At 62.4% G+C, this 57,671-nt stretch carries 45 protein-coding genes and 1 pseudogene (1 of these 46 running past the window's edge); 25 read left to right on the top strand and 21 right to left on the bottom strand.

From position 1 onward, the window contains the following. Nucleotides 1-240 precede the first annotated feature (240 nt). The gene (locus ACVOLL_RS15115; RefSeq protein ID WP_481509706.1) at nt 241-840 is read right to left on the bottom strand and encodes a lipocalin family protein; all 600 of its coding nucleotides are present in this window, start codon (nt 838-840) and stop codon (nt 241-243) included. Between the two features lie 136 nt (nt 841-976). On the opposite strand from ACVOLL_RS15115, the gene ACVOLL_RS15120 reads away from it, so the two are divergent. Next, on the top strand, nt 977-1,294 hold the full coding sequence (locus ACVOLL_RS15120; RefSeq protein WP_481513630.1) for a hypothetical protein: 318 nt from the start codon (nt 977-979) through the stop codon (nt 1,292-1,294). A 68-nt stretch (nt 1,295-1,362) separates the two neighbouring features. Further along, nucleotides 1,363-3,462: a prolyl oligopeptidase family serine peptidase gene (locus ACVOLL_RS15125; RefSeq protein WP_481513631.1), complete on the top strand. Its 2,100-nt coding sequence runs from the start codon at nt 1,363-1,365 to the stop codon at nt 3,460-3,462. Nucleotides 3,463-3,870: 408 nt separating this feature from the next. Here the strand turns inward: ACVOLL_RS15125 and ACVOLL_RS15130 are convergent, their stop codons facing one another. Beyond that, nucleotides 3,871-5,073: a pyridoxal phosphate-dependent aminotransferase gene (locus tag ACVOLL_RS15130; RefSeq protein ID WP_481513632.1), complete on the bottom strand. Its 1,203-nt coding sequence runs from the start codon at nt 5,071-5,073 to the stop codon at nt 3,871-3,873. Between the two features lie 103 nt (nt 5,074-5,176). Here ACVOLL_RS15130 and ACVOLL_RS15135 point away from each other — a divergent pair, with 103 nt between their 5' ends. From ACVOLL_RS15135 to xerC, 6 genes are read left to right on the top strand one after another with little or no spacing between them, the layout of a single operon-like run. Beyond that, nucleotides 5,177-7,285, top strand: a complete 2,109-nt coding sequence (locus ACVOLL_RS15135; RefSeq protein ID WP_481513633.1) for a S9 family peptidase — start codon at nt 5,177-5,179, stop codon at nt 7,283-7,285. Nucleotides 7,286-7,303: 18 nt separating this feature from the next. After that, entirely contained in the window at nt 7,304-7,726 is a 423-nt protein-coding gene (locus tag ACVOLL_RS15140) for a YbaN family protein (RefSeq protein ID WP_282269558.1), read from the top strand. 52 nt (nt 7,727-7,778) lie between these two features. Next, nucleotides 7,779-8,012 carry an LPS translocon maturation chaperone LptM gene (gene lptM / locus ACVOLL_RS15145; RefSeq protein ID WP_481513634.1) on the top strand — a complete coding sequence of 78 codons (234 nt, stop codon included), beginning with the start codon at nt 7,779-7,781 and terminating at the stop codon, nt 8,010-8,012. Further along, the gene (gene dapF / locus ACVOLL_RS15150) at nt 8,005-8,856 is read left to right on the top strand and encodes a diaminopimelate epimerase (RefSeq protein WP_481513635.1); all 852 of its coding nucleotides are present in this window, start codon (nt 8,005-8,007) and stop codon (nt 8,854-8,856) included. The genes lptM and dapF overlap by 8 nt, the downstream gene beginning before the upstream one ends. Continuing rightward, nucleotides 8,853-9,530: a DUF484 family protein gene (locus ACVOLL_RS15155; RefSeq protein ID WP_481513636.1), complete on the top strand. Its 678-nt coding sequence runs from the start codon at nt 8,853-8,855 to the stop codon at nt 9,528-9,530. Before dapF ends, ACVOLL_RS15155 begins: the two co-directional genes overlap by 4 nt. Nucleotides 9,531-9,546: 16 nt before the next feature. Continuing rightward, nucleotides 9,547-10,425: a tyrosine recombinase XerC gene (gene xerC / locus ACVOLL_RS15160; protein ID WP_481513637.1), complete on the top strand. Its 879-nt coding sequence runs from the start codon at nt 9,547-9,549 to the stop codon at nt 10,423-10,425. Between the two features lie 137 nt (nt 10,426-10,562). On the opposite strand, the gene ACVOLL_RS15165 is transcribed toward xerC, so the two are convergent. Next, on the bottom strand, nt 10,563-11,912 hold the full coding sequence (locus ACVOLL_RS15165) for a hypothetical protein (RefSeq protein ID WP_481513638.1): 1,350 nt from the start codon (nt 11,910-11,912) through the stop codon (nt 10,563-10,565). Between the two features lie 492 nt (nt 11,913-12,404). On the opposite strand from ACVOLL_RS15165, the pseudogene ACVOLL_RS15170 reads away from it, so the two are divergent. From ACVOLL_RS15170 to ACVOLL_RS15185, 4 genes and pseudogenes are all read left to right on the top strand, one after another. Next, nucleotides 12,405-12,548: pseudogene (locus ACVOLL_RS15170) on the top strand (transposase); the annotation flags it as partial. 160 nt (nt 12,549-12,708) lie between these two features. Next, the gene (locus ACVOLL_RS15175) at nt 12,709-13,752 is read left to right on the top strand and encodes a helix-turn-helix domain-containing protein (protein WP_481513639.1); all 1,044 of its coding nucleotides are present in this window, start codon (nt 12,709-12,711) and stop codon (nt 13,750-13,752) included. A gap of 94 nt (nt 13,753-13,846) precedes the next feature. Further along, on the top strand, nt 13,847-15,058 hold the full coding sequence (locus ACVOLL_RS15180) for a nuclear transport factor 2 family protein (RefSeq protein WP_481513640.1): 1,212 nt from the start codon (nt 13,847-13,849) through the stop codon (nt 15,056-15,058). 190 nt (nt 15,059-15,248) lie between these two features. Next, entirely contained in the window at nt 15,249-16,580 is a 1,332-nt protein-coding gene (locus tag ACVOLL_RS15185) for a S41 family peptidase (RefSeq protein WP_481513641.1), read from the top strand. 184 nt (nt 16,581-16,764) lie between these two features. Here ACVOLL_RS15185 and ACVOLL_RS15190 read toward each other — a convergent pair whose 3' ends face one another. After that, entirely contained in the window at nt 16,765-17,385 is a 621-nt protein-coding gene (locus tag ACVOLL_RS15190; protein WP_481513642.1) for a hypothetical protein, read from the bottom strand. A 239-nt stretch (nt 17,386-17,624) separates the two neighbouring features. On the opposite strand from ACVOLL_RS15190, the gene ACVOLL_RS15195 reads away from it, so the two are divergent. From ACVOLL_RS15195 to ACVOLL_RS15230, 8 genes are all read left to right on the top strand, one after another. Further along, complete coding sequence (locus ACVOLL_RS15195; protein ID WP_481513643.1) at nt 17,625-18,053, top strand: hypothetical protein; 429 nt, start codon at nt 17,625-17,627, stop codon at nt 18,051-18,053. Between the two features lie 269 nt (nt 18,054-18,322). Further along, nucleotides 18,323-21,067 (top strand): type VI secretion system Vgr family protein, encoded by a 2,745-nt coding sequence (locus ACVOLL_RS15200; protein WP_481513644.1) that lies wholly within the window; start codon nt 18,323-18,325, stop codon nt 21,065-21,067. Then, on the top strand, nt 21,064-22,731 hold the full coding sequence (locus tag ACVOLL_RS15205) for a hypothetical protein (protein WP_481513645.1): 1,668 nt from the start codon (nt 21,064-21,066) through the stop codon (nt 22,729-22,731). Before ACVOLL_RS15200 ends, ACVOLL_RS15205 begins: the two co-directional genes overlap by 4 nt. 3 nt (nt 22,732-22,734) lie before the next feature. Continuing rightward, nucleotides 22,735-23,847, top strand: coding sequence for a hypothetical protein (locus tag ACVOLL_RS15210; RefSeq protein WP_481513646.1), 1,113 nt, complete (start codon nt 22,735-22,737; stop codon nt 23,845-23,847). Nucleotides 23,848-24,395: 548 nt separating this feature from the next. After that, a complete protein-coding gene (locus ACVOLL_RS15215) occupies nt 24,396-24,809 on the top strand; it encodes an MAPEG family protein (protein ID WP_481513647.1) in 414 nt (137 codons plus the stop codon). A gap of 332 nt (nt 24,810-25,141) precedes the next feature. Then, nucleotides 25,142-25,594 carry a VOC family protein gene (locus ACVOLL_RS15220; protein ID WP_481513648.1) on the top strand — a complete coding sequence of 151 codons (453 nt, stop codon included), beginning with the start codon at nt 25,142-25,144 and terminating at the stop codon, nt 25,592-25,594. A 196-nt stretch (nt 25,595-25,790) separates the two neighbouring features. After that, nucleotides 25,791-26,084, top strand: coding sequence for a hypothetical protein (locus tag ACVOLL_RS15225; protein WP_481513649.1), 294 nt, complete (start codon nt 25,791-25,793; stop codon nt 26,082-26,084). A gap of 147 nt (nt 26,085-26,231) precedes the next feature. Then, the gene (locus ACVOLL_RS15230) at nt 26,232-26,702 is read left to right on the top strand and encodes a DUF1203 domain-containing protein (RefSeq protein WP_481513650.1); all 471 of its coding nucleotides are present in this window, start codon (nt 26,232-26,234) and stop codon (nt 26,700-26,702) included. 115 nt (nt 26,703-26,817) lie between these two features. Here ACVOLL_RS15230 and ACVOLL_RS15235 read toward each other — a convergent pair whose 3' ends face one another. After that, the gene (locus ACVOLL_RS15235) at nt 26,818-27,576 is read right to left on the bottom strand and encodes a DUF3011 domain-containing protein (protein ID WP_481513651.1); all 759 of its coding nucleotides are present in this window, start codon (nt 27,574-27,576) and stop codon (nt 26,818-26,820) included. Nucleotides 27,577-27,932: 356 nt separating this feature from the next. Here ACVOLL_RS15235 and ACVOLL_RS15240 point away from each other — a divergent pair, with 356 nt between their 5' ends. Together ACVOLL_RS15240 and ACVOLL_RS15245 are read left to right on the top strand one after the other, a co-directional pair. Next, nucleotides 27,933-28,604 (top strand): DUF4124 domain-containing protein, encoded by a 672-nt coding sequence (locus tag ACVOLL_RS15240; RefSeq protein WP_481513652.1) that lies wholly within the window; start codon nt 27,933-27,935, stop codon nt 28,602-28,604. After that, on the top strand, nt 28,604-29,227 hold the full coding sequence (locus tag ACVOLL_RS15245; RefSeq protein ID WP_481513653.1) for a DUF4124 domain-containing protein: 624 nt from the start codon (nt 28,604-28,606) through the stop codon (nt 29,225-29,227). Before ACVOLL_RS15240 ends, ACVOLL_RS15245 begins: the two co-directional genes overlap by 1 nt. On the opposite strand, the gene ACVOLL_RS15250 is transcribed toward ACVOLL_RS15245, so the two are convergent. Then, nucleotides 29,215-29,991, bottom strand: coding sequence for an SDR family oxidoreductase (locus ACVOLL_RS15250; protein ID WP_481513654.1), 777 nt, complete (start codon nt 29,989-29,991; stop codon nt 29,215-29,217). The genes ACVOLL_RS15245 and ACVOLL_RS15250 overlap by 13 nt on opposite strands. Before the next feature lie 95 nt (nt 29,992-30,086). Here ACVOLL_RS15250 and ACVOLL_RS15255 point away from each other — a divergent pair, with 95 nt between their 5' ends. After that, entirely contained in the window at nt 30,087-30,323 is a 237-nt protein-coding gene (locus tag ACVOLL_RS15255) for a hypothetical protein (RefSeq protein WP_481513655.1), read from the top strand. A gap of 234 nt (nt 30,324-30,557) precedes the next feature. Here the strand turns inward: ACVOLL_RS15255 and sppA are convergent, their stop codons facing one another. The 4 genes from sppA to ACVOLL_RS15275 form a co-directional block, all read right to left on the bottom strand. Further along, nucleotides 30,558-32,465 carry a signal peptide peptidase SppA gene (sppA, locus tag ACVOLL_RS15260; RefSeq protein WP_481513656.1) on the bottom strand — a complete coding sequence of 636 codons (1,908 nt, stop codon included), beginning with the start codon at nt 32,463-32,465 and terminating at the stop codon, nt 30,558-30,560. Nucleotides 32,466-32,530: 65 nt separating this feature from the next. Then, nucleotides 32,531-33,901 (bottom strand): MATE family efflux transporter, encoded by a 1,371-nt coding sequence (locus ACVOLL_RS15265; protein WP_481513657.1) that lies wholly within the window; start codon nt 33,899-33,901, stop codon nt 32,531-32,533. Nucleotides 33,902-34,040: 139 nt separating this feature from the next. Continuing rightward, nucleotides 34,041-34,601 (bottom strand): DUF3106 domain-containing protein, encoded by a 561-nt coding sequence (locus ACVOLL_RS15270; RefSeq protein ID WP_481513658.1) that lies wholly within the window; start codon nt 34,599-34,601, stop codon nt 34,041-34,043. Then, the gene (locus ACVOLL_RS15275; protein WP_481513659.1) at nt 34,594-35,610 is read right to left on the bottom strand and encodes a hypothetical protein; all 1,017 of its coding nucleotides are present in this window, start codon (nt 35,608-35,610) and stop codon (nt 34,594-34,596) included. The genes ACVOLL_RS15270 and ACVOLL_RS15275 overlap by 8 nt, the downstream gene beginning before the upstream one ends. A gap of 421 nt (nt 35,611-36,031) precedes the next feature. Here ACVOLL_RS15275 and ACVOLL_RS15280 point away from each other — a divergent pair, with 421 nt between their 5' ends. Continuing rightward, nucleotides 36,032-38,227, top strand: a complete 2,196-nt coding sequence (locus ACVOLL_RS15280) for a primosomal protein N' (RefSeq protein ID WP_481513660.1) — start codon at nt 36,032-36,034, stop codon at nt 38,225-38,227. Between the two features lie 166 nt (nt 38,228-38,393). Here the strand turns inward: ACVOLL_RS15280 and ACVOLL_RS15285 are convergent, their stop codons facing one another. From ACVOLL_RS15285 to ACVOLL_RS15335, 11 genes are all read right to left on the bottom strand, one after another. Then, nucleotides 38,394-39,446, bottom strand: a complete 1,053-nt coding sequence (locus ACVOLL_RS15285) for a serine hydrolase domain-containing protein (protein WP_481513661.1) — start codon at nt 39,444-39,446, stop codon at nt 38,394-38,396. A gap of 199 nt (nt 39,447-39,645) precedes the next feature. Further along, on the bottom strand, nt 39,646-39,810 hold the full coding sequence (locus ACVOLL_RS15290; RefSeq protein WP_481513662.1) for a hypothetical protein: 165 nt from the start codon (nt 39,808-39,810) through the stop codon (nt 39,646-39,648). Between the two features lie 260 nt (nt 39,811-40,070). After that, nucleotides 40,071-41,894 (bottom strand): sensor histidine kinase, encoded by a 1,824-nt coding sequence (locus tag ACVOLL_RS15295; RefSeq protein WP_481513663.1) that lies wholly within the window; start codon nt 41,892-41,894, stop codon nt 40,071-40,073. Further along, on the bottom strand, nt 41,891-42,550 hold the full coding sequence (locus ACVOLL_RS15300; protein ID WP_481513664.1) for a response regulator: 660 nt from the start codon (nt 42,548-42,550) through the stop codon (nt 41,891-41,893). Before ACVOLL_RS15300 ends, ACVOLL_RS15295 begins: the two co-directional genes overlap by 4 nt. A 297-nt stretch (nt 42,551-42,847) precedes the next feature. Beyond that, the gene (locus tag ACVOLL_RS15305; protein ID WP_481513665.1) at nt 42,848-44,281 is read right to left on the bottom strand and encodes a glycoside hydrolase family 47 protein; all 1,434 of its coding nucleotides are present in this window, start codon (nt 44,279-44,281) and stop codon (nt 42,848-42,850) included. Beyond that, complete coding sequence (locus ACVOLL_RS15310; protein WP_481513666.1) at nt 44,281-46,992, bottom strand: beta-mannosidase; 2,712 nt, start codon at nt 46,990-46,992, stop codon at nt 44,281-44,283. Before ACVOLL_RS15310 ends, ACVOLL_RS15305 begins: the two co-directional genes overlap by 1 nt. Nucleotides 46,993-47,154: 162 nt before the next feature. Next, a complete protein-coding gene (locus tag ACVOLL_RS15315) occupies nt 47,155-48,387 on the bottom strand; it encodes an AGE family epimerase/isomerase (protein WP_481513667.1) in 1,233 nt (410 codons plus the stop codon). After that, nucleotides 48,384-49,382, bottom strand: coding sequence for a carbohydrate kinase family protein (locus ACVOLL_RS15320; protein ID WP_481513668.1), 999 nt, complete (start codon nt 49,380-49,382; stop codon nt 48,384-48,386). Before ACVOLL_RS15320 ends, ACVOLL_RS15315 begins: the two co-directional genes overlap by 4 nt. A gap of 6 nt (nt 49,383-49,388) precedes the next feature. Beyond that, a complete protein-coding gene (gene fucP / locus ACVOLL_RS15325) occupies nt 49,389-50,696 on the bottom strand; it encodes an L-fucose:H+ symporter permease (protein WP_481513669.1) in 1,308 nt (435 codons plus the stop codon). Between the two features lie 43 nt (nt 50,697-50,739). Next, nucleotides 50,740-51,798: a LacI family DNA-binding transcriptional regulator gene (locus tag ACVOLL_RS15330; RefSeq protein ID WP_481513670.1), complete on the bottom strand. Its 1,059-nt coding sequence runs from the start codon at nt 51,796-51,798 to the stop codon at nt 50,740-50,742. Nucleotides 51,799-51,896: 98 nt separating this feature from the next. Further along, nucleotides 51,897-54,356, bottom strand: coding sequence for a GH92 family glycosyl hydrolase (locus ACVOLL_RS15335; protein WP_481513671.1), 2,460 nt, complete (start codon nt 54,354-54,356; stop codon nt 51,897-51,899). A gap of 925 nt (nt 54,357-55,281) precedes the next feature. On the opposite strand from ACVOLL_RS15335, the gene ACVOLL_RS15340 reads away from it, so the two are divergent. Continuing rightward, nucleotides 55,282-57,671: the 5' portion of a TonB-dependent receptor gene (locus tag ACVOLL_RS15340; RefSeq protein WP_481513672.1), read on the top strand. The gene runs 745 nt beyond the window's last position; only the first 2,390 of its 3,135 coding nucleotides appear in the window; it begins with the start codon at nt 55,282-55,284; the stop codon falls past the right edge of the window.

Below are 57,671 nucleotides of genomic sequence, written 5' to 3' on the forward strand. Positions count from 1 at the left end.
CTCCCGCCCCCCGCCGCGGGGGGGGTCGCCGGCCACCACCCTCGGGGCCCCCCCGGCGGGGCGGGGGGGCCGCTCCCGCCCGCCCGCCGCCCGCCGCGGCCCCCCCACTACGCTTTGCTCCCTCCCTTGCGCCGAAGGCGGAGGGGAGGGTTGGGGGAGGGGTAAGCTCTTCGCAGGCTGCAGCAGCGTCAGCTTCGCGGCTTACACCGCTCCTACAACAGCAGTAGCAGGCCGACCCTGTTACTTCTTGTTCGGCACTTCGAAACCCAGCTTGTCCACCTGCTGCGGGTGCTGCGGTACGCGCTTGAGCTTGTCGGTGTTGACGTCGTACTTGTCACGCAGGCGCGTGGCCAACTGGCGGTAGGTGGCGTTGTCCATGTCCGGCTCGCGGGCGAAGATCCACGCCATCTCGCGGCCCGGGTAGCCGATCAGCGCCCAGGAATAGTCCGGCGCCACTTCCAGAATGCGGGTATGGGTGGGCACGATCCGGTAGAACCAGGTGCGCCAGCGACGGTTGCCGCTGTCTTCGTCCACCTTGGCGCGGATGTCGATCTCTTCTTCCGGCTCGGCAAAGCCGTCGCGGAACTGATACTTGATCGAGACCTTGTCGTCGTCGCGCAAGGTATAGGTGTTGACGCTGGCCACGTGGCCGCGCTCGATGAAGTTGGGCACACGGCCGATCACATACCAGCGGCCCATGAAGCGCTGCAGGTCAATCGGGCCCTCGGCGATTCCCTCCACCGTCGTCGTCGCCGGCGCAGCCTCCTGTGCAAGAGCCGGGCTCAGCGGCAGGGCGAGACTCAACAACATGGCGGACACAAAGACGGGAATCGGTCGCATTACGGATAGGGCACCTATGAAGGTCAGGGCTGCATGTTCGACGGGCAGCGATACGCCCGTCAATGGCAGGTCGCAGTCTGTGAGATGGCGGCCGCCGAGGATGCACTCCAACACAGCCATGTTGCCGGAGAACGTCATGACCAAGCCGCTCGCATCGTCATCCCGTCGTAACGCGCAGGACGCGCCTGACCCGCAGGTGCTGCGCTGCGTCAGACAGGCCGCCCTGGCGGGCCTGGCGCTGGTGCTGGTGTGGCCGGCGGCGCGTGGCCACAGCCAGTGGATCGGCTGGCTGCCGTTGTGGCTGGTGGGCATGCCGCTGAGCGCCTGGTGGGCCTTGTACCGCTTTCGCCTACCCTCAGCATGGCGGAATCGCCACGCCAAGCCGCGCAAGCGCGGCCCGCAGGCCACCCGTGGCCGCCGCCCGGCCCGGCGCCGCCTTCAGCAGGCGGCCTGACCTTCGACACGTGGGGGTGGATAGGGGGCTGTGTTAGCGTTCGCGGCTTATGACCGCATGGAGCCAACATGTCTCGACTCACCTCTGCCTGCCTCGTGGCGGGTCTGCTTTCTTCCGGCCTGGCCGGGGCCGCCATGGCCGCTGACGACTCCCAGGACAAGTACGCCTGGTTGGAAGACGTCACCGGCGACAAACAGCTGGGCTGGGTGAAGGAGCAGAACGCCAAGTCCGAAGGCCGTCTGGCCGTGACCCCGCAGTTCAAGGCGATGGAAGCCGGCATCCGTGAGGTGCTGGATTCCGATGCCAAGATCCCAGGCGTCCAGAAGATCGGCGATTACTACTACAACTTCTGGAAGGACAAGCAGCACGAGCGCGGCGTCTGGCGCCGCACCACGCTGGTCGAGTACCGCAAGGCCGAGCCGCTGTGGGAAACCGTGCTGGACCTGGACGCGCTGAACAAGGCCGAGGGCGAGAACTGGGTGTGGCACGGTGCCAACTGCCTGCGCCCGGAATACACCCGCTGCCTGATCGCGCTGTCGCGCGGCGGCGCCGATGCCGATGTCACCCGCGAGTTCGACATCTCCAGGAAGGATTGGATCAAGGACGGCTTCTTCCGTGCCGAGGCCAAGGGCGGCCTGGGCTGGATCGACCAGAACAACGTCTTCGTCTACACCGACTTCGGGCCGGGCTCGATGACCACCTCCGGTTACCCGCGCGTGGTCAAGCGCTGGCAGCGTGGCACCCCGATCACCGCCGCAACCACGGTGTACGAGGGCACGCCAGAGGACATGTACATCTCGGCGATGCACGACGATACGCCCGGCTTCGAGCGTGACTTCGTCAGCCGCACGATTGCCTTCTACAACAACGAGCTGTTCCTGATCGGTGCCGACGGCAAGCTGACCAAGGTCGATGCACCGAACTCGGCCGAGAAGGGCATCCGCCGCGAATGGCTGACCCTGGAACTGCGCGAGCCGTGGACCGTCGGTGGCAAGACCTACACCGCAGGTTCGCTGCTGGCAACGAAGTTCGATGACTTCATGGCCGGCAAGCGCGAGTTCGACGTGCTGTTCGCGCCGACCGACACCACCTCGCTGGCCGGCACCACCTGGACCAAGTCGCACGTGGTGTTGAACGTGCTGGATGACGTCAAGAACCGCCTGAAGGTGCTGACCCACGGCAAGGACGGCTGGGTGAGCAGCGATTTCACCGGCGCACCGGCCTTCGGCACCATTGGTGTTGGCGCGGTGGACGCAGACGAAAGCGACGCGGTGTGGATGACCGTCACCGACTACCTGACCCCGACCACGCTGGCCCTGGCCGAAATCGGCAAGCAGCCGGAAGTGCTGAAGACCATGCCGGCGTTCTTCGACGCCAGCGACAAGGTGATCGAACAGCACTTCGCCACCAGCAAGGACGGCACCCGTGTGCCGTACTTCGTGGTGCACGACAAGGCGATGAAGCTGGACGGTTCCAACCCGACCCTGCTGTACGGCTATGGCGGCTTTGAAATCTCGCTGACCCCGGGTTATTCCGGTGGCATGGGCCGCGCCTGGTTGGACAAGGGTGGCGTGTATGTCGTGGCCAACATCCGTGGCGGTGGCGAGTACGGCCCGCGCTGGCACCAGGCCGCGCTGAAGCAGAACCGCCACAAGGCCTACGAGGACATGGCGGCAGTGGCGCAGGACCTGGTCAGCCGCAAGATCACCTCGGCCAAGCATCTGGGCGTGCAGGGCGGCAGCAACGGCGGTCTGCTGACCGGCAACATGCTGACCCAGTACCCGGAGCTGTTCGGTGCGGTTGTCATCCAGGTTCCGCTGCTGGACATGAAGCGCTACAGCCACCTGTTGGCTGGCGCCTCGTGGATGGCTGAGTACGGCAACCCGGACACGGCCGATTGGGATTACATCAAGACCTTCTCCCCGTACCACCTGTTCGACCCGGCCAAGAGCTACCCGCCGGTGCTGTTCACCACCTCCACCCGCGATGACCGCGTCCACCCGGGCCATGCCCGCAAGATGGCGGCCAAGATGATCGACGCAGGCAAGGACGTGACCTACTACGAGAACATCGAGGGTGGTCATGGTGGTGCTGCGAACAATGCGCAGGCCGCGCATATGTCGGCACTGGCGTACAGCTTCCTGTGGGAACAGCTGAGCAAGAAGTGATGTTTGGCTTGAAGTGATGCAAAACAAACGCCACCGAAAGGTGGCGTTTGTTTTTGCTCTTGCTTAAGCCCCTCTCCCGCTTGCGGGAGAGGGGTTGGGGTGAGGGCAAGGGCGGAGTCTTGTTAGTGAATTGCGGTAGGCATTTCAAAAGCTCAAAAGCTCAAAAGCTCAAAAGCTCAAAAGCTCCCCCCATCCGCCCTCCGGGCACCTTCCCCCGCAAGCGGGAGAAGGGAATGGCGAAAGCCAAAGCCAAAGCCAAAACCAAAACCAAAGCCAAAGCCAAAGCCAAAGCCAAAGCATTCCTCCTTGCTGCTTGAGGCCTCGCTTCTGCCCCCTCCCTTTCGCCGCAGGCGAAGGGGAGGGCTGGGGAGGGGTGCCTTTAGCCTTCTAGCTTTTAGCTATCAGCTCTCAGCCAACCTTCCCAGCCAACCAGCTCTCCAACCCCCGCCCAATCCGCACCACCGCCTCCTGCAAACGCCCGACATCCTGCGTATACGCAATCCGCACATGCTGGTTCGCCCGGTAGCTCCCAAAATCCAGGCCTGGCGTAAACGCCACATGCTCGGTCTCCAGGAAGTGCGCACAAAACGCCTGCGCATCATCGGTAAACGCACTCACATCGCAGTACAGGTAGAACGCACCCTGCGGCTCCACATCAATCCGGAATCCGAGCGCACGCAACGCAGGCAACAGATAATCCCGCCGCTGCCGGAACTGCTCCCGCCGCTGCTCGAAAATCGCAATCGTCTCCGGCTCGAAACACGCCAAGGCAGCATGTTGGGCCATCGACGGCGCGCTGATGTACAGGTTCTGCGCAAGCTTCTCCAGCTCAGGCACCGCGCGCGGCGGTGCCACCAGCCAGCCAAGGCGCCAGCCAGTCATGCCGAAGTACTTGGAGAAGCTGTTCAACACGAACGCCTCGTCATCCACTTCCAGCACGCTGGGTGCATCAAAGCCATACGTCAGCCCGTGGTAGATCTCATCCACCACCAGATGCCCATCGCGTTCCTTCAGTGCAGAAGACAGGCCAGCCAACTGCCCAGCATCCAGCGTGGTGCCAGTCGGATTGGCAGGCGAAGCCACCAACGCCCCAACACTGCCAGCATTCCAATTGGCCGCAATCGACTCAGGGGTTAGCTGATAGCCACTTTCAGGCCCCACCGGCACCAACTGCGCCGCGCCTTCCACCAAGCGCAGGAAATGCCGGTTGCAGGGATAGCCGGGGTCGGCCAGCAGCCAGTGCTTGTCCGGGTCCACCAGCAGGCTGGAGGCCAGCAGCAGTGCGCCCGAGCCGCCCGGGGTGACCAGGATCCGCTCCGGGTCGATATCCAGCCCGTAGCGCTGGCCGTAGAAGCCAGCAATGGCCTGGCGCAGGGCAGGCAGGCCACGCGCTGCGGTGTAGCGGGTATGGCCGGCGGCCAAAGCGGCCTGGCCGGCGCGGACGATGGGTTCGGCGGTGGTGAAATCAGGCTCACCGATCTCCAGGTGGATCACGTCGTGGCCTTGCTGCTCCAGTGCGTTGGCGCGGGCCAGCAGCGACATGACGTGGAAGGGCGCGATCTCCTGACTGCGGCGGCTGTATGGGGCGTGTGGGGTGTGGGGCGTGTTCATCGTTGCATGATAGGCGCCGTTGATGGCAGCGGGGCAAGCGCCGGGCGTGGCACACTGTGGCCTGCTGCACTGGATGCACCACCGTTGTTCCGGAGCGAACCTGATGAAACCCCTTCTTTGCCTGTTGGTTGCAAGCCTGATGATCAATACCGCCGCCGCGTCACAGCCCACCCCGCCTGATGTTGAAAAGCGTCCGCATACGGTGACCGCACCGTTCGGTGCGCAGCGCGAGGATGCGTATTACTGGCTGCGCGACGACGAGCGCAAGGAGCCGGCGATGCTGGCCTACCTCAACGCCGAGAACGCCTACACCGACGCCCTGATGGCGCCGCTCAAGCCGCTGCAGGACAAGCTCTACGCCGAGATCGTCGGCCGCATCAAGCAGGACGACGCCAGCGTGCCGTACCGCGAGCGCGGCTACTGGTATTACACCCGCTACGAGACCGGCAAGGACTACCCCATCCACGCGCGCCGCAAGGGCGACATGCAGGCACCGGAAGAAGTGCTGCTGGATCTCAACGTGCTGGCCGAAGGCAAGGGTTACTTCGGCATCGACGACATGGACATCAGTCGCGACAACAAGCTGCTGGCCTTCGCTGAAGACGCCGTCGGCCGCCGCCAGTACACCATCCGCTTCAAGGACCTGGCCACCGGCAAGATGCTGGACGACGTGATCGAAGGCGTGTCGGCCAATGTGATCTGGGCCGATGACAACCGCACCCTGTTCTACGTCGAGAACGACCCGGAAACCCTGCTCACCGTGCGCGTCAAGAAGCACGTGCTCGGCACCCCGGCCAGCGCCGACGTGCTGGTCTACGAGGAGAAGGACGACAGCTTCTACATGGGCATCGGCCGGACCCGCGATGACCGCTTCATCACCATTGGCGTGGACAGTACCGTGTCCTCCGAGCTGCGTTACACCTTGGCCGCCAACCCGGGCGAGTTCACCGTGCTGGCCAAGCGCGAGCGCGACGTGGAATACGACGCTGACCACTACAACGGCCAGTGGGTGATTCGTACCAATGCCGATGGCGCCACCAACTTCAAGCTGGTCACCGCGCCGGAAGGTGCCACCAGCCGCAAGCAGTGGAAGGATTGGGTCAAGCACGATCCGCAGGTGCTGATCGAAGGCTTCGAGCTGTTCGACGGCTATACCGCCATCGCCGAGCGCGCCGAAGCGCTGGAACGCGTGCGCCTGCTGTTCGCCGATGGCCGCAGTGAGTTCGTCAAGGCCGATGAGCCGGCTTACTCGATGGGCCTGTCGGTCAACGCAGAGCCCGATACCGAATGGCTGCGCTACAGCTACACCTCGCTGACCACGCCGGCTACCACCTACGAGCTCAACGTCAAGACCGGCGAGCGCCGCCTGCTCAAGCAGCAGCCGGTGATCGGCTATGACCCAAGCAAGTATGAAACCGAGCGCGTCTGGGTGACCGCCCGCGATGGCGCGCGCATCCCGGTGTCGCTGGTCTACAAGAAGGGCTTCAAGAAGGACGGCACTGCTGCCCTCTACCAGTACGCCTACGGCAGCTACGGCATGTCGATGGACCCCAACTTCAACCAGAGCGTTGTCAGCCTGCTTGATCGTGGCGTGGTCTACGCCATCGCCCACATCCGCGGCGGCCAGGAAATGGGCCGCAGCTGGTACGACGATGGCAAGCTGCTGCACAAGCAGAACACCTTCAACGACTTCGTCGATGTGACCCGCGCGCTGGTAGCACAGGGCTATGCCGCCAAGGACCGCGTCGCGGCCTCGGGCGGCAGCGCCGGCGGTCTGCTGATGGGCGCGGTGGCCAACCAGGCCCCGGGCGACTACCGGGTGATGGTTGCGCAGGTGCCGTTCGTCGACGTGGTCACCACCATGCTCGACGCCAGCATCCCGCTTACCACCAACGAGTACGACGAGTGGGGCAACCCGGAGCAGAAGAAGTACTACGACTACATGCTCAAGTACTCGCCGTACGACAACGTCACCGCGCAGGCCTATCCGTCGCTGTTCGTCGGCACCGGCCTGTGGGATTCGCAGGTGCAGTACTGGGAGCCGGCCAAGTGGGTGGCCAAGCTGCGTGACGTCAACACCGGCACCGCGCCGATCGTGTTCCGCACCAACATGGAAGCCGGCCACGGCGGCAAGTCCGGCCGCTTCCAGCGTTACAAGGAACAGGCCGAGTCCTTCGCCTTCGTGCTGGGGCAGCTGGGCCTGGCCGACTGACGCAGTTGGGCCGTAGCGATGCCTGATACGCCGCCGCCACGTGATCCTCCCGATCCACGCACGCGCCCACCGCGCCTGCGCTGGGCGTGGTGGCTGCTGGCCTATGTGAGCCTGGGCGTGGGCATCGTCGGCATCTTCGTGCCGGGGCTGCCCACCACCGTCTTCGTGCTGATTTCGGCGTGGGCGGCCTCGCATGGCTCCGAGCGGCTGCACCGCTGGCTGCTGGACCACCCGCGCTTCGGTCCGGCCATCCGCGACTGGCAGGCGCACGGCGCGGTCAGCCGCAAAGGCAAGTGGATGGCCAGCCTGACCATGTTGGCCTGCGCCCTGATCACCCTGTGGTGCGTGCCGCTGGCCTGGGTGAAATGGACCTCGATCAGCATCATGGCCTGCGTCTGCCTGTGGCTGTGGCTGCGCCCCTTGCCCCCCGGCGAACGCTGAACAGGGTGAGATCGCGGTTCGGACTTCATGGTCCAGTGGCTATACTCGGGGGATGAACAAGACGTCCCGTTTCCTGATTCTCATCCCGGCAGCCTTCCTGCTGCTGGGTCTCAGTGCCTGCGGCAACAAGGGCCCCTTGGTAATGCCGCAGAAGCCGGTGCCGATCGAGGAACAGGAAGTCACCCCGGCGGACCAGCCCGCCACTGAAAAGACCGATCCGGCCGCCGACAAGAAGGCGGACGAGGCCGTGGAAGACGGAACCGGTGGTGCTGGCGTAAATGGGTAAGTCGGCAACAGGGCGCATGCGCTTCAGCAAAATGCATGGCGCCGGCAATGATTTCGTGGTGTTGGACCTGCGTGACGGCAGCGCGCCGCCGAATGCCGAGCAGGCAGCGCTGCTGGCCGACCGCCACCGCGGCGTGGGCTGCGACCAGATCCTGACCATCGAAGCCCCGCGCAGCGAAGGCGCGGTAGCGTCCTACCGCATCTGGAACTCCGACGGCTCCACCTCGCAGCAATGCGGCAACGGCGCGCGCTGTGTGGCGGCCTGGCTGGTACGCGACGGTGCCGTGCAGGGCGATGATTTCATCATCGACAGCCCCACCCGCACCCACGCCGTGCAGCGCCTGGCCAATGGCGAATATGCCATTGCCATGGGCAAGCCCGAGTTCGAGCCGGCGCAGATTCCGCTACTCGGCTTCCCGCGTGCGCGCGAGGAATACATGACCTCGCTGCAGGGCGAGAACGTGCGTTTTGGCGCCGTATCGATGGGCAACCCGCACGCCGTGCTGGAAGTCGGTTCGGTCGACGCCGCACCGGTCGAGCGGGTAGGGCACCTGCTGCAGCAGAACCCCTCGTTCCCGGAATCAGTGAATGTCGGCTTCGCCCAGGTAATGGATGCCCGTCACGCCCGACTGCGCGTCTACGAGCGCGGCGTTGGCGAAACCTTGGCCTGCGGCAGCGGAGCCTGTGCGGCGGCGGTAGTGCTGATGCAGCGCGGCCGCCTGCAGCGCGATGCACTGATCTCCTTGCCCGGTGGCGACCTGCGTATCCAATGGCCGGCAGACGATGCCGAGATCGTGATGTCCGGCCCGGCAGCATTCGTATTCGACGGAGAGTGGATGGGATGAACGACACAGTCGAGAAAATCGGTGCCCATGAAGTTGCAGCCTGGCTGCGGCGTCATCCGACCTTCCTCAAGCAGTTCCCCGACCTGGCACTGACCATGGTGGTGCCGCGCGATGACGGCCCCACCGCCTCGCTCGCCAGCTACCAGCTGGAAGTGCTGCGCGACAAGAACCGCGAGTTGTCGCGGCGCTTGGCCGACCTCGGTACGAACGCGCAGATCAACGAACGCCTGGCCGTGCGTACCCACCAGCTGACACTGGCGCTGATGCGCCAGACCAGCGCCGCCGACACCCTGCGTGCGATGGCCGCCTCGCTGGAAGAAGATTTCGCCGGCGACCTGGTGCGCATCGTCTCCTTCGACGACGTGCCGGAACTGGCCGAAGCACCGTGGCTGCAGGTCATCGCCAGGGACGACGCCAGGCTGGCCCCGTTCCACGACTGCCTGCAGGACGGCGAGCCCATCTGCGGCCGCCTGCAGCAGGAAAAGAACGACGTGCTGTACGGCGAGCGGGTCAATGAAGTGTCGTCCACCGCACTGTTGCCGCTGCCGGGCGTTGGCCTGATCGCGGTAGGCAGCTACGACCCCAACCGCTTCTATCCCGGCATGGGCACGCTGTTCCTGCGCATGATGGGCGAATCGCTGGTGACGGGCCTGCAGCGCTACCGCAGCGCTTGAGTGGAGTGACGCGGCGATGAGCGCCGTCCAGGCATTCCTGTCCTATCTGCAGGTCGAGCGCCGCATGTCGGCGCACACGCTGGACGCCTACCAGCGCGACCTCGCCGCGCTTACGCAATGGTGCGAAGCGCATGACGTCGCCGATCCGCAAACCCTGCAAGGCGAGCAGCTGCGCGAGTTCGTCGCCAGCGAGCACCGCCGCGGCCTGTCGGCAAAAAGCCTGCAGCGCCGCCTGTCGGCCTGCCGCAGCTTCTACGCCTGGCTGCTGAAGAACAACGTCATCGACAACAGCCCCGCCGCCGGCCTGCGTGCGCCCAAGGCGCCGCGCAAACTGCCGCAGGTGCTGGACGCCGACGAAGCCGTGCAGCTGGTCGAACTGCCCACCGACGCACCGCTCGGCCTGCGCGACCGCGCGCTGTTGGAACTGTTCTACTCCTCAGGCCTGCGCCTGAGCGAACTCTGCGCCATGCGCTGGCGCGACCTCGATACCGCAAGCGGCATCGTGCTGGTGCACGGCAAAGGCAACCGCGAACGCACCGTGCCAGTCGGCTCGCATGCGATGAACGCATTGCAGGAATGGCGCAAGGAAAGCGGCGGTACCGGCGAGAAACCGGTATTCCCGGGCCGCAGCGGCGGACCGATCAGCCAGCGCGCCGTGCAGATCCGCATCAAGCAACTGGCGCAACGCCAGGGGCTGTTCAAGAACGTGCACCCGCATATGCTGCGGCACAGTTTCGCCAGCCATATTCTGGAATCCTCAGGCGACCTGCGCGGCGTGCAGGAGCTGCTGGGGCACGCGGATATTGCGACCACGCAGATATATACGCACCTGGATTTCCAGCATCTGGCCAAGGTTTATGATGCTGCGCATCCTAGAGCGAGAAGAAAACTCTGAACCTGTGAGGCGTTTGGCTTGTAGGTGTGCACTCTATGTGCGGCCTTCATTTTTCTCATTTTTAATGATTTATGGGTTTTTATTTGGCGAGGTGAATTCTGCTTCAGCTCAAGCTGGGTAAGTTATTAATTGCCTATTTACAATATGTTTCTAGATATTATCGTGTAGCTCCTCTGGCGGTTATCGATGCTCCTTGAGTTGGTGTCGTAGTGGTAGTGAGTTACTTCGTATCTATCAAAAAAATCACTGGGAATCTTAATCTCTGCATAAGGGTTATGATGGACCTGCAGACCGTCGAGATGGGTTTCGAAGTGGCTGGAGTTTTGAGTTATCTCCATGACTAGTCCGCGTTTGGAGTGATATCGGCTACACCGGACTACAGCAGGAAGTGTGCTTTGTGTTACTGCCTTTCCGATTGTGGCTTTCGTTGAAAAAATTATGGCGCTAATGTCTTTGTATTTATCGTCTGTAAAGATGCCGAGCTCCAATTGTGCGCTCTCACTTTTCTTGATGGTTGGGGTGTGCACTTCAGAGAAGTTGTCATCCTTGTCGATGCCTTGCCCATACAGAACTCTTATTATGGCCTCGTTGTTTTGAATAAAAAAATTATGCTGTTCGAAAGGGGCTAGGGCCAGGATAAATGGTTTGCCTTGCACATGAGGGAGTGCAGAGTACGATTTTTGGAATTTTTTATGCTTACTGTCGATTGCGTTAAGTATCCGTATGCATGAAAAATTTAGGAAATCCGCATTGTTCTTTGGGCCGTTGCTAAGCCACTCTGGCGGAGAGTCGTGGGCGTGGTTTGCAGTCACAGCTTCGATGTTTACAATTTCATTGTTCTTTGTTTTTACTGTGAAGTCAGGAGCGGATTTTGAGAAGTCTACTTCCATATCCAAATCTTTCAGGCATTGAAAGATGTAGATTTCCCAGAAGGAGGAATTGAAGGTCGTCTGGAATTCCTTGGTAAATTTGTTGTCCCTATCCTCGAATCCGTTAGCCCATCGAGATATTACCTCTCGAATGGGGGAATTTTCGTTTTTCATCAAATGGTTGAAGTGCGGGTGAATTGTTTCTTTTTTAACCGTTGGCTCTTCAAACAACTTAATTTGATTCTTGGATACTTTTATGTCTTTGCTTAATTGAAAGCGCGCTAGGCGATAATGGCGTACGATATGTTCGACAATAGAAATTCTGATTTCTGCTGCTGTTGCAAACCCGAGCTGATGAGCTAGTTCGAGGCATAATCTAAGCAGGAGTTGTTGAGGTCCTGATGCGCCGCTGACTTCGTCCCAATGGCAATCCATTGCTCCAATGTAGTCAGACTCCTTGAAATATAGCTGGTCAATTCTTTCCGTTATTGAGTCAGCACCATGTCTGGCTGCGTCGAGTTCTTCGAGCACAAATCGAAGCGCGGTACGCTGACTGTTGTCATTTAAGTCGATTATTTTAATTAATTCTTCTGCTATCGAAGATATTATTTTCTGCATTATATAAATCCTTCGTGTTTCTGTGACGGATGTGATTCGTTCGACTATATTTCGGGCTTTGTTGAAAGGCTGCATGGCTGCCCTCCGCCAAATTCGAGATGTCTGGTTCGTGGTGTTGACTTGGGCTGGCTTGTTTCGGGCCGACTAATCGTGTTGTGGATTATCCGCAACATGGCTGTCTCTTGGTGTTCTTCGTATATAGGTTAGTGTGTCAACGACGTCCCCCCGACCTGAGTAGTGGTCCGGTTTATAGTCCGGTTTTGATCTTATCTGTCTTCGCCGCCAACTGCGCGGCGTACTGGGTAGGTATCATCCCACCGAGTGCTCTTTTCGGCTTTTCTTCGTTGTAGTCACGTCGCCAGCTTTAGATGCTGGTACCGGTGGCCATCTCCCAGCTTTTTGAGCCATCCAAAAATAGAGGAATTCGGCGAAACTAACCCCAAGCAGAGAGGTGGTTTTGCCATGAAGAAGTCGAAGTTAACTGAAGAGTAGATTGCGTTTGTCCTGCGCCAAGCCGAGGGCGGCCCATCGGCCGGCGAGACGTGCCGGACGATAGGCATTTCAGAGACTACGTTCTGCAACAGGAAGAAGAAGTACGGCGGCTTGGGCGTGTCCGAGCTGCGGCGGCTATGCCAGAGATTTCTGCACTGTACCGCGGCGCGGCGCTTGCGTTGGGGATCATCATGTCGGCTTGAGCATCTGCCAAGCCCCATGACGCAACAGCCCGAAGCAGACATACTTCAGCGCGCTGAATCCAACCAGACTCGTCCGCTTCTCATCCGGCACCCGCGCACCCATGCTCAAGTCCTACCTGCTGTTCTTCTTCGCCGGCCTGGGCGTCTTCAACGGTGCGGCGTTGTCGGTGTATCTGCTATGCCGAGAACCCGTCAGGCCCGCCCAGCGTTGGCTGGCGGCCTTGGTGCTGATGCTGAGCCTGCGCACCGGCAAGTCCGTGCTGGTCTACTTCTGGCACGACATCTCCAGGCTGGTTCTGCAGATCGGCCTGACTGCCTGTTTCTTCATCGGCGTCTGCCTGATCGGTTTCGTGCGGGCCTGGCTTGATCCTGATGGCCGGCAGACCCGGAACGATGCGGCAATCGCCTTGGGCCTGCTGATGCTGGCGACTGCCTTTGGTATCGCTTGGCCGTATACCGATAACGTCTGGCTGTGGGCTGGTCCGGTGTGGGCCTCCATCCAGGTGATCTGGCTGGTATGTCTGCTGGTGGCAGCGGGGCTGTTCCTGCGCCGGGGCAAGCAAGATCGGGCCGATGCGGCGCCCGGTGCGCTGAGCCGCAGCCATGTGGTCTCGGTGATCGTGGGCGTGGGCGTGATCTGGTTGGCCTATGCCACATCCGGTTTGACCTCGTACATCGTCGGCGCGCTGTCGTTCTCGCTGGTGTTATACCTGAGCATCAGCGTTGCGCTTGCCCGGCGTAAGCCTGCTCCAGTCGCCGAGCCTTACCGCGACCGCAAGATCGCGCCCAGCGAAGCCGAGGCGACGCTGCGCGCCCTGCATGTGCTGATGGCCGACGAGGGGCTGTACAAGGACGCTGGCCTGACCCTGGCCAAGCTGGCCAAGCGGCTCAACATACCCACGGCTCGGTTGTCGCAGCTGCTCAACGACAACCTCAAGACCGCCTTCAAGCCCTACCTGGCGCAGGTCAGGATCGAAGCGGCCAAGCAGTTGCTGCGCGCGCAGGCTTCGGCGTCGATGGACGATGTGGCGGAGGCGTCCGGCTTCCTGTCCACCTCCACCTTCTACAGCAGCTTCAAGAAGGTGGAAGGGACCACGCCTGCGGCGTGGCGGCATGCCCAGTCGCGCTTGGTGGCTGGCTCTTGAAACGTGTTTGGTGAGTCCGTAAACACGCTTCAGTAGATTGATTCGTAAAGGAATTCCGCAGACTTCGGGGCACCCATCCTGCGGAGTCTCCTTCATGTCAGTAACGCGTTCCAAGCCGGCCACTGCCGGCGTGATATCGCTGCCAGCACGCCTCATCCGATGGTTCGCCGTCGCCAGCTTGGCACTGTGGTTCGGCGGGCTTGCACATGCCGATCCGGTCGCGGATCAACGTGAGATCTCCGCGGTCATCCAGGACTATCTGCGCGGCAGTTCCTACAACCAGCGCGATCGGCTCAGCCGCGCCTTCCATCCCGATGCGCGGCTATACCTGAGCCAGGGTACGGACGGCATGCGTGAGGTGGGCATCGCCGAATACACCAGCTGGTTTGGCAAGGAGCCGGGGCTGTTCAATGGCCGCATCGGTCGCCTGCTCGGTATCGAGGTCGAAGGCAATATCGCCACCGCCAAGGCGGAGATTTTGGTCAGCAGGGACCAGGCGCGCTTCGTCGATCTGTTCCTGCTGAAGAAGCTGGAAGGGCGCTGGCTGATCATCAGCAAAACCGCCACCCGCGAAACCGCGCCCGCCCATGGCCGCCAGGTGGTGCTGGCGGTGTCCAACGTGGACACCATGCCCGGCACCCGCCTGAGCGCCGGCAACAGTTTCCTGGAGCTGGTCCGCGCCTATGCCGGTTTCCGCGAGGCGGGCTACGGCGTGCAGTTCGTAAGCCCCGAAGGCGGGGCCGTGCCGCTGGCCTATATCGACACCAGCAACCCCGAACACAAAGCCGGCATCTACGACGCCGACCTGATGTGGGGGCTGGCCAACACGCGCCGGCCCGACGAGGTGACGGCCAGCGACTATTCCGCGCTGATGTACATCGGCGGCAGTGCCGCGATGTACGGCGTCGCCGAGCACCCGGGCATGCAATGGTTGGCGGTGCGCATCTACGAGCAACGGGGCGGCATCGTCTCGGCGGTGTGCCACGGCAGCGCAGGGCTGGTGAACCTGACCCTGTCCGATGGCTCCGCGCTGGTCAGCGGAAAGCGTGTCACCGGCTATCCCGATGCCTACGAGGATATGAGCGCCGCGTACTACAAGACCTTCCCGTTCTCGATCGAGCAACGCCTGCGCGGAAGCAAAGGCCAGTTCAGCTACGGCGCACGCAGCACATCGCATGTGGAAGTTGATGGCCGGCTCATTACCGGCATGAACTGGGAGTCCACCCGTGGCGTGGTGGCTGCGATCATCCAGCGCTTGGAAGCGGATAGTGCTGCACTACAAAACGCTGCCCAAGCTGGTGGTTGAGTAGGTGTAGTGAAGCGGGACTGCCCGCTGCTGGATAGGCGCGGGCAGGATCGATGACCATTCCGGATGAAGGTGGTTCCAGCCCATCACTTGCGGCACATCCCGTATCCATAGCCTGCCTGCAGGTCTTGTGGTGGAAGCAGGGCGTCTGAACTAGGATTGCGCTTCAAGTCGAACAAGGCAGTTGACTATGCATCGCTTGGCTTTTTTGCTTTCTGTTGTGTTCTTCAGCGGCTGTGCCCAGGCGGATACGGCTTGGCGGGGCACCAGCACCCAGTCGCTGGTCAGCGGCTCCGGTGATATTTCGGAAGCCGGTGGCGCGGCAGTTGCTTTGTCCGCAGAGTCGACAGGGGAAAAACAGTTCGTCGGCGCCATTACCACGATTGACGCAGCGGCCTTTCAGGGACGGGAAGTAGTTCTCACCGGCACGCTTCTGGTCAAAAGCGGCACCGGCAACGCTGCGCTCTGGGTCCGCGCGGACGGCCCCGAAGAGCCTCTGGCCTTTGCAAGCACGGGTGACCAACCTGTGCGCCTCAATGAGGGTTCCCAGCCCAGAGAGGCCCGGCTCTACATCCCGTCAGGGGCGACCAGTCTCAAGCTTGGGGTGACACTTGGCAGTGCCGGGCGCGTAGATGTGGGGCACCTCACGCTCAAAGCCGAGAGTGCAACTTCGAGCAGCGTATCCGCCTATGACATGCTCGATCACGCCATTTCCGTGATTCGCGCGAATGCGCTGAACGCAAACCGTGTGGACTGGACGACCGAGCGGAAGTCACTCCTGACCGCAGACTTGAAGAGACTTCCAGCACAGGCGGCCTACAGCAGGATCCAGACGGTTTTGACTGCGCTTGCAGACCAGCATAGCTCCGTGCAAGCGCCCAGTGCCGTTTCGACCTATCGCGCAGGTGCAGTCGCAACGCAGGCCGTAGAAGCCAAGCCAATGCAGGACATCGGCTATCTGTTGGTGCCGGGTCTGCGCGGCTCTGATCCAGGCGCTGGCGAAGCCTTCAGTACTCAACTTTGTGAGCACATCGCAGGCTTGGCGAAGACTGCAAGCAAGGGGTGGGTCATCGACCTTCGTGACAACACCGGGGGCAATATGTGGCCGATGATCAAGGGGCTGCGGCCACTGTTGGGTGACGCCGATCTTGGTGCATTCCGGGACCGCAATGGTGTGGCAACGGCGTGGCGCGCTGAGCCGTCCAAGGCGTGCGACGTCGATCTTTCCCACAGCCGCGTCGCCGTGCTTCTGGGTCCCAGGACGGCAAGCTCAGGCGAGGCGGTGGCGGTCGCGTTTCAAGGCCGCCCTGGTACCAGCTTCTTCGGGCAGCCGACGGCGGGACTCTCGACGGCCAACCAGTCGTTTGCGCTTCCTGACGGCGGTGCTCTTGCATTGACTACAGCGGTATTTCTCGACCGTACGGGAGTCGCGTATCTGCAAGGTATACAGCCCGAAAATCCCGTGCCCCGCGATCAGGATGCAGTTGCAGCAGCGGCAGCGTGGTTGCGCTCGCAGCCTTGATGGTGTGCTGCCGGCTGGAGCACGAAACCGGGGTCAGAGTCGAATTGTTTGAAGACGGAACCAAGTGCTCTACCAGAATGGCCACAGCTTGACGTCGTGAGGAAGCCGAAACCGGCTTTTCAGTTGACGGCTGGAGGTGATGCCGTGCTACTCGTTGGTGCATACAGGCCGTCGTAGCCGGGTATCACTCCAACTGCCGGCAGGTAACCCCGCTTGTCGCCAACATGCCGATTGTCCGGAATCGACGTGATGCCGCATTCCGGCACACCCAGGCTGTGCCGGCAGGTCCGCGCACGTAGACGCTGTGTGGATTCAGGTCAGATAGGAGGTATCCGGCAGGCTCATAGTCGGGTACTGAAGGTCTGCCCTTCTCACGGCTTGCATGGACGTTGCCCAGCAGGGCAATCACCACAGGCATCTGGTCGTTTACTGCCCTGATGCGCATGGCCATGCCCGCGTCCCTCGATCCTGCGATGTCACCGTCTACGGCCAACACGCTGATTCGCGCTCCTTCCGCACGAAGTGCTCGCAGCCGATGCAGCAGTTTCAGCATGGCCGTGCTGGATCGCCCATCCTGGGACGGGCGTGCCCAGAATTGGCTGGCTAGAAGTGCCCCCTGATCTGCATCTGAGCCTTCGCTCATCAGGAACTGATCGAGCCTTGCCTGCTCTTCTGTCGGAACCTCCAGTGCCACTACAACTGGGTTTGCTGACTTTGCGCTGGCGCAGGCCAAGTCGCCAATCAGTGCCGGTGCCTCGTTGGTGCCATGGACTTCACCTACCAGCAGCAGGCTTGCAGAGGGCATGTTGAGAGGCCAGCTGCATGCGGTGATCTCATCGGCTAGAGCAAGGTCATATGCGAGTGCACTTGACGCCAGGAGTAGAAAGGAAGGAGTGACTTCATGTCGAGACCCTTTGTGCAGGTGCACCCATGGCGAGTTCGATACTGTACACGGCTGCAGTAAAGCACTGTCCTGGAATGATCAGGGTGTGACAATGGTGGTATCGGCTTCGCTTCTTCTCCTTTGATCGGCTCGGTAACGTTATGACCAAACTTCTCATGACAAGAATCGATGTGCCCCGCTGGGCACGCCCGTTCGCAATCGATATCGATACCAAGTTTGAAGGGCGGGTCTATCAAGCCGCCAAGTCTCAGATGAGTGATATCCAAGAAGCGGCTCATCGTCTTATCCAGCGCTACCTCGATGAGGTTTCTGCCGACACGCCATTTCCTGAGAAGGCGAGAATGACCGGTGATTACTACATCTCCGAACAGCGCTACGGTCTTTCGGCGAGTAGCGTTCGCCAAGAAGCGAGCGAGCATCGGCTTAGTTTGTTTGCGCGCTGCCTGGAGCATCCATTCGCACAGCTCCAAACAGACTTTGACTACCTCGGGCTTGAGGTTTATTTCCTGTGGAACGAGGAGAGCGGAAAGTTCGAGGCCACCGATGATATCGACTCAAGCTCGATCTGAGCAGGGCGTCAGGCGAGGGAGCGTGCTTGCTGCTTGCTGTATTCGTGAAAGCTGAGCTATCTCACTTGGATCCTTTCATCGCGTGGCCGAGCCGCCATCGCCATCATCTGCAATGACGGACTTCAGGTCAGCAGTACTGACAGATTTCACGGGAAACGTCTCAAAAGTATCGCTTCAGGGTCAAATCACCTTAGTGCTATGGCTTAATCGGGCCGCGCTCGCGATGAGGTAAATCGTGCGCATCTCGCCCTGATCAAGAGTCTGTCGATATGGATATCCGACGCTCGGCAATGCTCGCCTCGCTGGCGAGCTTGTCGCACCACAATCGCTTGATCCAACTACAAGGTCCGCATGACGGCCTGGTGGTGGAACGGTTCGAAGGACAAGAGAGCGTCTGTGGCGAACACCGCCTGCAGATTGATTGCCTCTCCACCGATGCATTTCTCGACATCGATCCCTGGCTGGAACAGCCGCTGATCCTGCAGTTGCGCGTAGCCGATGGCTCGCTGCGGCGGTGGCATGGCCTGTGTACTGAAGTTGCTCAGCTTGGCAGCGATGGTGGTTTGGCCCGCTACCAACTGGTGCTTGAACCTTGGACCGCCTTGCTGCGCTTGCGTCGCAACGCGGTGATCTTTCAGGATGTTGATGTGCGCGGCGTCTGCGAGCGGATCTTTGCCGACTATCCGCAGGCGTCCTTTCGCTTCGACGTGGAAGCGGCGCTGCCACAGCGGCCCATCATCACCCAGTTCCGCGAGACCGACTGGGAGTTCGTCACCCGTCTGCTGGCCGAAGTCGGCTTGGCGTGGCGCATCGAGCAGGCGCAAGGCGGCGAGGGCGCGCACACGCTGGTAGTGTTTGGGCCGGAGGCGGAGCTCACTGATGTAGGTCCCATGCGCTTTCATCGTATTGCCGCCTCTGAATCCGCCGATGGCATCAGCGCATTTTCCGAGCGTCAGCAATTAGTGGCCAACAGCAGCACGGTTGGTAGCTGGCACAGCGAGCAGATCAAAGCTGTCTCAGCGCAGGCAACTGGGGCAAGCGGTGACCTGCCTGCGCTTGAGGTCTATGTGCAGCCACGGGCTGGCCGCTTCGCCGAATCGAGCTGGGCACTAAGCGAAGCGCAGGCACGGTTGGATGCGTTGCGTGTATCGCAGGTGCTGTACAGCGGTAGTGGTAGTGAGCGACGGCTGGCAGCTGGCAGTCGCTTCAGTCTTGTCCAACACCCGCAGCATGAAGCGCAGGCGTTCCAGCTGCTGGTAGTGCACCACGCGGCGGTCAACAACCTGGAAAGCGGCATCGCCGAGCTGCTCGGTCACAGCGAATTGGAGCGCGGCAGCTACCGCAACCAGTTCCTCGCCACCGACGCTTCGGTTCCGGTGCGTGCGCTGCCGCAGGATCGCCCCAGCCTGCACGGCCCACAGACTGCGCGAGTGGTTGGTGTGGCCGACGCCGCGCTCAGCCCCAATCGCGAACATCAGGTGCGCATCCAGTTCAGCTGGCAGCGCGGCAGCGCGCCCAATCCGGGCGGCCTGAGCGACACCGGCAGCAGCCAGTCCGGGCACGCGCCCGGCGATCAGACCAGCGGCAGCTGGGTGCCGGTCGTCGAATGGATAGCCGGGCCAAACTGGGGAACCGCATTCCTGCCGCGCATCGGCAGCGAAGTGCTGGTGGAGTTCCTGCACGGCGATATCGACCAGCCACGCATCACCGGCCAACTGTACAACGGCGAAGTGGCCCCGCCGTTTGGCGGCGGTATCGATGCGCAGGCACAGCATCCCGGCGTGCTCAGCGGCCTGCACACCGAAGCACACGATGGCAGCGGCACCCAGCAATGGGTGATCGATGATACGCCCGGCCAGCTGCGTACGCGTTTGCATAGCTCATTGGCCGATAGCCGCCTGGAGCTTGGCTATCTGATCCAGCACCAGAACAAAACGCGCGGTGCACTGCGCGGCGAAGGCTTTGAGCTAGCAACGCAGGGCTGGAGCAATGTGCATGCCGGCGAAGGTCTGCTGCTGTCGGCCAGTACCCAGCAACACGCCGCATCCACTGTGATGGACAACGCCGAAGTCGTCGCCCAGCTCAAAGGTGCCGAGCGTAGCCTGGAGCAGATGCAGCAGACCTTGCAGCAACAGCAAGTGCCCGGACTATCCGCGTGGCAGAGCACCGGCCTGCTGCGCGAGCTGGCCGACCCGCGCGCCGACGGGAGGTTTGAAGGCGAGGTCAATAGGCAATCGCCATTCAAACCCCGCGATGGGCGCAACCCCGGTGAAGAACCTGTTGAGCGCTACGCCAAGCCGCTACTGATGGCCGAAGCGCCCAATCACATCGCATGGACCACGCCAGCAAGCGCCATCGCCTACGCCGGCCAGAATCTGCAGTTCACCGTGCAACAAGATCTGCACGTCGGCAGCGGCGAAACCATCGCCACCGTCTCCGGTGGGCAGGTATCACTGTTCGCACAAAGCGGGCCGGTACGGGTGATCGCCGCCAATGGTCCGGTAAGCCTGCAGGCGCACGACGGGGAGCTGGAAGTGTTGTCCGAGCAGGCGATCACCATCACTGCTACGGACAGCCGCATTGATGTGCTCGCGAAGAACAAGATCGTGCTGCAGGCGGGTAGTAGCTCTATCACGCTGGAATACGGTGATATCACTTTCATTTGTTTGGGGGAGTTCAAGGTTAAAGCCGGGGATCATGCGTTCTTGGGCGGAGCGAATGTTGAGCCATTCCTGCCGCCGCTGCCTTCCGGCGGCGTCTCGGTGCCTGACTGGATCGCGCTGGACTACCGCGACATGGAGACACTTCAAGCCATGGCCGGAACTGCCTACGAAATTCAGTTCAAGGGTGGCTCGGTCATAAAGGGTGAACTGGACGATGAGGGGCGAGCGCATCACGAGCCGATTCCCTATCGGGATGTGAAGGAGGTGATCTATCACCCGGCAAGGCCGGACGCAGAGGTGGCTACTCCGGATCTGGAGTTGATTGCTGATCCAAGAAGGGGAAAGCCATGACTGATGTGCGCCGCGAGCAGCAACCCAATCAGGCGGAGCCGGTAACGCTGCTGCAACTGCGTGAAGCATTAGCGTTCATTACGGATCAGTACGACAACCTTGTCGACGGTAGTAAGAACGTCTTTCTCTGGTTGTGGGAAGCGCTGCAGGGAGATTTCAACCAGCAGCGCAGTGTTGGGCAAGTGACCTTTGACGCAGCAATTTCAATGATTCCTGGCGTGGACCAAGTCTGCGACGTCCGCGACATCATTGCCAACTGCAAGGAAATCAACAAAGACAGCAGCAATTCATGGGCATGGGTGGGCTTGGTGCTCACCTTGATAGGCCTGTTTCCGTCGCTCGGCTCGTTGATCAAAGGGGTGTTGAAAATATTCTTCCTCTACGTTCGCCGCTTTGGCATAAATCATGTGGTACAGGCAGTGGATGGAGCGATGGGCGTCGTAGTCATGCTGCTGCGCCGCAGGGAAGTAGCTCGCTACTGGCGCCACCTGCGCTGGGATCGGGTGTTTCATGAGCTGGCAATACAGGTTCGAGCTGTTCGCAACATGATCAATACCACCAGGATACTTGCGGCCTTTGATCGGGGTATCGCGCTTATGCGCAACCTGCTCAAGTGGGTTGCGGATGTACCTTTCATCGGTACTGGGCCCAAGGCGATGGTCGACATGGTGGTTGGCGTTCGCGCCATGATCACCGGGCGGACTGAGGAAGCGCTCAAGCCTGTGTATCTAATCTTCGACACCATCATTCGTCGCCTTGAGTTCGAGGATCTACTTCAGCGGCGCGCAATTATGAATTCTGGGAATGTGCACTTCCGTGGCGCGTTGCCGGAGGTGCATTCCATTGCGTTGATGCGCAGGGCCAGTCCGCAGCCGTCTTGGTTGAGTAGGGGTGCACCAAAGAAAAACAAGCAGTTGGACCCTGATGCTGAGCGAGATGATGTTATAGCCGCTGCGAAAGACGACGATTTTCCGATGCTGAGCGATGGGCAAATAGAGAGCTTTTCAAAAGGCATGACCCGCGTAACGCTGAAGGGTCCTGTGAAGCTATATCGCATTATTTCGCCGTCAAACTCAGCGGCAGGTTCCGATTGGTTCAGTGAGGAGGTGTTCAACGCCTTCATGAAGTCGCCCGATCCAAAAGCTATGTGGCGGAAAAACTTGGCGGTTTGGCCTGATTGGAATCCGGATAGTCAGTTCGTCATCTATGAGTTGAAGGCGGGCGAGTCGCTCAACGTATATCGAGGGCCTGCATCGGCGCAGGTGAAGTTGCCAGGTGCTGGTAGTCCAGGTTTGCCTGGCCATTATCTGGAGGGTGGAATGGAGCAGATCAAGTTTGACGCAAGTATCGCCTATGATGCGAGCGGGAAGATACCTCGAGGGGCGGACACAAGACCGTTGAAAACCAGCGGAGATGACATGAGTTACTACGATGTCGATCAGAGCACTGGTGTACTGTCGCCCAATAGAAACATGACGTATGACATTTGGAAAAAACTGTCCGCTAGCGACCAAGTTAAGTGTGTTGGGGTCAGGGATAAGATAAACAACCCACGTATCACCGGCCCTTACGATACCAATTGGGGAAGTACGGACTTCGATACGCAGATTGACAATGTTGCGTTGGGATTGCCAAATCTCCCCGGCCAAAGAACGAGATCTTGAACCATGCAGAGCAAGTATATCGAGCTCAATCCTTGGCATAGGCGCCAGGCTGCTTTGATCCTGCACTTTACTTCCAATGAGTACATTCAGGAGATGCTATCCCAGATTGATGCTCTTATTCGTAAAGTGGACAGGATGCTGGAAGAGCGGCTGCCGGTGGATGCGGTGGGACTGGCTGTGGCAAATTGGGATTCAACAGATACCGCAGCGCATTTCTCGACGCTTGCTTTTCCTGCGTTGCAAGACTATCGCGAAGCGACGGCTTACATGTTAGCCATGCGTGCTAGCGAGTTCTACAGCGCGGGCGGGGAAAATCAATGCTCCCGCATGCTTGATGAGTATGGTCATTCCATGCTGTGGGCAACGCCGGAACAGGAGAATTTTTTCAGGGACGAGATCGAGCGAATTTTTCGTTATGGAGGAAAACTTAATGCTGTTGCAAAGCGCCCTTCCACAATAAGTGATTTCTGGTTCTGGATCGTGTGGGGTCAGGGAAGTATCGATCGAAGCAGGATACCCCGCTTCCGTGTTCGAATGGATATCGTCGCGCGCAGTGACGAAGCGGTACCTCGCACTGGGATCTACGTGTGCAAGGACGACCCCTATGCTGCACTGCAGTTTGCATGGACCGGTGGATATGGAGGCCTTGGTCCAGCCGTTACATTCAATGCGTTTGGGCGCGATCTGTTGCGGCGCGTGGGGCGCAACGGGCTTTGGGATGACAAAGAAAGGCTTTGGAAGATTCTGGAAGAGAACCGCCACGTCGCCGAGTTCAGCTGGAGTGAGGAGCAGGTGCGCAGAAAGGAGTATGTGGCGACATATTTGGCAAGGGAAGCTTTTGATGAGCGGCCAAGCGAGTGGTACTACGTGGAGTTAATCGAAGGCGAGTACGAAGAGATCGATGGAACGTACGCCGGTGTCGGCAGTGCATCCGTTCAATCAGGTCGTGTGCCAGCTGGCAAACCAGTGCCAACGAGCGGCTGGTGGTACAGCCCTGCACATGGCGAGCGCCGCTACTTCAAGCAGAATGACGTATTCCCCTCCATCAATAACAGTGATTGGGGCGATACGTTCTGGTTGTGGGCACTGGATCAGTCGACCCCGAAACTCGGTTGAGGAAAGGTGGAATCTGGTTCGCTTTGACCCACCCCCTGTTCCAGGGGGCAACTCAGCGCTTGGGTGGGGCGTTGTCAGCAGGTGTGGGATTTTTGGGAGCTGCGGTGTAGGGAGCGAAGTTGGTTGTGGTGGGTGTTTGGCGGCTCGTTGCGCTGATGGTGTTCTTGCTTCGCGGCTTACGCCGCTCCTACAAATGATGCTGGAGGGCCTTATCAGAACGCAGCTTTCAAGCGCCCGCAGGTGGATTTCGCTACTTCTGTGCTCATGTTCTTCGCGTGAGAAAGCATGTGCTTTTTCTAAATGACGACCTGAGGGGACGAACAGGGATAGCCGGTGACCGCTGGCTGCGATATGGGTTTGCTTCTCTGCGTTGCGTCTAAGCGTTCGGCCCAACGTCGATGCGGGTTCAGTAATAGCAGTTTCGTGTTGGGTGCAGGCGGTTTACCAATGTGGGGGCGACGCGCCAGAATGCAGCGCTGGGCTCAGAGGCCACACGGGCATCCAGCTGATAGTTTCGCGAGGATCCCAACTTTCACGGAGTGATAGCAATGGCTTCGCCAAGTCTGATCGCACTCACCTTGTTTGTCGTATGGGCGCTGGTTCTTATGGCGCTCATGGAAGTCATCAGGTCAAAGCTCGCCCTTCAAGGGACAGTTCCGGCGAATGAGTTCAGGCCGGACAACGCGAATCTTTCTCCGTTCATGCAACGGCTGGCGCGTGCTCACGCGAACTGCATCGAGAACATCCCGGTTCTGGGTGGTTTGTTGCTGATCGCAATTGTCAGCGGGCATGAACACATTACCGATCCGCTGGCCTACGTACTGGTGGCGGCGCGTTTCGTGCAGTCGCTGATCCATCTGGCGTCATCTTCTTCGGCAGCAGTGACGCTGCGGTTCGTCGCATTCATCACTCAACTAGTGATTGGCCTGTACTGGTCTTTCAAGCTGCTCACTTCGATTTGACTGCCAACTGGTGACTACCTTGCCACCATGCGCCTGCGTGCCAAGGACGCTTTGCAGCTGATTCTTCACTTGGGTGCAAAGGTAAGTGAACGGTTGCAGTCGATGCCATCGTCTACCCGGGCAGCTACTCATGTGGCTTGGGCCGGGGAGGGCATCGGTACGCCTCAGTGGCTCGGGCGATATGGACAGGTAGGCCGCTGCGCTCACAGCGGTAGCCCGGCAAAGCGTCAAGCATGTGCCGGTCGTTTACAGCTACCCCGCCATCGCCCCAATGTGTCAACGGAAGCTGATCAGCCGGTTTCTACCCTGGTGCCAAGGAACGAGGAATGTGTATGACGGTCAAGCGCTTGGACAACATCGGCATCGTTGTAGAGAACCTGGACGGTGCCATTGATTTCTTCAGCGAACTCGGCCTCAGCCTCGAAGGCCGCATGACGATCGAAGGCGAGTGGGCGGGCCGTGTTACTGGCGTGCGTGATCAGTGTGTGGAGATTGCGATGATGCGCACTCCCGACGGCCATAGCCGGCTGGAGCTCTCACGCTTCGACGCGCCCGCGATCGCGTCCGATCACCGAACGGCACCGGTGAACTCCCTGGGCTATCTGCGTGTCATGTTCACGGTGGAGAACCTTGAAGAAACACTTGCTCGGCTTGGCAGGCTGGGCGCGACGGTGGTTGATGAGGTGGTCAACTACCAGGATACGTATCGGCTCTGCTACATCCGTGGTGTCGAGGGAATTCTGATCGGGCTTGCCCAGGAGCTGGCGCACCCGCATACGCAGTGAGAGTGGTTGAAGAACGGCGTGCCTCCGCGCTGATTGCCACATCACATGGCGGGCGCGACTCATGCGCTGGCGTGGCCGGCCGTTGGCTCAGACCGGCCAGAGGGGATTGGATTTGCGCAGGTCGTGCGTTTGGCTTGACGGCCCACTGGCGCGCTGTGACTATCCACGTATTCATCATGGCTACCAGGGTTCCACCATGTCTGGCTTGCTCGGCGGGTTGATTGAGGGAATTGTGGATTTCGTTACCGATATATGGGTGTTGCGCAGGCAGCGCTCAGGCAGGAATCGGCGGGAAAACACTTTGGGGAAAGATGCTGCTGACATGGCGTTGTTCAACGTCTGGGCCATGGTGCTGTCGTTCCTTGCGTTCACCTGCTTTGCAGTGATGTTCTTTGCCGCCAATCTGCCGTTGTGGATCAGCTTGCTACCGGTGGTGGCGGTGATTGCATACCTTGTCTATCGCTGGTTTGCGTTGGTGCGAGCCGAATAGGAAGCGCGTGGCAGGAATGCGGTCGGTACAGAAGCGAACCCGTCCTCATTCGTTCTTCTGGCCTGAGTGCAATGGCAGGTCCGATTCTGGCGAGCATTGGTTCGCCGGCAAGGCCACGCTGCAGGGCCATGATCATTTGGAATCGGTATGGCTTCCTTTCTGCTGCGCGGTCTGAATCCAGAACCTTTTGCTGAACTATTCCATCTTGACGATGCGGTGCTTGCAGCACGGCAGATGCAACGCGTCACTGCGATGGCGGCGTCGGGGTTTCCGTGCCGGGTGAGCCTTGCTGATGCCGAGATAGGTGACGAATTGTTGCTGCTGCCGTACCAGCATCAGCCGGCTGATTCGCCGTATCGGGCCAGTGGGCCTGTTTTTGTCCGTCGTGGTGTGTCGCGCGCGGAGCTGATGGTCGACGAGGTGCCGCTGCAAGTGCAGCGCCGCTTGATGTCGTTGCGAGCCTACAACGCAGAGGATCGGATCATATTTGCCGAGGTCTGCGATGGGCTCAACGTTGCCGAGTGGTTGCAGCAGGCATTTGATGACGCTGCCGTGGCCTATGTGCATCTGCACTTTGCGCGCTATGGCTGTTATTCCTGTCGGGCAGACCGGGTTTGAAAGCAATTGCCGAGCTTGGCTCGGCACTATCTGCTTCGCACCCTCCCTTTCGTGTAGCGAAGGGGAGGGGTAAGCGCTTTGCCGGCCGATGCAGCCACGAAGCATTCCGTATCTTTCAGCGCTTCGCTCGCATACGCGTCAATGATTCAACCAAACCATCATTGCGCACCATGCACAGGAAGCGCCCATCGGGATAGTCAATGATCAGCTCGGTTACCTCGTCGTTGACTGGAACTCGAACCACCACGGTGCCCTGCGCGTTCGCCCGCATATTGCATGCACCCAGCAGCTCGCTTCCAGCACCAGTGCCTGCAGCGTGTTGCGCTGGACGCCCGTTACCCGCGTTGCTGAAGACCGCGCGGCAACCATCCTTGACCCAGACCGAGTGGTGGTAAAGCCCCCAGTTCTGGTTCTGCACACACTCGGTATGGCTGAGCTGGCGGACCAGGCGCACGTCGCCATGGGTATCCATCTCGCATTCGGTCTGCGCCTTGCCTACGGACTCGCAGGTGACTTCATGCGGCAAGGCTCTGTCGCGGGCCGGTGCGGCTTCCGCTGGCGCTGAATTGAGGCTGCAGATGCCATTGCGGCCGCCAGCGCCGGTATAGGAAACCTGGGTGCCGCCATCGGCCGAACGGGAGATCGACAAGGTCACGCCGCTACTGGAGTCGCGGGCTTCGTAGTAGTTGTCGTTGAAGCGCTTGAGCGTGGTTTCCTTGCCGTTGAGGTAGACAGGGCCGCCGTCGTCGGCATGGATTTCCAGCCCGCCCGGACAGCTGCCGTTGAGCAATGGGATGGCTGCGTTGGCAGATTCTGCGAATGCGACCCCGGCGAAGGGGAGTGCCGCGACCATCAGCAAAGCTGATCTGTTCATGGGGTGTCCGCAGGGTGAATTTTGCGCAGCCTAGCACCCGTTGCTCTGTGCTGGTGAAGGTTGCGGTTTGCGGCAGGCGCGGGAGCGCGGAGCCATGCGCAGACAAGGCGTCACCTGTAGTGGGGGGGGGGGGGGGGGGGGGGGGGGGGGGGGGGGGGGGGAGGGGGGGGCGGGGGGGGGGGGGGGGGGGCGGGGGGAGCCGGGCGGGCGGGGGGGGGACAGGGGGGGGGGCGAGGGCCCGCCCCGCGCCGCCCCGCCCCGTCCCCCCCCCCCCCACTACAGGTGAAGCCTCAGCCGAGCATGGCTCGGCTCTACAGGGGCGTTTCCCAAGGCGGCCACCGTGGCACACTGCCGATATGCGCGCTCGCCTGCCCCTGCTCGGTTGCCTGATCTGGATGCCCGGCGTGGCCCTGGCGGTTGATCCACCTCCCGCCAGCTCGACGGACAATGTCCGCATCTACCGCTGTGTTGGCAGCAATGGCGCGGTATCGCTGCAGGATGCCCCCTGCACCAAGGCCACCCAGCAGCAGGTGCTGGATATGACGCGACCGAAGGATCCACCACCTCGGCAGGCCTCCACAGCACCAACACCAACTACCGCACCTGTGATTCAGCGCGAGGTGCGGGTGGTCACGGTGCAGCCGCCACAACCGATGTACGAGTGCGTCACCAGCGAAGGCGAGCGTTATACCAGCGACAACAACGAAGGCAATCCACGCTGGGTACCAACCTGGGGCTATGCCTACCCGACCCATCACGGTCCCGGCCATGGTGGCCCGCGCCCGCCGCGCCCTCCCGGCGGTGGCGGTATCCCATGGCGAGCAGGTGTCGCGGTTCCGATGGGCTCGGTGCTGGTGCGCGACAGCTGCCATGCCCTGCCACCGCAGGAAGTCTGCGCGCGGCTGCGTGATCGTCGCTGGGAACTGATCCGTCGCTACAACAGCGCGTTGCAGAGCGAGCGCCAGGAATTGACGCGCGAACAGCGCGGCATCGACGCACGACTTGAACAGGATTGCGGGGGAACCTGATGCGGTGCCTGATCGTGCTTCTACTTCTGGCCAGCGCCAGTGCACAGGCCGGCGAGATCGTGTTCTACCGCTGCACTGATGCCGCTGGCGCGCTTACCGTGCAGAACATGCCCTGTCCCAAGGGCACGCAGCAGCAGAGTAAAAAAGTCATGCAGGCGGTGGAAACCCCGCCACCTCCGCCGCCGTTTGCCAACCCGGCGCCCGCATCGCTACCGCAACTGATTGCGGCACCCGCTGCGGCGGCGGCACCCGAACCGACGAAGGCCACCGCCGTTGTGACAGCGCCACCGGTTCCGTTGCCCGAGCTGTTCCAGTGCCGCACCCGCGAAGGCCAGAACTACTTCAGCGAAACCAGCGAGCCGCCGTCGCGCTGCGTGACCATGCAGGTCACCGGGCTGGACGGCAACCCGAACACCGGTGCCGGTGATGCCTGCGAAGTGGTCCGCGACACCTGCACGGCAGTCGACCCGGCACAGCTGTGCGCTACCTGGCAGCAATGGGCAAACGAAGCCGAATCGGAATGGCGTTTTGCCGCGGCCAGCCAAGCCGAGACGCTACAAAAGAAATACCTCCGCCTGCAGTCGCTGCTGGCTGGCAGCGACTGCAGCACTCAGAAGCCGTAACGCAGGAAGCCGCCGTCCACCGCGATGCATTCGCCGGTCACATAACTCGATGCCGGCAGGCACAGGAAGCTCACTGCGGCCGCTACTTCTTCCGGCTCACCGATGCGTCGCATCGGCGTGCGCGCGATCACTTCATCGTAGTAGTCAGCATCGGACAACGGCCCAGAGGTGCGGCGGGTGCGGATGTACCACGGTGCCACCGAATTGACGCGGATGCCGTCCTCGGCCCACTCGCAGGCCAGGTTGCGGGTCATCTGCTGCATCGCCGCCTTGGTCATGCCGTAGACCACGCCGCTGCGCACATGGGTGATGCCGGAGACGCTGCCGACGTTGACGATGGCCGAGGACGCGTGCCGGGTCAGCAGCGGATGCGCGTAGCGACACAGCTCGAATGCCGAGAACAGGTTGGTCTCGAAGATCCCACGCCATTCGTCTTCGGAATACTCGGTCGCCGCCTTGGTGGTATTGCCGCCGGCGTTGTTGACCAGGATGTTCAGGCCATCGCTGTGGTCTTCAACCCAATCGAGGATCTCCTGCCGATCCTGGTCATCGCTGACGTCGGCTGACAGCGCATGGATGGCACGCTCGGGAAACGCATCCGCCAACTCATCGCGTGCGGTTTCCAGCGCATCGGTATCGCGCCCGACGATCAGCACATCGGCACCGAAACCCAGCAGTTCACGTGCGATTGCCAGGCCAATGCCGGCACTGGCTCCGGTGACCAAGGCGGTTTGCCCATCCAGGCGCCAACGCTGCGGGTTCATTGTGTTTCCTCATCGATGCGGGGTGCGGCGCCCGTGAAAGGACGCTGCGGGAAGATGGGGCTAGGATAGCTGCCTGAGCCCAGCGGAGCATGCCAATGAAGCGTCTTTCCCTGTTGATGGTGCCGTTGCTGCTTGCGCTGGCAGCGTGCAAGCCGCAAGCACCAGACACCGAACGCCGTCCCGATCCGCAGGCCACCGCGCTGCGTGATGCGATGAAGAAAGATCTGGACCAGGCCAAAGCCACCGCAGCGGCGGCCGAGCAGGCCAGCAAGGCGCAGAAGGCCGAGTTGGATGCGGCGGTTGGAGCAGCCGATACCGCTACCGCCAAATAGCGCGTCACCTGTAGTGCCGAGCCATGCTCGGCAGGGGCATTACCGCGAAAACCCACATGTAGTGCCGAGCCATGCTCGGCAATAGGCCCTACCGGTAACGCCTCTGCCGAGCATGGCGCGGCACTACAGAGGCATTGCTTGGAAAGCCCCTGCCGAGCATGACTCGGCACTACAGGGCAGAAACGACAACGCCGCCCGAAGGCGGCGTTGTCTGCACTCATCCATCAAGCTCGCTTACAAACCGCAGAAGCAATACGCCAGCGACTTCACCGGTGCGCCATTGCGGTCCTTCACTGCGTCTTCGACGAAGCGCAGCTGGGTGTCCAGCTCCGGCATCTGCTTGGCGATCAGCATGCGTGCGATACCCGAGTCGGCCAGCATCCAGGCACCAGCGCGGCTGCCGGCAAAGCCGGTCATGAACTGCGCGAACGGGGTGGCTGCCTTCTCGATGTAACGCACGCGGAACTTGTCGCTTTCACCAAGTTTGGCGCGCTGCGCCGCATCGGCAACGGCCGCCTTCAAACCGCCGAAGGCATCAACCAGACCACGCTCCTTGGCCTGCGCACCGCTCCACACGCGACCGCGTGCAACTTCATCCACCGCTTCAACCGGCTTGTTGCGTGCCGTTGCCACCTTGCCGGTGAAATCGGCATAGCCCTTGTTGATCACCGACTGGATCACCTGGCCAACGGCCGGGTCCATCGGCCGGGTCACGTCGAACGCACCCGCAAAACGGGTGGTGCCGACACCGTCGGTGTGCACGCCGATCTTGTCCAGGCTGCGGGCGAAGTTCGGGATCATGCCGAAGATGCCGATCGAGCCGGTGATGGTGGATTCGTCGGCATAGATGCGGTCGGCGTTCATGCTGATCCAGTAACCACCGGATGCGGCCATGTCACCCATCGACACCACCACCGGCTTGCCTGCGGCCTTGAGCGCTTCCACTTCACGGCGGATCTGCTCGGAGGCGAATACTTCACCGCCCGGCGAGTCCACGCGCAGCACCACCGCTTTCACGTCGTCGTCGTCGCGTGCCTCGCGCAGCAGCGCCGAGGTCGAGATGCCACCGATACGGCCAGCCGGCAGGTCGCCGCCGGCGATCTCGCCTTCGGCAACCACCACGGCAACCTGCGGACGCGAATCCATCGGCGAGCGACGAGCATCGAGCTGGGTCAGGTAGTCGCCCAGACCGATCTGGCGGTAGCCACCGTCAGCATCGCCGTCGGCAACGCCGCGTTCGGTGAGCAGGGCGTCCACTTCTTCGCGGGTCTTCAGGCCATCCACCAGCTTCTGCTGCAGGGCGAAACGGGCCAGATCGCCTTCGGCTGCGGCAACACCTTCCGGCAGCGTGTCGATGCCGGCGGCCAGCTGTGCGGCGTCGAGCTTGCGTGCCTTGGCAATGTCGCCGAGGTAGCGCTGCCACACGTCGTTCATCCAGAACAGGTCAGCTTCCTTGGCCTGCGGCGAGGCGGCGTCGAGCACATAGGGCTCGGCGGCAGACTTGAACTCGCCGACCTTGAACAGATGCACGTCCACGCCCAGCTTGTCCTGCAGACCGCTGCGGAAGTACTGGCGATAGCGGCCCAAGCCTTCCAGCAACAGACCGCCCATCGGGTCGAGATAGACCTCATCGGCCTGCGCGGCCAGCAGGTACTGCGACTGGCCCATGTTTTCGCTGAAAGCCACGACCTGCTTGTTGGCAGCACGCAGATCCTGCAGCGCAGCGGTCACTTCACGCATCGAAGCAAAGCCACTGGGTTGCAGCTTGTCCAGCTGCAGCACCACGCGGTTGATCTTCTTGTCGTCCTTGGCCGCTTCGATGGCGCGGATCAGATCGCGCAGCTGCAGCTCTTCGGCATTGGTTTCACCCAGCGCCTTGCCCAGCGCGCGGCTGAGCGGGTCGGTGCTGTACTGCTCGACCAGCCGGCCTTCCGGAGCGATCACCAAGGTGGTGCCTTCCTGCAGCGTTGGCGCCGACGAGGCGCCCTTGCCGACGGCAACCATCAAGCCGATCAGGATCAGGAACAACAAGCCGAAGAACAGCAGGTTGAGGATCAACCGGCGGGTGAAGTTCATCACATCCCAGATGCCGATGAAAAAACTGGCAACGGGATTGCGGCGTGGCACTGGAGGGGGATTCATGGACGCTCCGTTGGGGGCTGGTTGCAAGTCAGGATACGCATAACCGGGCGCCGCCGGCATGGCCTTTAAGTCAGGGGGGTAGCCTGGGCGATAAGCCGGCTGCTGCTGACCCGCAGCCGCCACCCCAACAGCACCGCGGCTACGGTCAAACCAATGATCAGGCCAATCCACATGCCCTGCGGGCCCCAGCCCAACCCCAGTCCAAGCCCGGCGCCGACCGGCATGCCCACGCCCCAATAGGCGAACATGGCAATGAACATCGGCACGCGGGTGTCCTTGAGCCCACGCAAGGCGCCAGCGGACAACACCTGGATGCCATCGGGGATCTGGAAGGTGGCTGCATACAACAGCAAGGTGGAGGCCAGGGCGGCCACCGCAAGGTCGTCGGTGTACAGACCCACTACCACGTCATGGCCGAGCAACAAGGCGGTGATCGACACCATCTGGGTCACCAGCACGATCGCGTAGCCAGCCCAGGTTGCCCGGCGCACGCCCAGCGGATCGTTGCTGCCGACGGCGTGGCCGACGCGCACGGTGGTGGCCTCGGCCACGCCCATCGGGATCATGAAGCACAGCTGCGCCACGTTGATCGCGATCTGATGCGCGCTGGCCTCGGTGGCACCAATGCGCCCGATCAGCAGCGCGGTGATGATGAACAGACCACCTTCCATCAGCACGGTGATGCCGATCGGCAAACCGGTACGCAGCAGGTCCCATACCGCGCGCGGGCGCGGCAGCTCGAAGTGGCTGAACAACTGCAGGTGGGCGAAGCGCTTGGTGGTCCACAGGTAAGTGGCAAAGGCGATGGCCTGTACCCACATGGTCACCGAGGAGGCGATGCCCAGACCTTCGGCACCGAGCTCGGGGAAGCCGAACTTGCCGTTGCAAAGTGCGTAGCCCAAGGGACCGAGCACCAGCAGGCCACCGAAACCGATCAGCATGGTCGGCAGGGTCCAATGCATGCCTTCACTGAGGTAGCGCATGCAGAAGTACAGGGTCAGCGCAGGCACGCCCCAACGGATGGCATGCAGGAAGTCGGTGGCACCGGGCACGATTTCCGGTGCGATACCAAACGCTGGCAGGAACGCCGGCACCACGCTCAGGAACAGGAACATCAGCGCACTCAGACCCACGCCCAGCCACAGTGCCTGGCGGAACAAGGGGCCGATTTCGCGGTCACGGCCAGCGCCGTGCAGCTGCGATACCGAGGCGGTAAGCGAGATCAGGGTGCCGATCGGCACCAGCATCGGCAGCCATAGCAGGGCCGTACCAATGCTGACCGCAGCAAAGGTATCGGTGCCGTGGTGGCCGGCGATGGTGTTGTCGACAAAGGCAATAAGACCGGTGGAGACGTGACCCAGCACCAGAGGCAGGGCAAGCAGACCGGTCGTCCGCACTTCTTGCATGAAGCGCGGCGTGGCGGGAGACATGGACATAAACAAGGGAGACGCGGACTGCGGCCGGCGCAGGAAGCGCACAGATGCCGGGTCGCGGACTGCTTATTCTAGCGTGGCAACGCGGTTACGGCCCCGCACCTAGGATGAACGGGTAGAGCGGTGTTGCACAGCCGGGCACTTAGTGCCCGACTTTCTCGCGCAACCAGGCATCGCGTTGTGCCGGCGCCAAGGCCAGCAACTGGGTGCGCAGTTCCTCACGTTGCTGCGGCGGAGTGCGCTGCGAAATCAGGCTCAACTGTTCCAGCTGGGCGGCATCGAGTTGCCGCAGCAGCGCAATCATCGGCTCGCGCTCAGCCGCCGGCAGGTAGCCGAACAGGGGCTGCAGGCGCGGATACAACACACCCAGCTGCGGACCCAGCAACCAACCATCGCGGTGCATCTGGTCGATAGCCGTATAGCGCGCACGCAGGGCCTGTCGCTGTGCATCCGGCAACGCGGCGATTGCCGCCGCCGCTTGGCGGATGCGCTGCTGTTCACCGGCCGGCAGTGCCTGCCAGGCTGCATAGCGACTGCGCACCTCGCGCTTCTGCGCCGGGCTCATCGAGGCCCATGCATCCCGGGTGCTGATCAAGCCGGCACTGCCGGGCGCGGCCGGCAGTTCCGGCAAAGCGGCTGGTACGGCAGCCTGCAGCGGTAGTGCAACGACCAGGATCAGCCCCGCCAGAAAAGACTTATTCATCGGCATCGCTCGTCTCCAGCGCTGCACCGGCCGGTTCCGGACGGCTGGGTTGCGGCTGTGATTCATCCACCGGGATCGGACCACCGGCTGCATACCAGGCATGGAAATCGGCATCACGGGCCGTGTCCAACGCCGGATCGGCCAACATCGCCACATCGGCGGCCGCGTGCGGATCTTCACCTGGTCCAGCCGGGGTGCTGTCGTCGGGCAGCGATTCCACCTGCACCGGGCCGTTGTCAGCCAGCCCATTGCCACCATTCGGGTCGGCGCTCGGCGCCGTATGCGAACGCCACCACCACAGCGCTACCACCGCCAGCAGCAACAGCGGCAGGCACAGCAGCAGCCAGGTACGTAGCATCCACGGTTTGGACTGCTTGCGCCGCGGCGCAGGCTTGCGGCGACGACCCTCTTCCACGCGCGGGCTGCTTGCGCTGGCGGCCGGAGCCGACGCAGCAGGCAAGGCGCCGGTAATCACCGATTCGCGCAGCTGTTCGAGTTGCTGCAGGCGCGGCGGCGAGAGGTCGCGGATCAGCGCCTGCACGTGCTCGGCCAAGGCGCGCCAGCTGGCTGCATCCGGGCGGCCACCGGCATCCATCGGACAGGCGCCAGCCAGCGCTTGCCGATAGGCATTGGCGTCCACACCCAGCACCGCCGAGGCGGGGGCTTCATCCAGACCGGCGCCAATCCGCAGCAGCAGCGCCAGGCGCTCGCCCGCTGCCAGCGTGCCCAGATGGGCGAAGGCCGGCTCCCAGTTGCCTGGGCTGGTTGGCTTCAGCAACTGCGGGGTGCTGCACAGCAGGCCCCAGAAGCGGGCCGGCCATTCGACCATCAGCAATTGCGCGGCATGCCCGGCAAAGGCACGCATGGCCACGGCCACCGCACGCTCGCCGACGGCGGCATCGCCGGCCTGCAATTCAGCAACAACCAGGGCGCGGCGTTCCACCCCGCGCAAAAAGGCGGACAGAGCATTGGCTGCGGCCGGCGAAAGAGGGGCTGGTGCAGCCATCATGTGAACTCCGTCATGCCGTGATGATACCGAGCGCACACCGCGCTGCCGACGCCCCAGGCCATCACCGGACCGATTCTGCAAGCCTCTGCAACAACTTGTGCACAGCGTCAATACGCTATGACAAGCGACTCAAGCAAGCCGCCGTGAGACTGTATTTCTTTTTTGTTTCACGGATAACTTATTGATTTTAATTAAATAATTGATGTGGCTATTTTTTGACCAAGTTGACCCAAAGGCTTGCTCCATCGCCCTGAACGCGTGGAGCACATTACTCACCCACAGAGTTATCCACAGGAAGTGTGGATAACAATAAATCTCCAAGCGCAGCCAGCGTTTACGCCGCATTTATGCAGGAGTTCACAGCATCTGGACGCGGGTGAATGGCAGCAGCCAAACCTCCGGCTACGGCTAAACTTGGCCCATGCCTGACTGCCCCACTCTGCGCCTCGCCCTGCCGGTGCCCCTGCCTCAGCTGTTCGACTACCTGCCCCCGGCCGGCGCACCCGCGCCCGAGGCCAGCGATGTGGGACGTCGGTTGCGGGTGCCATTCGGTCCGCGCGAGCTGGTCGGGGTGGTCGAGGCCATCGGCCACAGCGATGACCCGGCGGCCTTGCGTCCGGCCCTGCGATGGCTGGATGAGGCCGCGCTGCTGCAAGGCGAACTCAGCGCCTCGCTGCGCTGGCTGGCGCGCTATACCCATGCCCCGCTGGGCGAGGTGATCGCCACCGCGTTGCCGGCGCCGCTGCGGCGCGGCGAGCCGCTGCCCGACACCCACGGCTGGGCATGGCAACTGACCGAGGCCGGTCGCGCCGATTACGACCGCCTGCGCAGCGGTACCCGTCCGCAACGCCTGGCCACGTTGCTACTGGAGGGTGCGGTCAATGAAGACCTGCTGGATGACCAGCTGGAAGACTGGCGCAGCGCCGCCCGCGCGCTGCTCAAGCGCGAGCATGCGCAGCGCATCGAAGTGGCGGCGGTGATTCCGCAGCCGCGCATCGTGGAAGGCCCGCCACCCAACCCGCAGCAGCAAGAGGCGATCGACGCGCTGCAGGCAGCCGAGGGATTCCAGCCCTTCCTGCTCGACGGTGTTACCGGCAGCGGCAAGACCGAGGTCTACCTGCAGGCGATCTGCCATTGCCTGCAGCAAGGCAAGCAGGCGCTGGTGCTGGTCCCGGAAATCGGCCTGACTCCGCAGACCCTGCACCGCTTCCGCAGCCGCTTGGGGATTCCCGTACATGCGCTGCACTCGGGCTTGAACGACAACGAACGTGCACGCGTCTGGGCAGCCGCCTCGCGCGGCGAAGCACGGGTCATTGTTGGTACCCGTTCGGCGATCTTCACGCCACTGCCGCAGGCAGGCTTGATCGTCATCGACGAGGAACACGACGGCAGCTACAAGCAGCAGGACGGCATCCGTTACCACGCGCGCGATTTCGCCATGGTGCGCGGCAAGGCATTGAACGTGCCGGTAGTGCTGGGCAGCGCAACGCCTTCATTGGAATCCCTGCACAACGCACGCAGCGGCCGTTACACCCATCTGCGTCTGCAACAACGTGCCGGTGACGCCAAGCCGCCGGGCGTGCGCGTGTTCGACGTACGCAAGCGGCCGCTGCAGGATGGCCTGTCACCGGAAGTGCTGGTTGGTATCGAGCAGCACTTGAAAGCCGGCAGCCAGGTCCTCGTGTTCAAGAACCGGCGCGGCTATGCGCCGGTGCTGCTCTGCCATGACTGCGGCTGGACCGCACCGTGCAAACGCTGCAGCACACCGCTGCACAAGACACCGATGACCGTGCACGGCGGCGGCCGCCGCCTGCAGTGCCATCATTGCGGCGCGCGTCAGCCGGTGCCGCTGGCCTGCCCGGATTGCGCCAGCCTTGCACTGCAACCGCAGGGCATTGGTACCGAGCGTCTGGAAGAACGCCTGCTGCAGTTGTTCCCGGACTACCCGGTGCTGCGCATCGACCGCAGCACCACCAGTCGCCGCGATGCGCTGGAACAGACGCTGGCAACCCTCGGCGATCAACCAGGCATCCTGGTTGGCACGCAGATCCTGGCCAAGGGCCATGATCTGCCCAAGCTAACCCTGGTGGTCGTCGTCGGCATCGATGAAGGCCTGTTCTCGGCCGACTTCCGCGCCAGTGAAAAACTGGCGCAACAGCTGATCCAGGTCGCTGGCCGCGCCGGTCGTGCCGAGCGCCCCGGCGAGGTCTGGCTGCAGACCCATCATCCGGACAACGCCTTGCTTCACACCTTGGTCAACGGCGGTTACCACGCCTTTGCCGAAGCCGAACTACTGCAGCGCGAAGCGGCCGGGTTTCCACCGTTCGCGCACATGGCCTTGCTCCGTGCCGAAGCCAAGCAGGTGGAGCAGGCCAATGAATTCCTGGCTGCGCTCAAGCACCTGCTTCCCGAACAGAACGACGTCGAACGCTTTGGACCGATGCCGGCGCCGATGCCGCGCCGTGCCGGTTTCCAGCGCACGCAGCTGTTGCTGTCCGCCGAGCAGCGGCGACCCTTGCATGCTGCGCTGGATGGCTTGATGGCGCAGGCCTATGGTCTGCCGCAGGCGCGCCGCGTGCGCTGGTCGCTGGATGTGGACCCGATGGATCTGTATTGAGTTTCTAGGAGCGGCATCAGCCGCGAAGCTGGCAATGCATGCGATCCCGGTAGAGCCTAGCCATGCTCGGCTGCAGCGCTATCGGTAGAGCCTCTGCCGAGCGTGGCTCGGCACTACAGGGCATTGCTTGGAAAGCCTCTGCCGAGCATGGCTCGGCACTACGCTGCTAACGGTAGAAATCGGCAATCTGACCGGTGAACTGCTGCGGGTTGGCACCGACAAGATTGGTCAGCACGACCACCGCCAAGCCTTCGTCCGGATAGACCACGAACGCCGCACGTGCGCCACCAAAGCTGCTGACCTGTCGCTTCCCCGCCGGGCCGGACACTGGCCAGCCTGCGGCCCAATCACCTTCGTTGCCGTTGTTCAAACGCTCTGGCGTCCACATCCGCGCAAGACTATCTGCGCGCAGCACGCGCTGCTGCAACAAGGCTGCCAACCACTGTGCCAGATCATCAGCCGTGGTCTGGATACCACCGCCAGCCCACAGGCCTTGCGGCATGTCGTAAAACCAACGTGACAGGCGCTTTGGTGCATCGGCGGCATCACTGCTGCGGGGGAAGAAGCTGTACATGGTGGCCGCATTCGGTAGCACATCGTAGCTGCCACCGAAGCCAACATGCTGCATGCCCAGAACATTGAACTGACTGGCCACCAGATGATCCTCGTAGGGCTTGCCACTGCGCTGGCCAATGATTCTGGCCAGCAAGCCGTAGTTGGTCTGGTTGTAGGCGAAGCGCTCACCCGGCAGGGCCTGTAGCGGAAGTTGCTCAACCAGCTTCCAGGCCTGCGCCTCGGAGCCACCACCAATCAGCCCCTGAGCATTGACGATATCCGGCAAACCGGAGGTATGCGCGAGCAGCTGACGTACCCGAATCCCCCTCCATGCAGCGGGCAGTTGCTGCAGATAGGTTGAGATGGGTGCATCCAGATCGACCTTCCCGGCTTCGACCAGCTGCATCATTGCTACACCGGTAAACGCCTTGGTCGCCGAGTTGATCGGAAACAGAGTTGCGGGCGTAGCTGCCACCTTGTACTCGACATTGGCCAGGCCGCGGGCCTCCGAGAGCACCACTTTGCCGTCCTTGATCACCGCAACCTGCAGCCCCGGAATGCCTCTCTCCACCATCGTGCTGGCGATGAAACGGCGCGTCGCATCATTGGCAGCATCCAGCGTGGCTGCAGCCAACTGGAAGGGAAGTACATACAGAAACGCCACCAGGCACAGCAGGTTTCGGGGGCTTGCACATCGCATCGTCTCGCTCCGGTCGTGACTGGCTTGGGTAGGTCGAATCGCGACCACCGCGATTACCGACTCCAGTCTTGGATGCTCGAAACGACGAAAAGGTTTAAACCACGATCACCAGCGCCCGGCATTCGTTGGCGCCATCGCGGGGTTGAGCCTGCCTTTCAACCACTCAGCGCACCATATGCAGCACCTGCACCTGCATTATCTGCTGCTCGCGGATGACGACATGCCACGCCGAACTGGCAATGGATAGTTCAACCTCGCGACGCAGCCCAGCGTCATGCACGATCCATGCTCCATTGCAGACACCGCAACGCCAGGATTTCGCGGTCACGCTGGCACCAGGTACTGGCGCGTCCCACCGCTTCTCGATCCGCACCGCGACGGCTGCCACGCTATACATCCGGCGACACGGGCAAGCCAGCCATCGCTGCCCGCAAAGACCAAGAATTGAACACAGATAGCGCGCCGCCACGCATGTGATTGCTGCCCCGATCCCGCCAAGAGCACACGCTAGGCCGGACCATGACATCCCGCCTATCCACGAAATCAGGTAGGCACCAACAAAGGCCTCTGCCTGCGGCGTTGCGGCAGCTAACCCCGCAGCGGCAGCACTAGCGCCATACGGGTGCCAGGGGCGCCCTCACGCTGACCGATGTGCAGCACCCCGCCCAGCCGGTGTGCACGCAGTTGCATGCTGATCAGCCCTGCGCCGCTGGCAGCACCCACGCCAACATCGCCTATACCGATGCCATCGTCATCGATATGCAGCTGAAGCTGCTCGCCATGTCGTTGCAGATGGACATCCACACGCTGTGCACGGCTGTGCTTGAACACATTGGTCAAACCTTCCTGCAGCAGCCGCAGCAGGTCCAGGCTGCGCGAGGCCCCAAGCTCCACGCCCTGGATATCATGCAGGTGCCAGTATGCCGTGATATCGGCCGCGTCCAGCAGGCCGCTTGCACGGTGCCGTAGCGGCACCAGCAACTCGGCAAGATCGCCGTGCTCACGCGCGGTGCTGTCGATGACCAGACGCAGGTCATCACGCATTTCGCGCAGCACGCCGATTACCTTCTGTCGCGGCATGTCTTCCGGTGCCTGCTCCAAGCGTGCGATGGCACCCACCAAGGTGCCACCGAAACCATCGTGCAGGTCTCGTACCAACTGCAGGCGCTCGCCAGCACGGCTGTGGGCAAGTTCCAGCGCATGCTGTTGCTGCAGGGTATCGGCGAGCTGCGCGGTCGCCTGTTGCACCTCATGACGCAGCTCTTCGTTGAAGCTTTCGACCCGTTGCATGGTGTTGGCGAAACGGTACGCGAGCACGAAGCCCATGCCGAGCAACATCAGCGGCGAGGTGAATGAACCGAGGTAGCTGACGCCGCCATACCAACCCATGTACACACCCAGGTCGTGTAGCGACACCGCAATCGGCAGGATGATGCACAGCGCCAGCACCTGGTAGTCGCGACGACCACTACGCAGCGCATAGCCCATGAAGGTGAACGACACCACGTACAGGAAGGCGATGGTCGGCACCAGATAGAAGTTGCGGTTCGGCCCCATCCACTGCGGCACCAACAAGGCGCCAGCCATCACCAGCACAGCAATGGCAAACAGCACACGCTCCAGTCGCGGCCAGCGGCGCTCGCAGAAGCGCAGCAGGAAGATCGTGTGCGCTGCGGCCGCTGCGACGTAGCAGGCACCGATAAAGGCCTGCCAGCCATCGGTGGTGGCGAATGGCCACGGGCTGCTGGCAAAGAAGTTGCTGTCGTACAGGCGTCCGAACACCGCGCTCAAGGCGTACCAGCCGTACATCGACTCCTTGCGGCGCAGCAGCCAGAACATGCCGATCACCGCCGCCAGCACAAAGCCGATCGCGCTGTCCAGAACCTGCAGGTCGTGGCGGACGAAAACTTCTTTGCGGAAGCGTGCCTGCAGCTCCTGCGGATCGCCTACATCCACCACACCAAGCGATGGTTGGTACGCAGCCAGGCCCGATACCCGCACCAGCAGTTCGTTCTCGCCCTGTTTCAGCAACGGCGACTGCAACAGAAAATAGCGCGGCACATGCCAGCTGCGTGAGAGCGGCTCGACCAGCGATGCGTCGCGATCGATCAGGCTGCCGTTGAGATAGACCGCCGCCGCCATGCAGGTGTAGTCCAGTAACAGACCCGTCGGTTGGTTGGCATCGCCTTGCTGCCAACGCAACCGATACCAGACCACGCCATCGTGATCGGGCCAGCGGGTCTGCCACTGGTCAGCCAGAGACACCGGCACCCAGCCCTGCGCGGGAGGCGCTGCCGATTGCCAGTCGGCGCGCACCGCCTCGGCGTCAGTGATGCGGGTGATGTCCGCGGTCTGCGCGTTGGCGCTGACCATGCATGTGAATAACAACACCAGCAGCAACCAGCGGATCAAGGCAGCAGTCCCATCGCACGCGCTTCGTAGACCGCCGCAGTCCGCGAACCTACCGCAAGCTTGCGATAGATGTTGCGGGTGTGCGCGTCGATGGTCAGCCGTGACAGCCCCAGAAGCTCAGCGATCTCGCGATTGCCATAGCCCTGTGCGACGTGAGTGAGAATTCCGAGTTCGCGCTCGGACAGGTGCACGCTTGGCGCTGCTGGTGCAACGACCGGTGCCTGCACAGGCGGCAGCAAGGCCAGAATGCGCCGGGCGATCATCGGGTCGATCGGTGCGCCACCACGTTGCAGGCTGCGCAGCGCGATGCTCAGCTCGATGTCGTCGCGGTCTTTGAGCAGGTAGCCGACGGCGCCTGCGCGCAGCGCGGCGAGAATGGCTTCCTCTTCGGCGAACGCGGACACAATCACCGCCTGCAGCTGCGGCACGTGCTGCTGCATCCAGCCGATCAGTTCGACGCCGGTGCCGTCGGGCAGTTGCATGTCCACCAGGGCGAGGTCGACGTGATGGGTCTGCAGGAGTTTGCGGGCGCTGCCGAGATTGTCGGCCGTGTGGATCTGTGGCTGTTGGTCGGCCAGCAATCCGGACACGAGCCTGGCCAGCCTCGCCAGCGAAGCTGCGTCGTCGTCGATGATCAGGATGGAATGCAGCTCCATCGGCCCCCACCATGGTCCGTGTTGTGGCGGAGTTTAGCGTGGTCTTACGGTTGGCTTGTGATGGGCTGCGGGCGATTGAGCAGATTGGGTCAGTCTGGCAACGCCCAGCCTTTCCGCAGTGGCAACCAAGGGGAGGAAGTCCAAGGGCACAAGCTGCCCTCACCCCAACCCCCGCTCCGCGCCCCGGCCCTTGCGCCGGCGCAAGGGCGTTCGAGGGAGCAGCGAACCGGTGGTTCGCAAACTGCCCCTCTTACCCCGCGTGCGGGAGAGGGGCTCAAGCATTGCAACTGCTCGGCCTTACCAGGTACGGCGCAGCGGGTGGGCTTCGGTGTTGAAGACCACGCCTTCGAAGTCCAGGGTCTTGGCCGGGGCGAACAGCAGGTAGTAGTACTTGAACGTCTCGGCGAACAGGAAGCTCTCCATCGAGTCGTCCTTCTCCTTGCTGCGCACGTCCTTCAGCGCTGAGAAGCCGTGATCGGTGCGGGTGTAACGCACGAAATCATCGAAGAACTCCTTGCCCATGCCGCGGTAGCGCGCGTCACCGGTGTAGTGGTGCAGGTAGTAAGCCGACTCGACGATCTCCGGGCGCAGCGCGTAACTCGGCGAGCGCACTTCCATCTTGGCGTAGTCCAGCGACTCCGGCTCGATGTCGTGCAGGCGCCACATCTTCAGGTTGGATTCCTGCAGGCGCTTGGCGCGATCCAGGTCACCGCCCAGGGCCAGCAGGCCCGGCATGAACGCGTCCAGCGCACCGTAGGTGGTGGAGGTACGGGTGCCGGTGTCCATGTCGGCGTGGCCATACCACAGCTCGCCTTCACGCACTTCGTCGGCCAGGTATTGGTTGATCGGGCCGATGCTCTCGTCCCACATCTTCTTGCAGTCTTCGTCGCCGAACAGCTTCCAGCACTTGAGCAGGTACTCGTAGTACGAGTCGATGCCACCGGCGATCGAGGCGTCCTTGTTGGTCCATTCGCCGGTTTCGACGTTGATGTTCAAACCGACCAGGCCGATCTTGGAACGGCGCTTGTGGGTTTCCACCAGGGCGCGCTTGGCCTTGTCGTAGTAGGCCTGCTTGCCGGTGAGCTTGGCCAGGGTGCCGAACTCCAGCAGCAGCGTGCCGGTTTCGGCCGGGTTGCTGATCTTGCCGCTGGTCTTGCCGGTATGCAGGTTGACGTGTGTGTACGGCAGGCCGGTCGGGCTGTCGAAGACCGGCGACAGGCGTGTGCCCAGGTCATCGGCGAGCTTGAGCAGGCGCTCGTCGTTGGTCATCTGGTAGGCCGACAACAGGCCACCGAGCAGGCGGATGGTGACCTCGAAGTTCTGCACGTCCATGTCCTGGTCAAAGGACAGCTGGGTGACGATCAGCTCGCGGGCTTCATTGGCTTCCTTGTCCAGGCCGAGCAGCAGCAGCGTGTCCAGCGCATCGACCGGCGACATCAGCAGCGGCTTGGGATACCAGTCGCGCGGCTGGCCGCTGATCGGCTTGAGGTCGTCGTGTCCCTTGGCGTACTGCATGTAACCCTGCCAGGCATGGCGGGTGGCCTCACGGACCTGCTCGGCCATGCGTGCGGCCTCGGCGTCATCGACGGCCGGAAGTGCGGCGTCAGCCGGTGCAGCAGCTGCGGCCGGTGCAGCCGGGGTGGTGGCGGGAGCGGCGGCCTGCTGGCTGCAGGCGGAAAGCGCCAGCATCAGCGCGGCGACCAGGGGGGCGGTACGCAGGGAACGGGTCATCAGTGGATCCTCTCGACGGAAGCGTTGTCTTGCGATGCAACGGGACGGGACTGCAGGGTGTCGCCCAGCGTCTGCAGGTGCAGGGCCGTGCGCAGGGTGGAAAGCGGTGCGGTGCTGCGCACGACCAACGTGCGGGTCTGGCCGGGTAGCAGGTCGAAGGCATTGTCCTCGACGCTGGCATCGGCGTTGTTGAAGCCGATCCAGATGCCGCGGACCAGTTTGTCGGCACGCAGCTGCAGCAGGTAATGATCGCCTTCGGTGCGCAGCTCACTGTGCAGCTGTGCCGGCTGCAAGGCTTGCTGCTTGGCGGGGACGAAATAGACGAGGCGCTGTGCAACTACTGCATCACCACGCAGCAGCTCGAAAGCGGCGACGCTGCGACTGGGATCTGCGCCCTGCAGCAGCTCGGCGTCGCTGAAGCGTGCTGCCTCGGTGGCCGCCAGCGCGGGCAAACTGATCGGCTTGCGCTGCTGCTGCAGCTCACGTCCATCGAAATCCAATACGCGCACACGCCACTGCCCCTGTACGGTCTCGCGACCATCATTGAGCAGGCTGAAGCGGGTACTGCCTTCATCGCGCAGTGCGGCCACTGCCACCTCGGCGAAGAAGCGCCGGGCGTGGAAGTTCAGTGCCTTCCAGTTTCCGAAGTAATCCACGCTGGACCAGGACGCGCCCGGCCATACATCGTTGAGCTGCCAGTACAGCGATCCCATCGTGTACGGACGCGAGGCGCGGTGGTGCAGCGCAGCCAGCTCGATGCCTTCGGCCTGCATCATCTGGCTGAGGTAGACGAAGTCAGGGAATGAGCGCGGCATACCGAATTCCATCTCGATGTAATGCAGCAGGCGTTCATTGCCCTTGCCGGCCAGGAACTTCTGGTGCGCCTGGATCACCGGACCATCCACCTGCTGTTCTTCCGGCTTGGCGAAGGCATTGATGGTCGACAGCTGCGGCCAGGCCTGCAGGCCGTACTCGGACATGAAGCGCGGGGTTTCCTTCAGGTAGGCGGTCGGCGGCAGCGCCGGGTTGCCCCAGACTTCCCAGTAGTGCTTGTCACCGCGACGCGAGTCATTGGCCTTGGTGTCCAGGTCATTGCTGGGCGAACTGGCCCAGTACGGCACGCCCAGACCTTCCTCGGCGACGACGCTGCGCAGGTCCTTGCCGAACAGGTCCACATAACCCTGCCAGACCTTCGCGGCGAATACCGGATCGGCCTCCTGCAAGCTCTTGCCGTGGCCCCAATCCTTCCACGCGGTCTCTTCTTCGTTGTTGCCACACCACAGCACGATGCTGGGGTGGTGGCGCAGGCGACGGATGTTGTCGCGCGCTTCAGCAACGACGTTTGCCCGGAATGCGGGGTCATAACCTGGCTGCATGCCGCCGCCGAACATGAAGTCCTGCCACACCAGCAAGCCGAGTTCGTCGGCGATGTCGAAGAAGGCATCGTCTTCGTAATAGCCACCGCCCCAGTTGCGCAGCATGTTCATGTTGGCATCGCGCGCAGCCTGCAGGTCGCGGCGCAGGCGTTCGCGCGTCACCCGTGCCGGGAAGGCATCGAACGGAATGACATTCGCACCCTTGGCGAACACCGGCACGCCATTGATGACGAAGCCGAAGCCCTGCCCGCCGTCCTTGTCCTCTTCGCGCTGCAGCTGCACGGTGCGCAGGCCGATGCGGATGCTGGACGTGAGCGCGTCCTGCTTGCCCTCACCGAGGCGCGCCTGCACGGTGTAGCGATCCTGCGCGCCATAGCCCACCGGCCACCAGCGGCGCGGCTTGTCGATCTGCAGCGGCAGCGAAACAGTGTTCTCGCCGGGCTGCAGCGCGATCTCGCGCGTGACCTGCGCAACCGGCTTTCCTTCCGGATCACGCACATCAATGACGACCTGCTGGGTGGCGGCGGCATCGGCCTGCTCGACCTGCAATAGAACGCTCAAGCGTGCCTTGTCCGCATCCAACGCATCGGTGCGTACTGCAAGATCGGTGATGCGCTGCTGATCCCAGCTATCCAGATGCACCTGCCGCCAAACGCCCGCAGTAACGTAGCGCGGGCCCCAGTCCCAGCCGAAGTGATAGGCAGGCTTGCGCAGGAAATTGCCGACCATCGCGTCCTTGGGCTCATCACCGTAGGGCGAAGGATAGTTGCCGGCAATCTTGTGCGGCATGGCCTGCACCTGCGGCAGCAGCGTGCGGATCGGCGAGCGGAACACGATCTGCAGCTCATTGCCCTGCGCACGCAGGCGACCATCCACGCGGGCACGCCAAGTGCGATGCGCATTGTCGGCTTTCAGCAGCGGCTCGCCGTTGAGGCGGACCTCGGCAAAGGTGTCCAGGCCATCGAAGCGCAGCTCGGCATGCGGACGCGCCAGGGTTGCCGCATCCACATCGAAGCGGGCGCGGTATTCCCAATCAGCGAGACCGATCCACTGCAGGCCAGCTTCGGCAGCGCCGACATAAGGATCGCCGATCAAGCCGGCAGCGAGTAGATCGGTATGCACGCTGCCTGGCACCGTTGCTTGTTTCCACGCATCCATGCCCGGATGCGTCTGCAGTTGTGCATCGCCCGGTAGCAGGCGGAAGCTCCATTGCGCCTGCAGTGGTGCAGCCACTGCTGCAGTGGATGCCAGCCACAGCGCACACAGCAACAGGCCGCGGCACACGCGTTGAGCATGAATTTGTATCGATCCAAATTTCAGGTGCACGTGCTGCATGCTGCTTCCTCCCTGTTGCTGGTTGCGCTCTCTTACCGACCGCGAAACCGTCTTCGACAAAACATGAAACTACGCTTGCTCAGAGTTCACTACTGAAGCGGAGAGCCAGAGCGATCCCCGCCTTCGCGGGGATGACGACTTAAACAATGCAAGTGCTGTTGCTCAGCCTTCGCGCACCACATTCAACACTTCGTGGCAGGCGCCCATGGTGTGGTAATCGGTCTTGCCGGCCGGGCTCTTCTCGTCGTCGTACTTGCGGTTGTCGGCATCGAGGATGCGGAACCACGCGCCGTAGCGATGATCGACGAAGTACTGCCACGAGTACGCCCACAGCCGGTCGTACCACTCCCAGTAGCCTGCATCGCCGGTGCGCTTGGCCAGCAACGCGGCGGCCGCCAGCGACTCGGCCTGCACCCAGAAATACTTGTCGTCGTCGCAGACGAAACTGTCACCACCAATCGCCACGCCGTCCATGTTGGGCTGACGGCGCACTTCCGGTGCGAAGCCGTAATACAGGCCGCCGCGCGATTCATCCCACGAACGTGTCATCGAGGTATCGAACAGGTGCCGTGCGGTAGGCACCAGCCAATCGGCATCGACGTGGCGGTCGAGGATCATCAGCAGCTTGGCCCATTCGGTCTGGTGACCGGGCTGGAATCCCCACGGACGGAACAGGTGCTTGGGGTTGTCCAGGTTGTAGTTCCAATCGATGTTCCAATCGATGTCGTAGTGCTCCCAGACCAGACCGCCAGCCTTGGCCGCCTGCCGGCGGGTCATGCTGTCGGCCAGCTGCAGAGCGCGCTGCAGATAGCGCTGTTCGCCGCTGGCCTCAAACGCCGCCAGCATCGCCTCGCACATATGCATGTTGGCGTTCTGGCCGCGATAACCGGTGAAGTTCCAGTTGGCGTCGGCTTCGTCGCGGTACAGGCCGTGCTGCGGCTCCCAGAAGTGGCGTTCCAGCAACTGCCAGGTCTCGTCCATCCACTCGCGGCCCTGCTCGATGCCAGCCTTCAACGCACAGCTGTAGGCCAGCAGCACGAAGGCCACGCCGTAGCAGTGGTTCATGTCGTCCTCGACCTTGCCATCGCGCAGGGTCCAGGCGTAGCCGCCAGTGGCCGGATTGCGGTGCACATCACGCAGGTAGCGCACGCCGTGCTCCACCGCCTCCAGATACTCGGCGTTGCCGTACTCCCGGTAGGCCATCGCGTAGTTGAAGACGAAGCGGGTGCTGCTGACCAGGTGGCGATGGCTGCGATCGTAGATGCTGCCGTCGTCACGGTAGTAGTGGAAGAAACCGCCATCGGCATCGATGCAATGCGGATGGTAGAAGGCCATCGTGTCGGCGATGTGCGCGCGCAGGAAGGCCGGGGAGCGGAAATCGGGCGTGGTGGTCATGCGGTGGTTTCCTGTTGTTGCTGCAGCAGCTGCTGTACTTCACTCAAGGCGGGCATCGCGGCAAACGCGCCCTTGCGGGTTACCGCCAGGGCACCTACCGCGGCCGCGAAGCGCAGCGTGCCATTGATTGCATTCGGGGTCTGGCAGAACGCGGCAAAACCGGCGCCTGCGCCACCGCGCTCAACCAGCCCGACCAGCACGCCGCCGACAAAGGCATCGCCCGCAGCGGTGGTATCCACCGCCTGCACACGGAAGCTCGGTACCTCGCCTTCGCCATGGCGGGTATACCAGCGCAGCGTGCCGGCACCGTCGGTGACGATCACCCAGCGTGCCTGCGCAGCCAACAAACGGCGCAGTACCTGCGCATCACCGTCGGCGCCCAGTGGCGCGGCCAAGTAGTCCAGCTCCTCGCGCGAGAGCTTGATCAGGTCAGCGCGTTCCAAGGCCTGCCACAGGCGCGGCGAGGGATCGACACCCGCCGGCCACAGCGCCGGGCGCAGGTTCAGATCGAGGCTGACCACGGCGCCAGCGGCGCGTGCGCGCTCCATGCCTGCAAACGTGGCTGCGGCGATATCCGCTTCGGTCAGGCTGTTGGAGCAGACGTGGAAGCAGGCAGTGCCGTCGAAGCAGGCGGACAGGTAGTGCTCGGCGCGGAACAGCAGGTCGGCCGCCGGCGGCCGGTAGAAGCTGAAGCTGCGCTCGCCATGCGCGTCCAGCGCGACGAAGGCCAGCGCGGTCTTGGCTGCGTCGGTACGCACGATGCAGTCGGTCTCGACCCCGGCTTGCTGCAGGCTCTCCAGCAGGAAGTCACCGAACATGTCGCGGCCCAGCATGCCGGCGAAATGGCTGCTGGCCCCCAGTCGCGCGGCCGCCACTGCGACGTTGGCGGGGGCACCGCCTGCGTACTGCAGGAACGCGCGCGGGGTGTCGGCCGAGGCCGGTGGTTGCGCTAATAGATCGATCAAAATCTCGCCGAAACAAACAATCTTGCCCATCTGGCCTTAGTCCTGTTGGGTAACGCCGGTGCTGGTGCGCGAACCGACCAGCCCGTAGAAAATGATGTAGCCGTAGCACAGCAACGGCAGTACGAATGAATGGTGCACGCCGACGCGGTCGGCCAGCATGCCCTGCAGGAACGGCACCACCGCGCCGCCGACAATGGCCATGATCAGGAGGCTGGACGCCTTGTTGGTCAACGGCCCCAGGCGCTCGATGCCGAGCGCGAAGATGGTCGGGAACATGATCGAGTTGAACAGGCCAATCGCCACGATCGAGTACAAGGCCACCTGGCCTTCCGTGCCCATGGTCAGGGCCAGCAAACCGACATTGATCATTGCAAACAGGGCGAGCAGCTTGCGCGGCGAGAAGCGCACCAGCAGCAGCGAACCGGCAAAGCGGCCGATCATCGCCATTGTCCAGTACAGCGACACATAGTGCGTGGCCTGCTGCTCACTGAAGCCGCCGATGTTGGGCAGCGACAGGTAGTTGACCAGGAAGCTGCCGATCGAAACCTCGGCACCCACATAGAAGAAGATGCCCAGCACGCCGAACAGCAGGTGCTTGTGGCGCAATGCGTCACCATAGCTATGGCGTGCGCTGTCGGCCTGCTCGCTGTTCTCGCTCAGCGACGGCAAACGGAACAGGAAAACGAACAGCGCCAGCAGGAACAAGGCCACAGCCAGGCCGAGATACGGCCCCTGCACCGACTGCGCTTCCTGCGCGCGGTAGGCGAGCTGATCAGCCAACGGCAGCGCAGTCAGCTCATCTGCGCTCTTCACCGTGTTGCCCAGGATCAGCATGCCGCCGAAGATCGGCGCGATCGCGGTACCCAGCGAGTTCAATGCCTGTGCCAACGTCAAACGACTGGAACTGGTCCGCTCCGGGCCAAGCAGCGCGACATAGGGATTGGCCGCCACCTGTAGCACGGTGATGCCGGTTGCCAGCACGAACAGGGCCGCCAGGAAGGCGCCATAGATACGCAGCTCAGCCGCCGGCCAGAAGCCAAGTGCACCGATGCCGGCAATCACCAGGCCGGCGACGATGCCCTGCTTGTAGCCAAGCCGCGCCACCAGTCGACCTGCGGGCAGCGACATCAGGAAGTAGGCCCCGAAGAAAGTGAACTGCACCAGCATTGCCTGGGTGTAGTTCAGCTCGAACACCGACTTCAGATGCGGAATCAGGATGTCGTTGAGGCAGGTCAGGAAGCCCCACATGAAGAAGATGGTCGTCGCCACCGCCATGGCCACACGCGTATTGACCACGGGCGCCGACTGGCTTGATGTAGATGACGGCGATGTTGGTATGTGCATGTGGGCTGCCTGGATACGGTAATCGGGAGATGGGGTTGCGGAATCAACTTGGCCTTGCTGCACTGCTCTCGCGGATCCGCAGCTGCACCGGTGCAACAGTGCGCATCGGTGCTGCGTCGGGATTGTCCAGGCGCTGCAACAACAAGGCTGCAGCCTGCCGGCCACGTTCGCGCGGATCCGCAGTCAGCGTGGTCAACGGCGGCACCGCGACCGCAGCCTCGGAGATATCGTCGAAGCCGGTGACGGCGAAGTCACCGCCCGGGCGGATGCCACGTGAGGTCAGGCCCAGCATCAGGCCCAATGCAACCGTGTCGTTGTAGCAGACCGCCGCGCTGGGCCGCTGTGCGCATTCGAACAATTCGCCGGTACGTGCAGCCGCTTCCAGACGGTTGGGTGCGGACTCGATCAACCAGTCCGCATGGAAAGGCAAGCCTGCTTCACTCAATGCCTGCTGGTAACCCAAACGGCGCTGCGCGCAGGAACTGGATGCCCCATGTCCGCCGAAGAAGGCGATATCACGATGACCGCGTTCGATCAGGTGACGGGTCGCCATGTACGCGCCGTGCTGGTTGTCCAGGGTGAGGAAATCCCAATCGGCGCCGGCCAGCTCGCGGTTGAACAACAGCACGTTGGCATGTGCACCCAAGACATGCCGCAGTTCTTCGGCATCACTGCCTTCGGCCGGCGACAGGATGAAGCCAGTCGGCGTGTGTTCCATCAAGGTGCTCAACACCGCCTGCTGACGCTGCGGCGATTCGCCGGTGCTGCCAAGCAGGGTCACGAAGCCCTTGCCACCCAATGCCTCGTCCACGCCGGAAGCAAACTCGGCGAAGAACGGGTTGGACAGATCATTGATCACCAGCGCGATCGACGATGAGGTACGACGACGCAGGTTTGCAGCAGTGCGGTTATACACATAGCGCTGCTTGCGCAGTTCGGCTTCGACCTTGGCGCGGGTGTCGACATTGACCAAGGGGCTGCCACGCAACACCAGCGATACGGTCGCCCGCGACACGCCCACCGCCTGTGCGATGTCGGTGACGGTGACCGCGCGTTGGCCGGCCTTGCGTGCGCCCTTGGCGCCGGTAGAAGTCTCTTTCATCATTTCCGCTGCGGTTCCGGGATGCGCCAAGCCTAAAGGATCACGGCCAGCGCTTGCGCTGCCCGTTCCCTTCTTTCCAGCCTTGGCGCTGCCCGAGCTCACGGCTGGGCGCTGCCCGGGGTGGCGCAGTACGACACCGGCAGGTCTGCCTGTGCGGTGCCCCAGCCCTGCTCCGGTGCCTGCGCACCGAGGGTGAAGCGCACATCGCCGCCCTGCTGCAGGCGCTGCCAATCCAGCCACACCGCCGGCTGCGGCTTGCCATCAACCTGCACGCTCTGGATGTACTGCAGGCTGCGCGGATCGGCGCCCGGTGCCTGCAGGCGCAGCGTGCGGCCATTGCCCAAGGTGATCTCGGCCTTGCTGTAGCGCGGTGCATGCAGCAGGAACTGGCCACTGCCCGGCACCGCGGGATACAGGCCCAGCGCGCTGAACAGGTACCAGGCCGACATCGTGCCCAGATCGTCATTGCCGGTAACGCCGTTCGGCGCATTGGTGAACAGCTGCTGCGCGGCGCGAACCACGGTGGCGGTCTTCCACGGCTGGCCGATCAACGTATACATCCACGGCGAATGCAGGTCAGGCTCGTTGTTCGGGTTGTAGCGGTACTGGTTGTAGTAGCTGTACGGGCCAACCACCCATTCCTTGCGTGCGGCGGTCAGCGGTGACTGCAGCAGCGCGTCATAGGCGAAGAACGCATCCAGACGCTTGCCGGCCTGTTCGCGGCCATGCATGGCCTGCAACATGCCGGGCACGTCCTGCTGCACCAACCACTGGTACTGCCAACCGGTGCCCTCATGGAAGCCGTGCTGCGAACGCGGGCTGTAGTGGCCATCGGCCGGCGTATACCACTTGCCGTTCTCGTCGCGCGGACGCGGGAAACCGGTGAAGCCGGTTTCGGCATCGCGCACATCCGCATCCCACACTTTGTGCCAGTTGCCACCACGTGCGCGCAGCGTCGTTGCGTCGGCGGCGTGACCCAGGCCATCGGCCATCTGCGCCAAGGCGCAATCGGCCAATGCGTATTCCAGCGTTGCCGAGCCGCCGTGGTGCGGATCAACGTCCATGCCCTTGGACGGGAAGGCACGGTCATAGGCCACATAACCATTGGCGAGATAGCTGGCATTGCCGGAACGGCCAGCCATACGCGAATTGATCGGCGGCATCTCGAAGGCATTGCGGCGCAACGCGCCCCACGCTTCGGCCTCGCGACCCTTGAGCGCACCAAAGCGCCACAGGTCGACCATGAACGGCGTTACCGGGTCGCCGGTCATTACATTGGTTTCAAAGTTGGCATAGCCCCAGCGAGGCAACCAGCCACCCTGTTCGTTGATGGCGAGCAGGCTACGGCCGATATCGCGCGCGACTTCCGGGCGGGTCAAGGCCAGCCACTGGTTCTGCGTGCGGTAGGTATCCCACAGCGAGAAATACTCGTAGTAGGTCCAGCCATCGGCGCGATGGATGACATCGTCGTAGCCACGATAGCGACCATCAGCATCACTGCCGGTCATCGGCTGCAGCAGCGCGTGGTACAGCGCGGTGTACAGCACTGTGCGATCGTCGGCGTTCGCGCCTTCGACCTTGACGCTGCCCAGCTGTTCGCGCCACTGCGCCTGCGACAGCGCGCGCATGCGATCGAAGCCCAGCAGCTTGCCGCCCTGCATGCCATCGCTGCGCAGGTTGTTGCGCGCACCTTCGGCATCGACATGCGAGATCGCGCTGGTGGCGGTAACACTGCGGCCATCGGCCAGGTCAAAGCTCAGCCATGCACCATTGGGCTTGGCCTCGCCTTCCATGCTGTGGCGCGCGCCGGGCAGGCCGCCTGCTTCGCCCCAGGTGCCGTGCGCCTTGAATGGACGATCGAACTCGATGCGGAACCAGGTGGTGTACTGGTGGCCGCCGCAGAAACTCTTGGTGACCAACTTGCCTTCCACCGCACGATCGCCAACCACATCGATCACGCTGCCGATCACCGAATGGCGCTCGTTGGCCTGGGCAACATTGACCAGCACCTGGCCTTCACTGACGCCAGCGCTGAAGGTGTAGCGCTCGGCGGCGGCGCGGGTCAACGCAGTGGTTTCCACGTCGATGCCGCGGTAATCGGTCAGCCGGACCTTGTAGTAGCCGGCCTGGCCGACTTCGCCATCGTGGCTGTACGCCGAGGCGTAGTTCTTGTGGTCGAAGCGCTTGGGGTCCTTGGTGTCGAAGTCACCACCGGGACCGATGCTGCCGGTCACCGGCAATACCGAGAGCTGACCGCCCTGCTCCCAGCAACCGGCGCCGGAGATGAAGGAATGACCAAAGCCGCGGATCTTTTCGTCGTCATAGCGCCAGCCGGAGTAGTGACTGCCGATCGGGCTGACCTGGATCAGGCCAAACGGTGCCGACGCGCCCGGGAAGGTATTGCCGTCATCCTTGCTGCCGATGAAGGTATTGACCTCGCGCTCCAGCGCGACCGACGGCGCAGCCTGCAGCAAGGGCGCGAAACTCAGCGCCAGCAGGCAGGCAGCCGTTGCCAACGGGCGGCGGCGGGAATGGGCGGTGGATGGCGATCGGCTCATGCATTGGATCCTTGGGTCGGTCGGTACGGCAACGATGTAGCTTCGGCAGAAGTTGGCCCGGACAAGCCGGGCCGCTGATGTCCAGCCCATCCGGGAACGGGATGGGGGAGAGATGCCAGGCATCAGCAAAACGGGTTGGCCCCCGCAGCTGCCCCGAAAGCCGTCACGACGGCGGCTGGCGGGGCAAAAGCAATAAACATTGGGCCGTGGAAAGCGCTGCACGGCAGTGTTTTCAGTGGCTTGCAACTAGCTGGACCTCGCCCTGCGCGGCCCCGCCTGCATCCCCGGAAGCACTTTGCCGAAAATTTAGATCGATCCAAGTAAAGCATGAGGATTTCGCCCAACGCATTCTGCGGCGCAACATCGCGACAAAAATCCCCCCTGTAGTGCCGAGCCATGCTCGGCAGAAGCCTTCCCGGTAACGCCCCAAAAGCCACCCCCTCCCCAGCCCTCCCCTTGGCCTGCGGCCAAAGGGAGGGAGCCAGGCGTAATGCCGAGCCATGCTCGGCAAAGGCCTTCCCGGCAAAGCCTCAACAGCCAACCCCTCCCCAGCCCTCCCCTTGGCCTGCGGCCAAAGGGAGAGAGCCAAGCGTAGTGCCGAGCCATGCTCGGCAGAGGCCTTCCCGGTAAAGCCCCAACAGCCAACCCCTCCCCAACCCTCCCCTTGGCCTCCGGCCAAAGGGAGGGAGCAAGGCCATATTGCGAAGCAGCATGCGTCAAACCTTTGGCTGTGCTAAAAAATGCGCGCCAATCGTTTAGATCGATCCAAATCGACACCCCCACGATCGCCGGCAACGGAACCCTGCTCGAGCGCCAGACAAGTCATTGAGCGAACGCAACAAGGCCCCGGTTTCACCCGTTTTTAGATCGATACAAGTCCAAATCAACGTGACAGTTAGCGATTCAATCCAGGAGAGGGAGAGAAATGAAACAGATCACACGCAAGCACGGCCGCGACACCTTGTCCGCTGCCATTGCCTTCGCCTTGTTCACCGTGGCCGCCGTTCCCGGCGCCGCGTTCGCGCAACAGGCGAGTACCAGCACCGATGCCACCACGCTCGACAGCGTCAACGTCACCGGTTACCGCTACGCCATCGAAAAAAGCCTTGAGCAGAAGCGCGACGCCAATGCCGTGGTCGAGGTGATCACCGCAGAAGACGTCGGCAAGTTCCCCGACAAGAACGTGGCCGACGCGCTGCAGCGCGTGCCTGGCGTGATCATCACCCGCGACGGTGGCGAAGGTAAGAACGTCAGCGTGCGCGGCTTGGCCTCGGGGCTCACCCTGACCCAGTTGAACGGCAACTACGTCGCCAGCTCGGAAACCAACAACGAAGCCTCGCGCTCGTTCAACTACACCCTGCTGCCGTCCAACATGTTGTCGGCCGCAGAACTGTACAAAACCCCGGAAGCACGCCTGGAAGAAGGTGGCATCGGCGGTACGGTGATCCTGCGCACGCGTCGCCCGCTGGACATGGAAGCCAACTCCGGCTTTGCCAGCATCGAAGGCACCTCGTCGGACACCACCAGCGGCATCGACCCGCAGGCGTCGGCGATGTACTCCTGGCACAGCGAGGACGAGCGCTTCGGCCTGCTGATCGGTGCAACCAAGCAGAACCGTCGTAGCCGCACCATGACCGCCAGCACCGAGGATTGGCAGTGGTATAGCGACCGCCTCGACGCCAACGGCAACATCAGCCACAAGTACGTTTGGGACGAACGCGGCACCACCCGCGATCCAGCCGTCGATGTGCACGGCAATCGCCTGCCTGAGGCTTCGCAGTTCTGGGGCCGTTCCGGCATCTACAACCAGACCGGCGGCCACTACTCCGGCTTCTTCATGCCGACCTCGGTCAACTTCGCGGTCAAGGATGAGAAGCGCGAGCGCACCGGCAACCAGCTGACCTTCCAGTTCAAGCCGGTCGACAACGTCACCATGACCGCGAACTACTTCCGCTTCGAGCTGGAAGGCAATTACACCCAGAACATGCTGAAGATTCCGGAATGGAACCTGGCGCGTGTGGCCGGTGATGGCAACTGGGAACCGGGCCGCCTGCTCAACGACTTCAGCTTCGACCCCAGTGGCACCATCGTCACCGGCGCCGAGTACGAAAAGCTGGCCGGCAAGACCTATATCTGCAGCGAGGACGAAGCCAAGGCTGCCGGCCTGCCCGGCGGTGGCTGGGGCCCGGATGACTGCACCATTCCAACCCCGCAGCTGACCGGCACCTACAGCCGCGAAAAGGCGCTGTCGCAGACCGCAGACCTGAGCGTGGACTGGGACATCAGCCCGCTGTGGAAGGCATCGTTTGCCGGCGGCCGCACCTGGTCCGAAGGCGGCCCATCGATGAGCTTCCGCATGTCGGCAAAGCCGCGCCGCAAAGTAGGCAACCAATGGCAGGCCGGCAACCAGTACAGCGCGTGGGACATCACCGGTACGCCGTCGGCAACGTTCTCGCCGGACTTGCAGCAGCAGCTGATGAACGGCATCGCCGAGGTCGACACCGGCTCCACCGATTCGTCATGGACCCAGACCAGCATCAAGCAGAATCACTTCCAGGCTGACTTCAACAAGCTGTTCGAAGCCGGCTGGCTGGATTCCATCCAGTTCGGCACCAAATACAGCGACAGCAAGGTGCACCGCAATACCGGCAATACCTACTGGGTGTGCCAAGGTGCGGACCCGAGCGACTACAGCAAGCGCTACCAGGCTGGCTGTGATTCCACCGCCGGCATCGCACAACCCGGCTTCTTCCTGTCGCAGCCGATCGGCAACATCGCCGGCGGCTTCAACGCGAACGTATTCCCGGGCATCAACTATCCTGCCTACATCGACTATCTCAACAAGACCTACGGTCCGGCGCAGAACCGTCGTGAGGACGACTTCGTCTACAACGTGGGCGAGAAGGTCTACTCCGGCTATTTCCAGGCCAACTTCCGTACAGAACGTGTTCGCGGCAACGTCGGCATCCGTGTAGCCCGCACCAAGCAGCACGCCGAATCCAGCGATTCGGTCGAACGCTTCAACGACTACTTCGCTGACAACGCCAGCGGCTCACCGATGGCCTGTACCGATCCTGCCGCCGCCGCGTTGCTGGGCTCGAACACGGGTTACGGCTGTGAGAGCGGATTCGTGCGCCTGCCCGACAGCATGGCCCGCGAGAAGAGCTATGAGCTTGCCTCGCTGGACAAGACCTATACCGACATCCTGCCAAGCTTCAATATCGCCTGGGACATCACCAACAACCTGGTACTGCGCGGTGCAGCTTCCAAGGTCATCTCGCGTCCCAGCTACACCAGCATCGCCTACCCGGGCGG

Source organism: Stenotrophomonas sp. STEN035 (assembly GCF_056759935.1).

Coding starts and splice junctions, on each gene's coding strand:
- ACVOLL_RS15115 (WP_481509706.1), bottom strand. CDS start 840: ATGCGACCGATTCCCGTCTTTGTGTCCGCCATGTTGTTGAGTCTCGCC.
- ACVOLL_RS15120 (WP_481513630.1), top strand. CDS start 977: ATGACCAAGCCGCTCGCATCGTCATCCCGTCGTAACGCGCAGGACGCG.
- ACVOLL_RS15125 (WP_481513631.1), top strand. CDS start 1,363: ATGTCTCGACTCACCTCTGCCTGCCTCGTGGCGGGTCTGCTTTCTTCC.
- ACVOLL_RS15130 (WP_481513632.1), bottom strand. CDS start 5,073: ATGAACACGCCCCACACCCCACACGCCCCATACAGCCGCCGCAGTCAG.
- ACVOLL_RS15135 (WP_481513633.1), top strand. CDS start 5,177: ATGAAACCCCTTCTTTGCCTGTTGGTTGCAAGCCTGATGATCAATACC.
- ACVOLL_RS15140 (WP_282269558.1), top strand. CDS start 7,304: ATGCCTGATACGCCGCCGCCACGTGATCCTCCCGATCCACGCACGCGC.
- lptM (WP_481513634.1), top strand. CDS start 7,779: ATGAACAAGACGTCCCGTTTCCTGATTCTCATCCCGGCAGCCTTCCTG.
- dapF (WP_481513635.1), top strand. CDS start 8,005: ATGGGTAAGTCGGCAACAGGGCGCATGCGCTTCAGCAAAATGCATGGC.
- ACVOLL_RS15155 (WP_481513636.1), top strand. CDS start 8,853: ATGAACGACACAGTCGAGAAAATCGGTGCCCATGAAGTTGCAGCCTGG.
- xerC (WP_481513637.1), top strand. CDS start 9,547: ATGAGCGCCGTCCAGGCATTCCTGTCCTATCTGCAGGTCGAGCGCCGC.
- ACVOLL_RS15165 (WP_481513638.1), bottom strand. CDS start 11,912: ATGCAGAAAATAATATCTTCGATAGCAGAAGAATTAATTAAAATAATC.
- ACVOLL_RS15175 (WP_481513639.1), top strand. CDS start 12,709: ATGCTCAAGTCCTACCTGCTGTTCTTCTTCGCCGGCCTGGGCGTCTTC.
- ACVOLL_RS15180 (WP_481513640.1), top strand. CDS start 13,847: ATGTCAGTAACGCGTTCCAAGCCGGCCACTGCCGGCGTGATATCGCTG.
- ACVOLL_RS15185 (WP_481513641.1), top strand. CDS start 15,249: ATGCATCGCTTGGCTTTTTTGCTTTCTGTTGTGTTCTTCAGCGGCTGT.
- ACVOLL_RS15190 (WP_481513642.1), bottom strand. CDS start 17,385: ATGCCCTCTGCAAGCCTGCTGCTGGTAGGTGAAGTCCATGGCACCAAC.
- ACVOLL_RS15195 (WP_481513643.1), top strand. CDS start 17,625: ATGACCAAACTTCTCATGACAAGAATCGATGTGCCCCGCTGGGCACGC.
- ACVOLL_RS15200 (WP_481513644.1), top strand. CDS start 18,323: ATGGATATCCGACGCTCGGCAATGCTCGCCTCGCTGGCGAGCTTGTCG.
- ACVOLL_RS15205 (WP_481513645.1), top strand. CDS start 21,064: ATGACTGATGTGCGCCGCGAGCAGCAACCCAATCAGGCGGAGCCGGTA.
- ACVOLL_RS15210 (WP_481513646.1), top strand. CDS start 22,735: ATGCAGAGCAAGTATATCGAGCTCAATCCTTGGCATAGGCGCCAGGCT.
- ACVOLL_RS15215 (WP_481513647.1), top strand. CDS start 24,396: ATGGCTTCGCCAAGTCTGATCGCACTCACCTTGTTTGTCGTATGGGCG.
- ACVOLL_RS15220 (WP_481513648.1), top strand. CDS start 25,142: ATGACGGTCAAGCGCTTGGACAACATCGGCATCGTTGTAGAGAACCTG.
- ACVOLL_RS15225 (WP_481513649.1), top strand. CDS start 25,791: ATGTCTGGCTTGCTCGGCGGGTTGATTGAGGGAATTGTGGATTTCGTT.
- ACVOLL_RS15230 (WP_481513650.1), top strand. CDS start 26,232: ATGGCTTCCTTTCTGCTGCGCGGTCTGAATCCAGAACCTTTTGCTGAA.
- ACVOLL_RS15235 (WP_481513651.1), bottom strand. CDS start 27,576: ATGAACAGATCAGCTTTGCTGATGGTCGCGGCACTCCCCTTCGCCGGG.
- ACVOLL_RS15240 (WP_481513652.1), top strand. CDS start 27,933: ATGCGCGCTCGCCTGCCCCTGCTCGGTTGCCTGATCTGGATGCCCGGC.
- ACVOLL_RS15245 (WP_481513653.1), top strand. CDS start 28,604: ATGCGGTGCCTGATCGTGCTTCTACTTCTGGCCAGCGCCAGTGCACAG.
- ACVOLL_RS15250 (WP_481513654.1), bottom strand. CDS start 29,991: ATGAACCCGCAGCGTTGGCGCCTGGATGGGCAAACCGCCTTGGTCACC.
- ACVOLL_RS15255 (WP_481513655.1), top strand. CDS start 30,087: ATGAAGCGTCTTTCCCTGTTGATGGTGCCGTTGCTGCTTGCGCTGGCA.
- sppA (WP_481513656.1), bottom strand. CDS start 32,465: ATGAATCCCCCTCCAGTGCCACGCCGCAATCCCGTTGCCAGTTTTTTC.
- ACVOLL_RS15265 (WP_481513657.1), bottom strand. CDS start 33,901: ATGTCCATGTCTCCCGCCACGCCGCGCTTCATGCAAGAAGTGCGGACG.
- ACVOLL_RS15270 (WP_481513658.1), bottom strand. CDS start 34,601: ATGAATAAGTCTTTTCTGGCGGGGCTGATCCTGGTCGTTGCACTACCG.
- ACVOLL_RS15275 (WP_481513659.1), bottom strand. CDS start 35,610: ATGATGGCTGCACCAGCCCCTCTTTCGCCGGCCGCAGCCAATGCTCTG.
- ACVOLL_RS15280 (WP_481513660.1), top strand. CDS start 36,032: ATGCCTGACTGCCCCACTCTGCGCCTCGCCCTGCCGGTGCCCCTGCCT.
- ACVOLL_RS15300 (WP_481513664.1), bottom strand. CDS start 42,550: ATGGAGCTGCATTCCATCCTGATCATCGACGACGACGCAGCTTCGCTG.
- ACVOLL_RS15305 (WP_481513665.1), bottom strand. CDS start 44,281: ATGACCCGTTCCCTGCGTACCGCCCCCCTGGTCGCCGCGCTGATGCTG.
- ACVOLL_RS15310 (WP_481513666.1), bottom strand. CDS start 46,992: ATGCAGCACGTGCACCTGAAATTTGGATCGATACAAATTCATGCTCAA.
- ACVOLL_RS15315 (WP_481513667.1), bottom strand. CDS start 48,387: ATGACCACCACGCCCGATTTCCGCTCCCCGGCCTTCCTGCGCGCGCAC.
- ACVOLL_RS15320 (WP_481513668.1), bottom strand. CDS start 49,382: ATGGGCAAGATTGTTTGTTTCGGCGAGATTTTGATCGATCTATTAGCG.
- fucP (WP_481513669.1), bottom strand. CDS start 50,696: ATGCACATACCAACATCGCCGTCATCTACATCAAGCCAGTCGGCGCCC.
- ACVOLL_RS15330 (WP_481513670.1), bottom strand. CDS start 51,798: ATGAAAGAGACTTCTACCGGCGCCAAGGGCGCACGCAAGGCCGGCCAA.
- ACVOLL_RS15335 (WP_481513671.1), bottom strand. CDS start 54,356: ATGAGCCGATCGCCATCCACCGCCCATTCCCGCCGCCGCCCGTTGGCA.